At 61.9% G+C, this 57,671-nt stretch carries 52 protein-coding genes and 1 tRNA gene (2 of these 53 cut by a window edge); 14 read left to right on the top strand and 39 right to left on the bottom strand.

Annotated features, from left to right (window positions below):
- The 4 genes from QT386_RS12050 to QT386_RS12035 all read left to right on the top strand — a co-directional run.
- Positions 1-1,431, top strand: partial view of an ATP-binding protein gene (locus QT386_RS12050; protein ID WP_289274016.1) — the 3' portion only. 795 nt of this gene lie to the left of the window's left edge; the window shows 1,431 of its 2,226 coding nt (coding positions 796-2,226); its start codon lies beyond the left edge, outside the window; its stop codon occupies positions 1,429-1,431.
- Positions 1,428-3,632 (top strand): hypothetical protein, encoded by a 2,205-nt coding sequence (locus QT386_RS12045; protein ID WP_289274015.1) that lies wholly within the window; start codon positions 1,428-1,430, stop codon positions 3,630-3,632. Before QT386_RS12050 ends, QT386_RS12045 begins: the two co-directional genes overlap by 4 nt.
- A complete protein-coding gene (locus tag QT386_RS12040) occupies positions 3,629-4,276 on the top strand; it encodes a response regulator transcription factor (protein WP_289274014.1) in 648 nt (215 codons plus the stop codon). The genes QT386_RS12045 and QT386_RS12040 overlap by 4 nt, the downstream gene beginning before the upstream one ends.
- A gap of 66 nt (positions 4,277-4,342) precedes the next feature.
- A tRNA-Thr gene (locus QT386_RS12035) sits at positions 4,343-4,418 on the top strand.
- A gap of 251 nt (positions 4,419-4,669) precedes the next feature.
- On the opposite strand, the gene QT386_RS12030 is transcribed toward QT386_RS12035, so the two are convergent.
- A complete protein-coding gene (locus tag QT386_RS12030) occupies positions 4,670-5,650 on the bottom strand; it encodes a site-specific integrase (RefSeq protein ID WP_289274013.1) in 981 nt (326 codons plus the stop codon).
- Positions 5,651-5,953: 303 nt separating this feature from the next.
- Here QT386_RS12030 and QT386_RS12025 point away from each other — a divergent pair, with 303 nt between their 5' ends.
- Positions 5,954-6,856, top strand: coding sequence for a hypothetical protein (locus tag QT386_RS12025; protein ID WP_289274012.1), 903 nt, complete (start codon positions 5,954-5,956; stop codon positions 6,854-6,856).
- A 79-nt stretch (positions 6,857-6,935) separates the two neighbouring features.
- Here the strand turns inward: QT386_RS12025 and QT386_RS12020 are convergent, their stop codons facing one another.
- The 5 genes from QT386_RS12020 to QT386_RS12000 all read right to left on the bottom strand — a co-directional run bounded on the left by QT386_RS12020 (position 6,936) and on the right by QT386_RS12000 (position 13,197).
- Entirely contained in the window at positions 6,936-7,607 is a 672-nt protein-coding gene (locus QT386_RS12020) for a DUF4400 domain-containing protein (RefSeq protein WP_289274011.1), read from the bottom strand.
- Positions 7,597-9,636, bottom strand: a complete 2,040-nt coding sequence (gene traD, locus QT386_RS12015; RefSeq protein WP_289274010.1) for a type IV conjugative transfer system coupling protein TraD — start codon at positions 9,634-9,636, stop codon at positions 7,597-7,599. The genes QT386_RS12020 and traD overlap by 11 nt, the downstream gene beginning before the upstream one ends.
- Positions 9,633-11,522, bottom strand: a complete 1,890-nt coding sequence (gene mobH / locus QT386_RS12010) for a MobH family relaxase (protein ID WP_289274009.1) — start codon at positions 11,520-11,522, stop codon at positions 9,633-9,635. The genes traD and mobH overlap by 4 nt, the downstream gene beginning before the upstream one ends.
- Entirely contained in the window at positions 11,513-11,887 is a 375-nt protein-coding gene (locus QT386_RS12005) for a hypothetical protein (protein ID WP_289274008.1), read from the bottom strand. The genes mobH and QT386_RS12005 overlap by 10 nt, the downstream gene beginning before the upstream one ends.
- Before the next feature lie 986 nt (positions 11,888-12,873).
- Complete coding sequence (locus tag QT386_RS12000) at positions 12,874-13,197, bottom strand: hypothetical protein (RefSeq protein WP_289274007.1); 324 nt, start codon at positions 13,195-13,197, stop codon at positions 12,874-12,876.
- Positions 13,198-13,712: 515 nt separating this feature from the next.
- Here QT386_RS12000 and QT386_RS11995 point away from each other — a divergent pair.
- A complete protein-coding gene (locus tag QT386_RS11995; RefSeq protein ID WP_289274006.1) occupies positions 13,713-14,270 on the top strand; it encodes a PHP domain-containing protein in 558 nt (185 codons plus the stop codon).
- A gap of 203 nt (positions 14,271-14,473) precedes the next feature.
- Here the strand turns inward: QT386_RS11995 and QT386_RS11990 are convergent, their stop codons facing one another.
- From QT386_RS11990 to QT386_RS11980, 4 genes are all read right to left on the bottom strand, one after another.
- Positions 14,474-14,971: a hypothetical protein gene (locus QT386_RS11990; RefSeq protein ID WP_289274005.1), complete on the bottom strand. Its 498-nt coding sequence runs from the start codon at positions 14,969-14,971 to the stop codon at positions 14,474-14,476.
- Positions 14,968-19,173 (bottom strand): RHS repeat-associated core domain-containing protein, encoded by a 4,206-nt coding sequence (locus QT386_RS11985; protein WP_289274004.1) that lies wholly within the window; start codon positions 19,171-19,173, stop codon positions 14,968-14,970. Before QT386_RS11985 ends, QT386_RS11990 begins: the two co-directional genes overlap by 4 nt.
- 29 nt (positions 19,174-19,202) lie before the next feature.
- The gene (locus tag QT386_RS23425) at positions 19,203-20,168 is read right to left on the bottom strand and encodes a DUF1513 domain-containing protein (protein WP_367401430.1); all 966 of its coding nucleotides are present in this window, start codon (positions 20,166-20,168) and stop codon (positions 19,203-19,205) included.
- A gap of 1,364 nt (positions 20,169-21,532) precedes the next feature.
- Complete coding sequence (locus QT386_RS11980) at positions 21,533-22,438, bottom strand: DNA-binding protein (RefSeq protein WP_289274003.1); 906 nt, start codon at positions 22,436-22,438, stop codon at positions 21,533-21,535.
- 155 nt (positions 22,439-22,593) lie between these two features.
- On the opposite strand from QT386_RS11980, the gene QT386_RS11975 reads away from it, so the two are divergent.
- Positions 22,594-23,646: a tyrosine-type recombinase/integrase gene (locus QT386_RS11975; protein ID WP_289274002.1), complete on the top strand. Its 1,053-nt coding sequence runs from the start codon at positions 22,594-22,596 to the stop codon at positions 23,644-23,646.
- Positions 23,647-23,765: 119 nt separating this feature from the next.
- A complete protein-coding gene (locus QT386_RS11970; RefSeq protein WP_289274001.1) occupies positions 23,766-25,292 on the top strand; it encodes a hypothetical protein in 1,527 nt (508 codons plus the stop codon).
- Here QT386_RS11970 and QT386_RS11965 read toward each other — a convergent pair.
- Positions 25,289-26,152, bottom strand: coding sequence for an NYN domain-containing protein (locus QT386_RS11965; protein WP_289274000.1), 864 nt, complete (start codon positions 26,150-26,152; stop codon positions 25,289-25,291). The two genes, QT386_RS11970 and QT386_RS11965, sit on opposite strands and share 4 nt — an antisense overlap.
- 434 nt (positions 26,153-26,586) lie before the next feature.
- Between QT386_RS11965 and QT386_RS11960 the strand changes: the two genes are divergently transcribed.
- Both QT386_RS11960 and QT386_RS11955 read left to right on the top strand, forming a co-directional pair.
- On the top strand, positions 26,587-26,922 hold the full coding sequence (locus tag QT386_RS11960) for a hypothetical protein (protein WP_289273999.1): 336 nt from the start codon (positions 26,587-26,589) through the stop codon (positions 26,920-26,922).
- Between the two features lie 20 nt (positions 26,923-26,942).
- Positions 26,943-27,368: a type II toxin-antitoxin system PemK/MazF family toxin gene (locus QT386_RS11955; RefSeq protein ID WP_289273998.1), complete on the top strand. Its 426-nt coding sequence runs from the start codon at positions 26,943-26,945 to the stop codon at positions 27,366-27,368.
- A 128-nt stretch (positions 27,369-27,496) separates the two neighbouring features.
- On the opposite strand, the gene QT386_RS11950 is transcribed toward QT386_RS11955, so the two are convergent.
- From QT386_RS11950 to QT386_RS11940, 3 genes are read right to left on the bottom strand one after another with little or no spacing between them, the layout of a single operon-like run.
- Positions 27,497-27,775, bottom strand: coding sequence for a hypothetical protein (locus QT386_RS11950; RefSeq protein WP_289273997.1), 279 nt, complete (start codon positions 27,773-27,775; stop codon positions 27,497-27,499).
- Between the two features lie 49 nt (positions 27,776-27,824).
- Entirely contained in the window at positions 27,825-28,541 is a 717-nt protein-coding gene (locus QT386_RS11945) for a type II toxin-antitoxin system VapC family toxin (protein WP_289273996.1), read from the bottom strand.
- On the bottom strand, positions 28,538-28,780 hold the full coding sequence (locus QT386_RS11940; protein ID WP_289273995.1) for a hypothetical protein: 243 nt from the start codon (positions 28,778-28,780) through the stop codon (positions 28,538-28,540). The genes QT386_RS11945 and QT386_RS11940 overlap by 4 nt, the downstream gene beginning before the upstream one ends.
- 152 nt (positions 28,781-28,932) lie before the next feature.
- Here QT386_RS11940 and QT386_RS11935 point away from each other — a divergent pair, with 152 nt between their 5' ends.
- On the top strand, positions 28,933-29,370 hold the full coding sequence (locus tag QT386_RS11935) for a hypothetical protein (RefSeq protein WP_289273994.1): 438 nt from the start codon (positions 28,933-28,935) through the stop codon (positions 29,368-29,370).
- Here QT386_RS11935 and QT386_RS11930 read toward each other — a convergent pair.
- The 20 genes from QT386_RS11930 to QT386_RS11835 all read right to left on the bottom strand — a co-directional run bounded on the left by QT386_RS11930 (position 29,367) and on the right by QT386_RS11835 (position 47,696).
- A complete protein-coding gene (locus QT386_RS11930) occupies positions 29,367-32,255 on the bottom strand; it encodes a conjugal transfer protein TraG N-terminal domain-containing protein (protein ID WP_289273993.1) in 2,889 nt (962 codons plus the stop codon). The genes QT386_RS11935 and QT386_RS11930 overlap by 4 nt on opposite strands.
- A gap of 9 nt (positions 32,256-32,264) precedes the next feature.
- Positions 32,265-33,665: a conjugal transfer protein TraH gene (locus tag QT386_RS11925; RefSeq protein ID WP_289273992.1), complete on the bottom strand. Its 1,401-nt coding sequence runs from the start codon at positions 33,663-33,665 to the stop codon at positions 32,265-32,267.
- Positions 33,662-33,805, bottom strand: coding sequence for a hypothetical protein (locus QT386_RS11920; protein WP_289273991.1), 144 nt, complete (start codon positions 33,803-33,805; stop codon positions 33,662-33,664). Before QT386_RS11920 ends, QT386_RS11925 begins: the two co-directional genes overlap by 4 nt.
- Positions 33,802-34,659 (bottom strand): conjugal transfer protein TraF, encoded by an 858-nt coding sequence (locus QT386_RS11915; RefSeq protein ID WP_289273990.1) that lies wholly within the window; start codon positions 34,657-34,659, stop codon positions 33,802-33,804. Before QT386_RS11915 ends, QT386_RS11920 begins: the two co-directional genes overlap by 4 nt.
- A 12-nt stretch (positions 34,660-34,671) precedes the next feature.
- Entirely contained in the window at positions 34,672-36,657 is a 1,986-nt protein-coding gene (locus QT386_RS11910; RefSeq protein ID WP_289273989.1) for a conjugal transfer protein TraN, read from the bottom strand.
- Entirely contained in the window at positions 36,654-37,379 is a 726-nt protein-coding gene (gene trbC, locus QT386_RS11905; RefSeq protein WP_289273988.1) for a type-F conjugative transfer system pilin assembly protein TrbC, read from the bottom strand. Before trbC ends, QT386_RS11910 begins: the two co-directional genes overlap by 4 nt.
- On the bottom strand, positions 37,364-38,353 hold the full coding sequence (gene traU / locus QT386_RS11900) for a conjugal transfer pilus assembly protein TraU (protein WP_289273987.1): 990 nt from the start codon (positions 38,351-38,353) through the stop codon (positions 37,364-37,366). Before traU ends, trbC begins: the two co-directional genes overlap by 16 nt.
- A 1-nt stretch (position 38,354) precedes the next feature.
- On the bottom strand, positions 38,355-38,903 hold the full coding sequence (gene traW / locus QT386_RS11895; protein WP_289273986.1) for a type-F conjugative transfer system protein TraW: 549 nt from the start codon (positions 38,901-38,903) through the stop codon (positions 38,355-38,357).
- A 28-nt stretch (positions 38,904-38,931) separates the two neighbouring features.
- Positions 38,932-39,450, bottom strand: a complete 519-nt coding sequence (locus QT386_RS11890; RefSeq protein WP_289273985.1) for a S26 family signal peptidase — start codon at positions 39,448-39,450, stop codon at positions 38,932-38,934.
- Positions 39,447-39,797 carry a TrbI F-type domain-containing protein gene (locus QT386_RS11885; protein ID WP_289273984.1) on the bottom strand — a complete coding sequence of 117 codons (351 nt, stop codon included), beginning with the start codon at positions 39,795-39,797 and terminating at the stop codon, positions 39,447-39,449. Before QT386_RS11885 ends, QT386_RS11890 begins: the two co-directional genes overlap by 4 nt.
- Positions 39,794-42,364: a type IV secretion system protein TraC gene (traC, locus tag QT386_RS11880; protein WP_289273983.1), complete on the bottom strand. Its 2,571-nt coding sequence runs from the start codon at positions 42,362-42,364 to the stop codon at positions 39,794-39,796. Before traC ends, QT386_RS11885 begins: the two co-directional genes overlap by 4 nt.
- Positions 42,346-42,750 carry a TraV family lipoprotein gene (locus QT386_RS11875; protein ID WP_289273982.1) on the bottom strand — a complete coding sequence of 135 codons (405 nt, stop codon included), beginning with the start codon at positions 42,748-42,750 and terminating at the stop codon, positions 42,346-42,348. The genes traC and QT386_RS11875 overlap by 19 nt, the downstream gene beginning before the upstream one ends.
- Positions 42,751-42,756: 6 nt before the next feature.
- Positions 42,757-43,992 carry a TraB/VirB10 family protein gene (locus QT386_RS11870; protein ID WP_289273981.1) on the bottom strand — a complete coding sequence of 412 codons (1,236 nt, stop codon included), beginning with the start codon at positions 43,990-43,992 and terminating at the stop codon, positions 42,757-42,759.
- Positions 43,989-44,726: a type-F conjugative transfer system secretin TraK gene (locus QT386_RS11865; RefSeq protein WP_289273980.1), complete on the bottom strand. Its 738-nt coding sequence runs from the start codon at positions 44,724-44,726 to the stop codon at positions 43,989-43,991. Before QT386_RS11865 ends, QT386_RS11870 begins: the two co-directional genes overlap by 4 nt.
- Positions 44,656-45,282 (bottom strand): type IV conjugative transfer system protein TraE, encoded by a 627-nt coding sequence (traE, locus tag QT386_RS11860; protein ID WP_289273979.1) that lies wholly within the window; start codon positions 45,280-45,282, stop codon positions 44,656-44,658. Before traE ends, QT386_RS11865 begins: the two co-directional genes overlap by 71 nt.
- Positions 45,283-45,285: 3 nt before the next feature.
- Entirely contained in the window at positions 45,286-45,579 is a 294-nt protein-coding gene (gene traL, locus QT386_RS11855) for a type IV conjugative transfer system protein TraL (RefSeq protein ID WP_289273978.1), read from the bottom strand.
- A 78-nt stretch (positions 45,580-45,657) separates the two neighbouring features.
- Entirely contained in the window at positions 45,658-45,984 is a 327-nt protein-coding gene (locus tag QT386_RS11850; protein ID WP_289273977.1) for a hypothetical protein, read from the bottom strand.
- A 65-nt stretch (positions 45,985-46,049) separates the two neighbouring features.
- Positions 46,050-46,382, bottom strand: a complete 333-nt coding sequence (locus QT386_RS11845; protein WP_289273976.1) for a hypothetical protein — start codon at positions 46,380-46,382, stop codon at positions 46,050-46,052.
- A gap of 5 nt (positions 46,383-46,387) precedes the next feature.
- The gene (locus QT386_RS11840) at positions 46,388-47,251 is read right to left on the bottom strand and encodes a hypothetical protein (RefSeq protein ID WP_289273975.1); all 864 of its coding nucleotides are present in this window, start codon (positions 47,249-47,251) and stop codon (positions 46,388-46,390) included.
- Positions 47,187-47,696: a lytic transglycosylase domain-containing protein gene (locus tag QT386_RS11835; protein ID WP_289273974.1), complete on the bottom strand. Its 510-nt coding sequence runs from the start codon at positions 47,694-47,696 to the stop codon at positions 47,187-47,189. Before QT386_RS11835 ends, QT386_RS11840 begins: the two co-directional genes overlap by 65 nt.
- Before the next feature lie 338 nt (positions 47,697-48,034).
- Between QT386_RS11835 and QT386_RS11830 the strand changes: the two genes are divergently transcribed.
- Positions 48,035-48,550 carry a hypothetical protein gene (locus QT386_RS11830; RefSeq protein WP_289273973.1) on the top strand — a complete coding sequence of 172 codons (516 nt, stop codon included), beginning with the start codon at positions 48,035-48,037 and terminating at the stop codon, positions 48,548-48,550.
- A 38-nt stretch (positions 48,551-48,588) separates the two neighbouring features.
- Here QT386_RS11830 and QT386_RS11825 read toward each other — a convergent pair whose 3' ends face one another.
- The 3 genes from QT386_RS11825 to QT386_RS11815 form a co-directional block, all read right to left on the bottom strand.
- Positions 48,589-49,821 (bottom strand): three-Cys-motif partner protein TcmP, encoded by a 1,233-nt coding sequence (locus QT386_RS11825; protein WP_289273972.1) that lies wholly within the window; start codon positions 49,819-49,821, stop codon positions 48,589-48,591.
- A gap of 82 nt (positions 49,822-49,903) precedes the next feature.
- A complete protein-coding gene (tcmP, locus tag QT386_RS11820; protein ID WP_289273971.1) occupies positions 49,904-51,073 on the bottom strand; it encodes a three-Cys-motif partner protein TcmP in 1,170 nt (389 codons plus the stop codon).
- A 14-nt stretch (positions 51,074-51,087) separates the two neighbouring features.
- Positions 51,088-51,867 carry a phage Gp37/Gp68 family protein gene (locus tag QT386_RS11815; protein ID WP_289273970.1) on the bottom strand — a complete coding sequence of 260 codons (780 nt, stop codon included), beginning with the start codon at positions 51,865-51,867 and terminating at the stop codon, positions 51,088-51,090.
- Between the two features lie 200 nt (positions 51,868-52,067).
- Here QT386_RS11815 and lexA point away from each other — a divergent pair, with 200 nt between their 5' ends.
- Both lexA and QT386_RS11805 read left to right on the top strand, forming a co-directional pair.
- Positions 52,068-52,715, top strand: a complete 648-nt coding sequence (gene lexA, locus QT386_RS11810) for a transcriptional repressor LexA (RefSeq protein WP_289273969.1) — start codon at positions 52,068-52,070, stop codon at positions 52,713-52,715.
- A 476-nt stretch (positions 52,716-53,191) separates the two neighbouring features.
- Complete coding sequence (locus QT386_RS11805) at positions 53,192-54,913, top strand: alpha/beta hydrolase (protein WP_289273968.1); 1,722 nt, start codon at positions 53,192-53,194, stop codon at positions 54,911-54,913.
- 45 nt (positions 54,914-54,958) lie between these two features.
- On the opposite strand, the gene QT386_RS11800 is transcribed toward QT386_RS11805, so the two are convergent.
- Together QT386_RS11800 and QT386_RS11795 are read right to left on the bottom strand one after the other, a co-directional pair.
- Positions 54,959-57,244 carry an SNF2-related protein gene (locus QT386_RS11800; RefSeq protein ID WP_289273967.1) on the bottom strand — a complete coding sequence of 762 codons (2,286 nt, stop codon included), beginning with the start codon at positions 57,242-57,244 and terminating at the stop codon, positions 54,959-54,961.
- Positions 57,245-57,353: 109 nt separating this feature from the next.
- Positions 57,354-57,671, bottom strand: the final stretch of a protein-coding gene (locus tag QT386_RS11795; protein ID WP_289273966.1) for a hypothetical protein. It continues 342 nt past the right edge of the window; 318 of the gene's 660 nt are visible here — the last part of the coding sequence; its start codon lies off the right edge, out of view; its stop codon occupies positions 57,354-57,356.

Raw genomic sequence — 57,671 nt, 5'->3', positions numbered from 1 at the left:
GTGCCGGTGCTGCTGGGCTTCATGGCGACCATGGCACTGGCGGCCTGGCAATGGCTGCGTGTAAGGCAGGACCTGGTGCTGCGCGCCGCCTTCCAGTGGTTCCTGTTCGCCTGGTTCATCGGCAGCGGCCTGTTCCTGATGCTGGTCTTTGTGCCGGCGCTGCTGGGCCGCGACACCGGTAGTGCCCAGGCGCCGTCCTTCGCGCTGTTCCTGCTGATCTATCTCGGCATTGCCTTCGGTATCGCCCGCTACCGCCTGTTCGACCTGGGCCTCTGGTGGTTCCGCGCCTGGGTCACGGTGATCAGCGTCGGCAGCCTGGTAGCACTGGACCTGGCCCTGATCGCGGTGCTGCACGTGGATCGCGCGCTGGCCCTCACGGTCAGCCTGGTGGCGGTCGGATCCCTGTACCTGCCGCTGCATGCCTGGCTGTGGCGACGCCTCACCGGCAACGAGCAGCGCCGCGATCCCGTTGCCGTGATCCAGGACATGGTGCTGTCGGCCAACCGTGGTCCGGCGGAAGCCTGGACCGACACCCTGCGTGGCCTGTTCCAGCCGCTGCAGGTGGAACGCCTGGCCCAGTCGCCCACGCAACATCGCCTGGCCGATGACGGCTTGAGCCTGGAACTGCCGGCCGACCGGCTGCTGCCGGCGCTGCGCCTGCGCTATGCCGGCAATGGCCGGCGGCTTTTCTCCCCGCACGACGTAAAGACGGTGCGCACCCTGCAGATGCTGTGCGGCCGGATCTTCGCCTACGGCGAAGCCACCCGCATGGGCATGGAGCAGGAACGCCAGCGCATTGCCCGGGATATGCACGACAGCCTGGGTGGACGACTGCTGACACTGCTACATCTGGCACCGGAGACACTGCAGCCGCAAATCCGCGAGGCGCTGGACGACATGCGCCTGACCGTGAACTGCCTGAGCAGCGGGGGCGCCTCCTTGGAGGAGGCGTTGGGCCAGTGGCGCGCGGAAGTGGATGAGCGCTGCGATTCGGCCCAGGTACAGCTGCGCTGGCAGCAGCCCGAGCAGGACCTGGACCTGCAACTGGAACCGGAGACGCTGTTGCACCTGCAACGCCTGCTACGCGAGCTGGTCAGCAATGCCCTGCGCCACGCCAGCCCGACGGTCCTGCAGGTACGCTTCGTCCTGGGCGGCAATACACTGTCCTTCAGTGTGGAAAATGACGGCTGCCGGCTACCGCCGGCTACCTGGAAATCCGGTGTCGGCCTCAAGAGCATCCGCTACCGGGTCGAGACGCTTGGCGGCCACGTCAGCTGCCAGGAGCCGCTGCCGGGCAGCGTGCGCCAGACCTGCGTGCTGCCGCTGATGCCTGCCCCGTCCGAAACGGCCGCGGCGGAGTCAGTGCCGTCCGCGGCAGCGATGCCGGAGTCCGCGGACCTGCCGAAGCAGCCGCTGGGCAGTCCTTCATGAGCCTGTACTTCCCGGATCGCGACACCGACAGCCGCGCCCTGCCACGGCAGTTGCCGCGTCACCTGTTGTTGTCGGCCGCCGTGCTGCTGCTGGCGCTGGTTTCGCTGCTGCTGAGCCTGCAGCTGGCCACGCGCCAGCCCTGGCTGGGCATGGGTCTGGTTGCCTCGCAGGACGGCGGCGGCCTGATCGTGGAAAGCGTGGCCGCCAATGGCCCCGAAGCGGAACTGCGCTACCGGGGCGCGCACCTGCTGGCACTGCGTGGCGGCGACGGCCGGGTGCTGCGCCTGCAGGCCGACGATCTGGTCGAGGAGCCGGATTACTTCAACGCCTATGCCGATTACCAGGCCTTCTTCGACCGGCAAGACGAGATCTACCGCCTGCTGCTGGACCCTCAGCTGGAGGCTCTCGGCTCCGATGGTCGTTGGGAGCCGCTGCCGCGGGCCGCGAACCGCGCGCTTTCCGACCTGCCGAGCCTGTTCTGGCTGCAGTTGCTGTTCGCCGTGGCCGCCCTCAGCGCTGGCGCGGTCGTGGTGGCGATCCGCCCCCAGCGCGAGGCCCTGTGGTACCTGGCGACCAGCCTGGCGCTGTCGCTGACCTGCGCCACGGCGGCGGTCTACAGCACACGCGAACTGGCGCTCGACGGCCAGCTTTTCCACCTGCTGTCGATGCTCAACCACTTGGGCGGACTGCTGTTCCCGGCCTGCGCCATGGGCATGCTCTGGCACTACCCGCAGGCACTGGGGCGCCGGCAGGCTGCCTGGCTCTTCCCCGCTGCCGCGGTACTGATCTGGGGCCTGCACGCAATGCAGTGGCTGGGCAACCACGATCTCGGCTTCCGGCTGCCGGTGATGCTCGGCATGGCCGGATTCTGCTGGCTGGCCTGGAGCCAGTGGCAACGCTCGGCGCTCTACCCGGCGGATCGGGCAGCCCTGAAGTGGTTCCTGTTCTCCTGGGTGACCGGCAGCGGCCTGTTCATCGTGGCCCTGCTGATGCCGCTGATGCTGGGTCTGGGCCCGCTGATCCCGCAGGGCTACCTGTTCGGCCTGCTGCTGCCCTGCTATCTCTGCATGCCGTTGGGGCTGACGCGCTACCGGCTGTTCGACCTCGATCGCTGGTGGTTCGAGGCCTGGGCCTTGTTTGCTGCAGTCTGCTCGGTGCTGATCCTGGACGGCGTGTTGATGCATTTCGCCGGCCAGTCCGCGCAGTTGGCACTGGTCCTGTCGTTGGCGGCCACCGGCTGGCTTTACTACCCGCTGCGCCGCCTGGCCTGGCAGCGGCGCCAGCGCGAGCGCCAGGGATCCCGAATCGAGCGCTACACGCAAGCCTCCGCCCTGATGCTGACGCTGGCGCCGGACACCATACCCATCCATTTCTGGAAGAAGCTTCTGCAGACCGCCTTTGCGCCGCAGCAGATACGTGCGGCTGGTGAGACCGTGTCCACCATCGCACTGCTGGATGAAGGCAACGTACTGGCTCTGCCGGCTACACCGGGCACCGAGAGCCTGCTGCTGTTTGGTGCCGAGGGTGGCCGGCGCCTGTTCGACCCTGACGATCTCAAGACCGCCCAGACCCTGTCGGGGCTGTTCGGCCAGGCGATGGCAGCGCGTGACGCCTATGCGAGGGGCGCCGAGGAGGAACGCGGACGCCTGCGCCGCGAGCTGCACGAAGACCTGGGCGCGCGCCTGCTCAACCGGATGCACAGCACCGCCGACAGCGACGAAGCCGCCAGCAGCCGCGTGCTGCTGGAGGAGGTACGGTCGCTGATCGATCTGCTGGATCACCGCGAGTTCCACCTTGACGAGTGCCTCAACGAATGGCGTGCACAGTTCGAGGAACATTGCGACGCCGCCGGCATCGACTGCCGCGTGGCCATGCCGGCGGCGGTACCGCCGCTGTGCCTGAGCGTGGTCGAACGCAACTACCCGGCTCGCATCCTGCGCGAGGCGGTCAGCAACGCCCTGCGGCATTCGCGGCCCACCGAGCTCTCGCTGGCGATCGGTATCGCAGGCCATGACCTGGTGTTCGTATTCGAGCACGACGGCCTGACCCACCCGGTTGCGGGGTGGCGTCCCTCGCGAGGAATTCGCAATATCGACATGCGGGTGCAGGACCTCAAGGGCAGCCTCCAGTGGCAGCAGCTGTCCCCCGCCCGGCTCCGCATGGAGTTGCGGTTCGCGTTGACTGATGGAGACTCCAATTGAAGACCGGACTTGTGGTTGAGGATCTGCCGGCACCGGCCCAGTGGCTCGCGGCCGTGCTGGAGGAGTCCTTTGCCGGGATCCGCGTGGACGTCGCCTCCAGCCTGGCCGAAGCCCGTGCGATCCTGGAAAAACGCAGCCCCGACATTGCCTTGATCGATCTCGGCCTGCCGGACGGCTCCGGGGTGGACCTGATCCGCGACATCTCGCAATCGCAGCCACACTGCCAGTGCGTCGTCACCACGATCTACGCCGATGACCGCCATCTGTTCCCGGCCCTGCGCTCCGGCGCGTCCGGCTACCTGCTGAAGGACCAGCCCAAGGAACGCGTGGTCTCCGCGCTGCGCGGCATCGCCTCCGGCGAGCCGCCGCTGTCGCCGGTCATCGCCCAGCGCCTGTTGCGCGTCTTCGGCCAGGACCAGGCGGAGACCGCCGCCCAGGACAACCCCCTGTCCAGCCGCGAACGCGAGGCCCTGGTGCTGATCGCCAAGGGCTACAAGCTGCCCGAGGTGGCCGAACAGCTCGGCGTCACGCGCAACACCGCGGCCGGCTTCATCAAGTCGATCTACCGCAAGCTCAACATCTCCAGCAGGGCCGAGGCGACCCTGGAAGCGGCCCGCATGGGGCTGGTCAGCACGCGCTTCTGAGAACGTCCGGGCTCGCTGATTGTTTGCGGTAGGGGCTTGCGCCTATAATCCGCGCCCTTCTACCACGCCGAAATAGCTCAGTCGGTAGAGCGACTGATTCGTAATCAGTAGGTCGCAGGTTCGATTCCTGTTTTCGGCACCAGTTCTACAGAAGTAGGGTCATCCCAGCGGGGTGACTCTACTGTTCTGTCCCGTACTCCCAAGGGACAGAACTACGCGGTATTGGGAGAGCCCACCATCGCATAGCTCCGTCAAGTTAGCCGGCTTGTTCCCATCAAGCCGGCTTCTTTTTGGGTGTACGTGTGACAAAAGCTCCAGAAATCCTATCCAGTGATAGAACTCCGTCACATCCTAAATTAGTCCTGAACTCAACAATATGCAAGCCGATCCTATCTAGCGGCTGAGCAAGGTTGGGCTGAGCCGGAGCATAGGAGTTGGGACGTGAAGCCCCGTGAGCAGCGTCCTCATTTGAGAAATATCCGGGTGTACATATGCCAGCGTGGTCCGTATGTCGGTATGACCCAAAAACTGCTGTAAGACCTTGATATTAGTAGGCGCGCTTTCCGCGACCTGAGTGGCAAAGGTATGGCGCATCCGGTGGGCGGAGACCCTGACCCCGACGTTCTTGGTCAGCAGTTTGAAGAACCGATCAAGCTGCCACCGGCTCATGTCCCGCTTCTCGGCACCGCGGATAAACAGGTTGCAGTTGAATATCTGCCCCCCTTCCAGATAGGAGGTCCCAGCCGCTTCCCCCGTTTTCTTGCGCAGGACCAACAGCAACTGCACGACCTCGGGTTCCAGGGGCACCTCCCATTCCCGGCGCGTCTTGCTCGTCTCCGCACGCAGCCGCAGCGTCCCCTGCAGCGGCATTGAGCGCGTATCGACCCTGAAGTCGCTCCAGCGCAGCCCGATTGCCTGCTTTCGGCGCAGCGCGGTCGTGTAGAACACCGACAGTACCGTTTTCCAGAACCAGGGGAGGGCAATTACGCTAGGACGGTCCAGAAAAGCAAATGCCTGTTCAAGATCTCCAGTTTCCACGGTTTTCTTGCGCTGCTGAGCTACAGGCACGCTGGTGACGTCCGCCAGGGGATCCACCTCGATATCGCCCTTGGCCAAGCCATGGTTCAAGAGCACCCTCAGATGCCTGCGGTAGTTGTTCCAGGTCGAGATCGATGCTCGATCCAATACCTTGTCGCGCCAATCCAGCAGCACGTCCGGATTCAGGTCGTCCAGGCCCGTGACTTTCACGTCGCGCCGGAGAAGTCGTACTACCAGCCGCACCTGGTACTGCATTTCTGGGCTCGGACGCCGATAGCGGACGTAGCGGTCCGCCAGCTGCTCCAGCGTCATCACCTTTCGGTACTGCGTTTCCATCGTGACACCCTCCAAGCTTCTTTTGTTTGGGGGGCGGCACAATACTCCTGACGCATATCTTTGTCGGCATTCGCCTACATCGCCGAGATCTCGACTCAGCCGTCAGGGCTATCGGAGTGGATCGCGGGCACCCAACCTGACGAGTGAATCAGGTTCAAATTATCTCCCAGGTTATTTACGGGACTATCAAAGTGGGGGCATCTTGCTGCCGCGAGTAGGTCCACACTGAGTGGCGCATCAGTCCGATGCGTATTACTTCTTTGTGGAGGCGTTATGACCGTTGATTGCACCAAGGCACTTGTGATGAACGAGGCCTACGACACGCGCAATACCGTATCGGCATTCCTAAAGATACTGGAGATCGACAGAACTACATTCGAGCAATACCAAAACGACGCGAGCATCCAATTTTTGGACATCGTCAGCGTCGATTACGACTCATTCAACCAGAAGCGCGAAACCTTAAAGCAGAAGATGCTTGAAGCAGGATTCTCGTCGCACTCGCACACGAGCATCGTTCGCACACTGAGCCCGGAAGCAGCGCGCGCATACTCGCAATGCGTTTCGGAACAGACTAAGGGACTAATCGCAGCTTGGGTCAGTGCGGTCGCCGGGAGCATCGTATCCGTGACGGTGAAGACCGGGTTCGGAGGGCACGCGAATATTGAGTATAAAGTGGACGGCGCAGAGCCTAAGAACCACGCAAGTCTCACATACAACCTCTCGGCTGGCGGCATCGAGATCCTGCAGTTCGACGTGAAGGACAAAAAGGACTTCATGATCACTATCAATGCCCGAGAAACCAACATCGACATGAAGGATGGCGTATCGCTGACGCTAGAAGGATTGAAGCGATGGACGCGAAAAGTCGACACTCAGACACTGAGCACTACGATTCGAGTTGGCGCAGGATGCCACGGCAGTAGCAGCGGATGCCAGATCAACGTATCGGGCACGATCGTTGCCCCGACCGACTGGTACCTCCTGCCGGGAACGGTGCGAAGGACGGACCGCAAAATTCTGGGCGGCCCTGGCGTGCGTGATTGGGGGCTCAGCAAAGACGTGGCGACGTACAACGATCAAGCGTACAGAATCGACCTCTATCCCTTCAGCGTCGATGGCAACAGTGGGCACGCCCAGGGCATCGAGGAGATCACGTATGTTTGTGATGCCCGCCGCGAATACTTCGTGATGGAGTACGAGTAAGGCCGGCAAATTTCTCACATGTGAGGCACGACGAAGGGCGGCCTCCCGGCCGCCCTTCCCGTGCCACTCGCTATCAGTTCTAGATGTACTTCTTGAAGTAGCCCATCGCAATGCGCGTCGACAGCCACAGCGCCAGGAGGAACGGCGGGAATGCCAGCCGGGGATCCATCGGGATCGGTGGTACCAGATAGAAGAAGCACAGCATCAGCACGGAACCGCCGATCAATCGCTTCGCGCGGTGATAGATGAATCCGGACTCCCGCCCGCCGCCGGTGCGCCGGCGGTACCACGTCACCAAGCCGTCCGCGACAGCGCCGAGCATGGTGAGCAGAATCAGCGGAGCCGCGAGCGTCAGCACCGCTAGGCGTGAGCTGAATAGCTGTAAGCCGATCGCGGCGGACTCCCAGAACAGCCGCGTCGAGAGCACAAAGCTTCGCATCATCTCGTCCATGCCTGACATAGGAGCTGGATCAGCGGCTTTCGCCATCATGTAGTCGAACCCGGGCAGCACAAATAGCCCCTGGTACAGCACCCCATGAATGGCGTAAGCAAACTTCGGGAAATCGGCACCGCCCAGGTCGACCAGCAGCGCCCACTCCCGATCGAGATTGTGCTGCAGGGCCCCGATGCCGCGCGCGCCATTGGGGTAGGGCCACATGACGTACAACAGGTCGATGACCAGGACGATGGCCATCACGATCAGGCCCCAGAGCAGGATCCACTTAATGCCGGTCCACTTTTTATCCGCCATGACCGAGGCCTCCGAACTTAGTGAGGGACCACTGCTCGACCTCCGTCATTCCATCGGGCATGAGCGGATCGGCTCCGGCCAGCGGCAAGCGCAGCTTGAACAGGCGGCCGCCGTTCAGCAGCGCGAAGGCCTGTCCCTTGGGGAGTTGCACCAGGTCTGCCGGCTGCAGCATCTCGGCCTCTACCTCGGTGAGCCGGTCCGCGTTCGCTGAGACGAAATCCGTGAAGCTTTCGGGATTGTTATCGTCGGTCACGCGTGACTCGGCGACCTTGGTGAATACCCGTACTTTCGGCAACTGCTTCGTAAGAAACTCCGCGGTCTCCTCGTTCTTCACTCGAAGCATGATGAGTGTGTTGAGGTTTCCGGAAATCTGTCCTGCCTTGGCCTTGTCGCCAATACCAGCCTCGATGTCCGAGGCGGTCTGTGTATACGCCGTCACCTGGAATCCCGAGCCGCCGGCCTTATTCAGCAGAGGGATGAACTCGTTTCCGACCAGCTCGTTGAATTCGTCGGCATGGACGGCGATCTTGGCGCGACGGTGCCCGTCGATCGTTGGCAGGCCCTGGGTGTCGCCGAACTTGTAGAGGGCACCGGCAACCGAAGTAAGGTCCGCGAACATCGAGTTGCCTACCGCGCTTGCGACCTCGACGTCCGAAAGAGCGTCGAGCCCGATGTAAACGATGCCTCGCTCGCGAATCACGCGCATCCAGTCCAGGATCGGCCTACGGTCACCGAGATCGGTGTAGGCCGGCGCCAGCAGTGCGCCCGTCCTGCCGCTGGTGAGCTTCTCCATGAGAGGCAGCAGGCTGGCCGTCAGCTTGTCGAAGTAGGTCTTGTCGTACTCGAAGGCGCTGCGCAGACCGTCCGCCACAGGATCGAACAGCCCGCGCTCCTTCGCAAAGCGGACGCAAGCAATCGCTCGAGGATCGCGGCCCTTGAGAGCGTTCGGTAGCTTCTTGTCGTCAATGTTGCCGGCAATCATCTGGACACCCTGGCGCCAATCCGCCTGGCCCTCCTTCTCAAACCAGAACTCGTGGTACTCCACTAGCAAGGGCTCAATATGGGTCACGTAGCGGGCAATCGAGGCGTAGTCGGGCTTGCGGCCCAGGGCGACCAGAGCGCGCGCCACGACGTTCGTAAATCTCCAGGCGAACTCGCGGAAGGCCGCGGAGTTGCCCTCGGCCGGCAACTGCGTCGCGATGCGCCCTGCAGGCTCGGTAATTCGACCGAACTCGCCGATCGGGTTGTACCGCTCGGAAATCTCCGGATAGCCCAGATGGAAGATGTGGAACTGGTCCAGGCGCCCTGCCCGCTTGGCCTCTGCGAATATTCGCCGCAACAGGTCAACATCACCCTTCGGGTCGAACACAATCACCACTTCACCGCGGCGGATGTCCTGGGTGACCAGGAGCTCCGCCAGGCGGGTCTTGCCGACACGTGTGGTGCCAAGCACGATGGCATGAGCGACACGGTCACCCACGTCCATCCAGATATCCGTCTCGTCCTCGAGGCCGACGCCATGAAGAGCGGGATTTCCTCCGACGGGTGGCAGAGGTGCAACCGGATTCCAATCGCTTTCGCTCGCCAGGCGTTTTACGAGCCATTGCATCGAAGGCGTGTGCTCTAAGCGGATCTCCAGTTGGCGGGCCCAGCGGTACGCCCGCCCAGGCAAAAGGAAGTGGCGGACCTTGGGATTCAGGGTTTCGATGAGGCGCTGGCTGTGACGCTGGTCCCATGCGTAGCCCCTGCCCAGGAAAAGCTTGTGATTGGACACCGGAATGTCCTCGGCATCCAGGACGTAGCGCGGCAGCTTTCTCAGATTTGCGCGGTACCGCGCGATCTTCATACCCTCCCAGAAGCGATAGATGCCCAGGACGAGGAAGGCCGCGGCGATCAGGTGAGCCAGCTTCGGCATAAGCGGGAATACGCCGGCGGCGTCATTCATCAGCACAGCGCCGATAATCAGCAGCACCGTAGCCGGGATGAACTCGAATGCCGGCCGAAGCCGGTTGTCGAAATACTCGCTCATGATTGACCCCCTTCGTTGGTGCCCGGAAGCACCAGATGCTTGTTCGGGCCGGGGAGCTGCAAACCGAGCGTCTCCGCCGGATTTGGGATGACTACACCCTTGAGGAGGGCGTTCTGCTTCTTCTCGCCGACCACGCGATAGGTCCAGATGTTCGTGCTGTCAGGACGCTTCTGGTGCCGCTTCAGCTTGAGCAGCTTCTTTTGGGCGGCCTCCCATCCGTCCACGCCGGCGAAGTCGCGGAAGATGCCAGGGCTCACCAGGAGGAGCCCTTCAGGAACCGTATGCACTCTTGCATCAGCCACGTTGATCTTGAGCTTCGCCGTCGAAAGACCATCCCTGAGCCAGTCAATGAAATCGTTGCCCTGCAGCTGGCCGTCCTCGGCGATCGCCGCCGTGGAATGCACTGCAGCGACGGGCGAGGCCTCCACAGGCACTTCGGCGCCGAGGAGTGGCGGTAGAACCAGGCCGTAGCTGTCGGTGGCTGTGGTCGCTGGCGGCAGCGCAGGCTGCGGCTGCAGCTGGAACGCCGTGGCATCACCCTCCCCGCCGGACGCGGCCAGGCCAGTGCCCTGCGGCGCGTGGGCGGCAGGCCACTGGGCGCCCTGCAGGGACTGCAGGATCTCGTCTCGATTGTGCTGCGGCCCCTGCGTCGGGATCGGCAGCGTGGCCGCGGCCGCCAGCGGCGCCGCAGACGGCAGGGGCAGCGGAGCGGGGGCAGCGTTGGCACCTTGCGGCGTCACACGCCCGCTGCAGGCCTGCGGCCTTGCGGCTGGATCGCTCCAGATTCGAGTCATCGGGATCCGCAGCAAGGACAGCTGCTGGGTCCACCCCTCGGCGAGCTCGACGGTGGCAAGCCAGATTGCGCGATCGCCGTTGGGCATCAGCACGCCGTGCTGCTGCAGTTCGTCCATCAGGCGCTCGTTCTTGGCCGGAATCCCGGCCTGCCCCTCCTGCAGCATGTGGTCGCGCAGCGCGTCCAGGGCGCGTTTGCTGACCAGCCACAGGTCGTCGGCGATCACCCAGCCGGCGGCGCCTGGCTTGTTGAGCGGCAGCACGTTCTGGTCTACCAGGTAGCGCAGGCCGGTGGCCAGACGCTCGGAGAGGGGCTTGGCCGTGGATGTCGAGACTCGGGCGACCGGGCCACCGGACAAGTCCACCGCGACTGATGAGCCATCGGCGGCCCGGATCATCTCCCCCAGCTCACCGGAGAGTTCGGTATCCCCACCGGAGATGGTGGCCAGCCAGGCCTCGAAGACGTCCAGGTCCTCGGCCAACCAGGTCATGCCCATCTCGGGGATCAGCAGATGCGACAGCAGCGGCGGAATCCGGGGATGCAGGCGGTAGCGGCGGCCGCGGACAAAGCGCACCTGGTAGGACGCCGCAGGCGGCGCGATGAAGCCCTTCCAGGGGTTCCAATCGCCGAGGTCCTTGCCGGACTCGTCGTACAGCCTCAGGCGCTGGTCGGCGAGCGGCTTGCCGATATCGTGCAGCAAGGCAGCGGTCGCGGTCGCATAGGTCCAGACGTCCTGCTTGGCGGCCAGCTCCTCGGCAGAGGCGCCTGGCGGCAGAAGCTTGCCGCGGCGCAGCGCCAGGGCCTTTTCGACGGTTTCGAGGCCATGTTGCAAGAGGCCACCGGCGCCGGCGTGGTGATGGGCCTCGGAGGCCGGGCACTGCTGCACGAAGTAGGCGTAGGCCTTGAACACCGGGTCGTACAGCGCGTTCCAGTGAGCCTTTGGGACCCCGATGTGCCGGCGAATCACGCCCATGCGATCGGAGTGCTGGTCCAGCAACTGGTCGGCGGACAAGATCTCGAAGCGGGACTGCTCCAGTTCACTGCCTGTCTTCGGCGCCGAAGCGCGCCGGCGGAACCAGTCGGTCAGAGCCATTGTTGCAGCCACTGATCGACCGCGGCGGGAGAGGGATTCGGATCCTCGCTCCGCCAGTAGTTCACGGTCGGATTGCGCTCCAGGAAGCGGCGCAGCGGCTCCTCCAGAGGGCTCCAGACGCATGCCGCAGCACCGGCCCGGTATCGGTAGGCTGGGAGCGTGCAAAGCGCGCTGACCAGCGTCTGCTCGGCCTCCGTGGGCTCGACGCCGGCGAGGCCGGCGAAGATGCGGTTCAGGTATGTCGTGGGGGCTTCCTCGGGATCATCGAGGGCCACCTCAATGCCCTGGAAGCGTTCGACTAACAGGGCGCAGGGAGTGATGAACCGATTGAGCCCGGCGGATTCGAGCTGGTGCAATTCGAGCATGAAGGTGCCTTCCTGGACAGGCACCGAACACTACTGACGCCCCCCTGGGGCCTCCACGGAAAAACACGACATACCTTTGAAGCTTTTTCCCAGCCCTTTGCCGCAAACCATGTATGCGGCAGCCCTTTCGGGTAAGCCCGTTCCCCGTAACGGGCCATTCCCCTTCCCCCTTCCCTTGAGCCAACCGTTTCCCACCTACCGTGCAAGCACTCGCCTAAACCGCAGGGCATCGGGCACCATTGCTCCAACCTTTCCACCGGCCCTTTGATCTTGAGCGCAGCTGCAGCATTGCTTTGCCTGGTTGTCGGCGTGGCAGACGGCGACACGTTGCGGGTGCGCTGCGGCCCTGGGGAGCAGCAGACTGTCCGCCTGGCGGAAGTCGATGCCCCGGAGAGGCGCCAGGCCTTCGGCACGCGCGCGAAGCAGGCCTTAAGGCATGGCTTGGTGCTATGACCGCTACCTGACACAGGCGGCACTCTGCCGGCGCCTGCAGCGGGAAGCAGAGGCAGCCAAGCGCGGCCTCTGGGCGGACCCCAACCCGGTCGCGCCCTGGGATTTCCGGGTGGCAAAGAGGACGCCCACGGAGCCTGGCGCGCGAAAGACCTGAATAGCTGTTCGACAAAAGCCATCGGGCCACCGATGTGCACACCGGCAAGCTTGTAATCCAGCCATCAAGGCTTTGTCAGGTCGGCCCTGCAATGGGCGCAAGTAGACCTCGGAATAGAGCCGAGAATCGGGATACCTACAGGTCTGCCCTGGAGCCCGACTGGCGTACCGCAGTTCGGGCAGCGAACTCGATGAAGATAAAATGAACACGCCAAAAGCCATCCGAAGAAGCAAAACATAGCCGCTTGGGACTGGGTCTTAACCATCAAGACGCCGATCGCGAAACCACCGAACGTCATGGCCATCATGCCATTGATAAATTTTGCGCGCGGAGATTGCCTCATGGGCTATGGAAAATCTCGTGGCTAAAGCAGGACTTCCTATGGATCGATGTAGTCCAGATTCTCTACCTTGCCATCTCGAATGGAGAATCGGAAGTCGTCGACAAGCACGGCACCTTCCTCTGACCCCACCACCGCCCCACGCTTCTCGAGATTATGGGAAAGGGCATCAACCTGATCCGCCCCCCTTCCAAGCCAGTCTTTCTTGAGGATTTCCAGCGCCATATCGCTTCGCTCCCGATACAGGGATGACTGCGACCTAGCATCGTCCAACTCTGCCCCGGCATTTAATAGCAACAGGAAGAGGTACCCGCTTCCCAAGAGAGCAACCACGAGCAGTATCCAAGGTATCTTCGCTTTCATTCGGGCATCCCCGCATCTAGTGCATCACTGGCAAATGATGTGCACGCGTTAAAGTTGAAAGGATTCCAGCTATACGCGTCACGGCTTTTATCGTTCATACGAGTCTCAGCGAAATCATTGATTTTCTCCGCATCTGCTTCCTGCTTACAGGACATTGAGGGAGTCTTGCCTTTGCCTTTCTTCTTCAACTCGTCTTTGAGCTTCTACCAAGATTCCGGCGTTGGCTTGCCGTCCGGCCCCATGCGCAAGTTCGGAACCGTCATGCGACGCACATTGCCGAAGCAGCCAAGCGCGGCCTCTGGGCGGACCCCAACCCGCTCGCGCCCTGGGATTTCCGGGCGGCACAGCGGAAGCCCCCAGAGCCTGGCGCGCGAAAGACCTGAATAGCTGTTCAAAAATGGAAAATATCGCGGTGCCATCGGCAAATGCCGTAGCCCCGAATGATACCTGACATGCGTCAGGCATAGATTCCTTAGCCCCTCGCCTCCGGGGCTCAGACCGCGGTCTATGCCGAGTTGTACTGCCTCAGCAATTCTTCTTTCCTGCGCGGGGCCTCACATCCGAAGGAATTGGTGGCCGCGGCCGTAGCACAGGGCTATCGCGCGCTGGCCATCACCGATGAGTGCTCGCTCGCCGGCGTCGTGCGCGCGCATGAAGCAGCGAGCGCCGCCGGGCTACACCACATCATCGGAATCGAGATTCGCCTGCAGGGCGGCCCGACGATTGTGCTGCTTGCTCCAGACCGAGAGGGATACACCGAGCTTTGCCAACTCATCACCAAGGGCCGCCGGCGCGCGCCGAAGGGGAGCTACCAACTGGCCCTCACCGATCTGGAAGAGCTGCCTCATTGTCTGGCCATCTGGATTCCAGACTACCGGGGCGGGACGGAGTACGCCGACTGGTTCAGGAAGCGCTTCCCTAAGAGAGCCTGGATCGGGGTCACCCAACTCCTCGAGGCAGAGGACCTGGACCGCTTGAAAGCACTTCGTGTCCTGGGCGAGTCCTCAGGGATCCCGCTGACAGCGGTCGGTGCCGTGCAGTACCACCAGCGTCAACGCCGGCAGCCGCTATGACAGCAGCAGGCGTGCGCTCCCGTACCGCTGTTCTACATTCCTTGCACCCCAGTCGAAGGTCCCAGGGGTAGAAGCCAAAAATTCACCCTGCATCTAGTGCCACGCACGATTCCAGCCCAATTTTTTAACCGCGGGAAGAAAGCGCTGAGCTGGGAAACTCAGCGCTTTCTCATGCACAAACTCATCCTGGTACAGAGATATGGCTAAACACCCGTCGATAAGTTGCTTTTATAGCTTCCCGGCATTCTCGCAGCTGATACAAAAATTGGCACAACTACCGCAACGAATACCACAGATACTCCAAGAAACTTGAGGCTAACGTCACTGGCCATTGGTGTTCCGAACTCCCAAAAAACCTTTCCGCTAGGCGTCAGCATCAGCACGGCGCCCACCGCTCCAAGAAGAAAAATGGCGAGCCAACCAGGACACCATCGGATCAATGTAGGGAATGCAGAAATCACTCGCCGTTGCTCTCGTGGAGAAAGCCAAGTACTCGGCGTACGAGCTGCCCTCACGAACTCCGCCACCAACAGCATTGCGAAAGTCCATAAAGTCAGCACCACGACAACGGCCGCAACCCCCAAAACAGCATTGCTAGTAATCCTACCTACGGCAGCTTCCAAGAATAATGCAAGCTGCACAACCAGCGAAGCTATCGAAGCAGCGGCAAAGAAGCGTAGAAGGTTCTTCCAGTCACTCATTGTCTGCACTCGCAGTCTGAATATGCAGGATTATATATGGTCGCTTGAGCACCCACCGAACCAACAAGTTGAGCCCCCCATGTGGGCCCAAGAATGGCTCCACCTACCAACCCGGAAGATTCATTCGCGTAGTTGCGAGAAATACCAAACTCGCCCCCAGCAGCCACATTCCCAATACTCCCAGCGAGAGAAACAGTATCAGCAAGCACAACGCCCCCCTTACATCTATCAACGGGAGCGTCACCGGGAATTCCACCGCGGGGATCATACGTAGCTCCGAATCCAAACCCTAAGCCCACCCTAACAGTGCCGAACCGATTTCCAGAATTGCTTCCGAACATTATTTCAATCCCAGGGCCGAAGTATCCGCCAACGGTGACGGACCAAAGCCCGAGCGGATCGATATTCGAGACAGGATTGCCGTCTGCATAGGTATAAGTGTTCAAGCCGCCCAATATCCCGATAGGATCACTTTGCAGATACCTACCAGTACTCGCATCGTAGTGTCGATTCCAGTTGTAGTACAACCCGCTTTCCGTATCGAAATACTGTCCGGGAAGTCCAACATTCAGGCCACCGAAGGTGTTCAGCGTGATCGAACGATCGTAAGCAAAGTTGCTGGCTCGCCAAACAGCAGTCTTCGCCGAGTTTTGCACCTCCCTTGGGCGTCCGAGCTGGTCATTCAACACGTAGTAAATCACGCCAGAGCGTATGACGGCGAGTAATTCGCCCCCAAGCCACACATAGTGCGTGCTCATGGCCGTGCTACCTGCAGCCGTCTCCGACAGTAAGCTGCCCGATGGATCAAACAAGAAGTTGAAATTTCCGCCAGGACCAGCTTTCCGCACACGTTGGTTCAGTGCATTGCCCGAGTATTGAGTAACCGCAGAAGCCTTAGTTACCGTCTGCAATCTATTGGTGATTGGATCATAAGCGTAGGTATATCCCCCCCTCCATCCACTCTCGGTATAGGTGTTACCTCGCCCATCGAAAGTGTATGCCCGGCTCCGGGTTCCAGTGACGCTGGCAATGCGATTGGTCGTGGCCTGGGGAATATAGTCATCGACCACGCCGCCCCAAGTGTGCGTTTCTCTGCTCCCGTTCGCATCAAAAGTGAACGCCTGGTTACCCGCCCCCGACGTAACCGTCCTCAGGCGCCCCAGAGCATCATAGTCGAAGGTTTGGCTCAGCGAGCTGTTGGCCCCATCCGTAATGCTGGAGACTTCATTAAAACTGTTGTAGGAATAGGTCAGGTTTGGACTGTTCGCGACAACGCGATAATCCAGGTTATAGCTCACCTGCCGAACCGTCCCATTGCCCAGCGTGTACTTCGATGCGGGGCCGAACATTAGGTAGCTGAACTGACTAGCCAGCGTCGTCGTAGTTGACCCGATTACGGACTTTACAGCCGTAACCTGATCCTGATCGTTGTACTCGAACTTAACCTGGGTGCCACCCGGATAGGTAACGGTGATCTGCCTGTCGAGATTGTCGTAGGCTCGAGAGATGGCGTAGGAGGTCCCGGCGATCACACTAGTCTGCGTCGCAACGAGCCCGGTCTGAGTATAGGTATATGTATCAGTGCTCGACTCATTCGCGGCACGGCATAGCCGCCCCTTTCCATTGGTGCAGGTATCGAATGCATAGGTATCCGCCCTTCCGCCACCCGATGCGCTCGTGAGGCGATTGAGCGCATCGTAGGCGAAGGTAACCATCGAGCCATCGGCGCGCGTCATCGACTTTCGATTTCCGGCCTCATCGTACTGCCACGACGTTATTCCGGCGTCCGGGCTAACGACTTCGACAAGATTTCCGAGGCCGTCATATCGATAGCGGGTGACCAGATTCTTCGGATCGGTCACCGTCGCGATGCGCCCCGCGCCATCATGGGTGTAAGTCGTAGACTGATTCAGCTGGTCCGTGGAGCTAAGCAGTTCGTCATTTGGTCCGTAGGACAGAGTTGTTGTTCTATCCGACGTTCCGTTTTTCAGGTCAACTGCACGAACCGTCTTGACATTTCCGTTGTTGTCGTAACGGTACTCGGTTCTCTGCTGGTTACTACCGACGTCTGCCGTAAGCCGACCAAGCTCGTCGAACTCCCAACGATGGGAATATGTTGTCGAGAGCTGCTTGGAGCAATTAACCCCAGTTGTCGGGCAGGAGTTGATATGCCGCCGCCAGTGAACGTTCCCCAGAACGTCACGCATGTACTGAATCTCTTGATACCCATTCATATTCTCGCCAATAACGCGACCCGCGTTGTCGTAGGTGGTCACGACCACACTGCCGCCTGGACGAGTAACCTTAGAGATCCCTCCCAAGGGGTGATATTCGAAGTTTGTCGCACGATTACCACCTGTCAGAACGCGGGTACGAGTCTTCTCCCTGCCGCGCGCATCGTAGAGAATCTGGGTCACCACACCATTCTCGTCGGTCTCCTGTCCAGGCAGCCCCAGTCCATTCTGACTAGCGTAGGAAACTTGATTACCTGCGGCATCCTTAACCGAGGTCAAATCGCCCGAGGTGTTGTAGGTGTAAGTAGTCGTATCCGTGAGATCGGTTCGAGGACCATTGACCACCAAACTAGCAATGAGCTTGCTCGGGTGGACCGTATAGGTGTAGGTCGTTCTCCGTAGCTGCCCCGGGGTGCCGTTCGCCGTACGGTTGTAGAAGCTCACGGCTTTGATCTGATTCGGCGAAGGATCGGATGCGCCGTAGTACTCATACGTAATTTCGGAAAGAGGATCTGCCGTAGTGGCGCCATACGTCTTAATGCCGGAAACTCTATTCTTTACCGTGTCCCAGATGTAATCCGTAAACCTTTGCTTTCCCGGGAAGGCACTGTTAATTCCGGTCGTCATATCCTCCAAATGACCTTTCGCGGTATAGGTGTAATCGGTCCGATTTCCGTTGAAGTCCTCCTCATAATCTTTGAATCCATTCGCGTCGTAAACCACTTGCGACACGGCGTTAGGGCAGTTCGCGACGCCGGAACGGTCCATTCGAACAAGCCTTTTTTCGCCAAGAACTTCCTTGAAGGTCAACTTGGTGATGGCGCCCTTCGCATTCGTTACCTGGGTGTAAGCTGTTCCATCGGAGTTCGTTCCGTAAGTAAAAGTGTCTCTATCAACACCATTCGCAAGGCCACTGTGAAACACGCGACCGTCCGCGTAGTAATCCGACGAACTGTATCGGACACCATTCACGGAAATTCCTGTTAGTAGTCCAGGCGTACTTTCGTAGTGATAGGTTCGAGACACCGCAGGGGTGCCGGGATGCTGAACCTGCGAAAGGTAGCCGGACGCAGCATAGGAATACCGGTAAATGTTTCCAGCCGGATCCGTCACTGTCGAGACGCGAAGTCCGCTCCAGCCCAGGCTAATTTTTCTCCCGCTAGGATGGTTAACACTCTGCAAGTAATTCGAAGAGTAGGTATACGTCGTGGTGACGCCGTTGGCGGTCACTGTTGAAGTAATGAACCCACCCGCGTTGTAGTTCTCGACTTCCCCGCTCTTGTGCACCACTTTCCAGGAGCCATCCGCATTGCGGGATATGGTCTCGGCGGCACTCTTTGATGGGCTTTCCCAAACGCCAGTCGTTGCATTCCGGTTGTACGGGAGCTGCGACCCATCCGATGTCAGTCGACCCACTGAAACAATGTCCGCACTCGCGGTCGCCGGCGTGACACACGCAGCTTGACCTGGCAGAGCGTCGCAGATTCCACCGCCGACAAACTTAAACCTTAGCGATTGATCTAAATTAGAAAACCAAGTAAATCCAAAGAGTCCTCTTCGCCCAGACGAGGTTTGACTGTAGTTTCTCTCTAGGCGCAGTGGGACTTGAGAGACTGCCTCAAAATCTACCTCTGTCTTGACCTTGTATCCCGATTTGTAAACCACAGGATATGCGCTCTTCTCGCAGTCCTTCGGCGGTTTGGGCGGTTGAGGAGATTCGACGCTATCGTATGTAGGAGACGACGGCCCACTGCCGCCTCCACCGCCAGGCCCAAGCCCAGGAATGTAGTCAAACGGAATGTATACGGGAGGAATGTACGTGCCAGTAACCACCACGGGCGGAAGGCTTACTGGATCTTCCGGATCACCGTCACCACTTTCATCGCCAGACTGGGCCCAGGACATGGATGACATAAGAGCAGCGGTGAGAAAGCAGGCCGCGGCAAGAAGCGTTTTCTTTGAGCGCATGGGTGTCTCCGAGAACTGCAGAATTTCGTTTAAATGGATGCTGATAACGAATGGATCAAAGAAATATGGTTCTCCCACTTGGCATCGGAGGTGGGCAATGAGGTAGGCCCAGCGCCACTCGTGGGAAGCCGGAGCATCTCGCCCTCTTCGGTAACCGCAAGGAAGGATTCACCATAGGAGGCCAGGGCGCAGGCTCGCGGCAAGGGGGCCGCGCCCAGCCATTGCCCTGTGCTATTCCACCTAGCTACCAGGCCAGAATGAGAGCAGCCCAATGCGTAGTGAACTGCGTTTCCTACCTGCGCTTGGGCAACGTCACCAGCGTATCCCTGTAGCCGCATTTCGGGGGGCGAATCGATTGTCTCGAAGGCCCCATTACGAAGAAGCGCAAAAACTGGGGCTTCTTCACGGGACGCTTGGTTGGCGTGTGCGGCCTGGAGCGCTACCCCGATACTTCCGTCCATCCCTCTTGCCAAGTGACGAATGCTTAAGAAGCGGTCTGGCAATATCCATTGATCGAGAAGAGCACCATCTGAAATTCTCAGACGGGTCAGAGTCGGAGCCATACGTTCGAGCTCCGCCTGGCCTTCCCCGGGTTTGGGTATTGCGACAATCCCGCCATTAGCGATTAGGAGAACCCCATCCGGCTCCAGAATCAGCCCATGAGGACCGATCCCATACGACGGAAGCTCCGCCCGCTTCTCTAGCGTGACGCCGTCCCGAACGCCGATGACTCCCTTTCCGCTGACCAGGTCGTTCTCGCTCGTGTACAGGATTTTTCCGTCTGGGGAGAAAACTGCATGGCCATTAAAGCGCCGCATTTGCTCAGCTTCTACTAGATGGACTGCCCTGCGAGCTTCAAGGTTAAATCTAACGATGAACTCGCCGGGCCTACGTGCCACGGCAATCGCTTCCCCTCGGCGCCACTCGTCCTCAATAAGCTCATGTGCGCGACCCGGCAGGGCTATCCCTCGAGCTCCCAGCTCCGGGCTCCACATTCCCGCGTAGTCGATCCCGTCCAACCTCCACGCGCCCAGGATATCTGGCCAGCTGTGCAGGAGATCGCTCGTGCTGCTCCTCCCTGTCTCACTCGCGAATGTCGGCCAAGGAAAGAGTCCCGCTACGGCCGCCCCAGCGCCGGCTAGTAACGCTCTTCTTCTTTGATCGACGTACATGAGCAATTTCCAGTTAGTTCTGGCTCTACTGAAGTGATTATTTTTTCGCCGCCCAGATACGAAGCAGGCCGCAGCGGCAGCAGCGACAATTATTTGAGCTTTTAATGAAGGGATCATCGATCCCAGTGTCGTCCGGCAAACAACCTGAACTAACTGTCACGTGAGAACGAGGTCTCAGTTTCGGGCGGGTATATTTTCCGCAGCTGAATGGGCTCAGTTGATGCAGACGACCGATCCTGACGGGCGAGTCAGGTGTCAGGCGACGAATCGTTCGCAGAAAAGCGCGGAGAACGTCGAGAGATAACGTTCATCTGCTAGTTTGAACCGACCAGCTACTGTCAATGGCCAGCCGGCTGCGTAAGATCAGCTCCACAGCTCGTCCAGCTAGATGGGGGGAGCACACGAAACCGCGGAATCTCCCCAGGCTGGCTCTTGAGTCCAACGGGCCACCCGCAGCTTGGACACCGGATTCGATGTAGGCAGATCGACATTACTACCATCCAGATAGCGGCACACGCCATCACTGCATCTGACTGGGTTTTGACGCCGATTACACCGATGACAATCCCTACGATCGCCATTGTCGCAACGCCACAGATGAATCTGGACTGTGGAGATTTGCTCATGGGCATGGCCTGTCCGGATCCCCCGGATTGACTGGTAGATATCCGTAAAGAAAGCTCACAGACCATAGTCGAGGGAGATGGAAATAGGCCGCCTTGCGGCAGCCTGTTTTTGTACCATAGAACCTGCACGGGCTAGCCTGGCATCCGGGTGCGCACTGTATCTTGCCAGCGACCCAAGTATTCAGTGCTGGCCGCTATCGCCGCTGCCATAGCTCCTCCCGTTCGATTCGGCTTCATATGCACACCCGGGGCACACCGGCGAGGTAAGCAGATGATGCGAAATTCCGCTTAAGGAGCTCTTCTTGAGCGCGCCGTACATAACTTTTCTGCGGCACCTACGGCATCTCAGCGAAAGAAAAAACCATGCGAGTGCAGCCATTAGGAGCAGGAGACTTATCGACGAAAGATGACTCTCCCTGTTGTACGACAGGAGATTTGCATATGTGTAAAAGATACTGCTCGCCACAAGCAATATGAGCGAAACGTCAAGCTTCCACCTTTGTCCTGTCCGCTCTAGCCAACTCATGGATTGATACCGTCTCACTCTATGCCCCTACCCCGCTAGTCCTTGCGCTTTTCTAACCCAGACTGAGCCTTTGCTGTCTTGGCATCCAGTTGCTTACGAAGGTCAGCCTCCCGCCGCTCCAAATCCTGGGCGCGCTCGTTAGCGGCCACCACGCGCGCCTCGCTGCTGGCGAGCGCCCGCTCGGCCTTGCCACTGCGGTCGCGCTCAGCATCGAGCGAGGACTGCAGCGAGCTACGATCCCTCTCGAGCGCCGCATTGCGGCCCTGTAGATCGTCTAGGCGCTCCTGGACCTTGCCCATCGCCGCGTTGGCAGCCGCCAGCGATCGCTCAACGTCGACGTGCTGTCGGCGTGACCGCTCAAGCTCGCCGACCAGGCGATCACGATCAGCCCGGATCGAGGGCAGGAGCTCCGCGTCGGCCGCGGCCTTGATCTTGATCTGGGCGAGCTCGATGCGCGCCGCTTCGCCGGCATCTCGCTCGGCCTGCAGCTGCCGCTGGATCTGGACGAGTTCGGAGGCCTGCTGATCCCGCTGGCCCGCAAGACGGTCGCGATCGGCCGTCATGGCGCCCAGTTGCTCCCGCAGATCCAAAAGTTCGGCTTCGAGTTGTTCGCCGGCGCGCTCCAAGTCCTGAGCACTCTTCTCCGCTGCCTCGACGCGGGCTCCCAGCTCGTCACGAACCGCGGCCGTTGCGCGGCCAATCTCGTCGTTGATCGCGCGGACGATGCCGGCCGGGATCTCACCGACCACCGGCGCTGGCGCCGGGCGCTTCGCCTTCCAGGTACGCAGATGCGCATGGATGGTGTTCGGCGAGCCCGTGCCGCCCAACTGCATCCGCATGGCGTCGAGCGTAGGGGTGCCGTCGCGGCCAACCCGGCCGGCGGCGACCAGTGCATCGGCAGCCCGGGCGACTTCCTCGAAGGTAATGCCGGGACGGGCCATGACGAATCTCCTGGGTGACTTGAGGCTTAAACATAGCTTATTTCGTATCGTATAGAAACTATTTTTCATATCATATTTCATATATACGATATGTTATGAAGTGTCTGATAATGACTGTGGTCTGACACAAGCCCGGTGCGGTAGGCTGTTTCCCCATGAACTCCCCTACCCCGGTCGGCGCCGGCCTCGATGCCCTCGCCGAGCTCGCCCACACTGCTCCAGAGCACCTAGTCGACCGCCTGCAGGCGCTGGCCACCGACGTGCAGCTGGCCTACGCGCCGAACACGCTGCGCAGCTGGCGGGCGGACTGGCGGATCTGGACAGCGTTCTGCCAGGAACAGGGCTTCCCGACGCTGCCCGCCGATCTGCCGGCCCTGCGCGCCTTCCTGGACGCACGCATCGCGCAAAAGCGCTCGCGGGCCACGCTGGACCACAACCTGGCTACCCTGGCCCTCGTACACCGCCTGGCGGGCCTTCCCTGGGCCCTGGACACGCTGGAAGGCCGCCTGATGTGGCGCGGCAAGCGCAGGAGCCTCCCGAAGCGCCAGGCGCAGGCCAGCGGCCTCACGCTGGATCTAATCGAGCGCCTGCAGGCGCCGCTGGCCCCAGGGCGGCCGCAGGACGCACGGGATGCCGCCCTGATGGGCGTGGCGTTTGAGTCGATGTGCCGAATCTCCGAGCTCGTGGCCCTGCAGGTCGACCAGCTCGAAGTGAAGCCCAACGGCTCCGGCCGGCTGCTGATCGCGCGAAGCAAGACCGACCCGGAGGGCGAAGGCGCGGTGCAGTACCTGTCGCCGGCGACGGTGCTGCGGCTGCAGCACTGGCTGCGCCTGGCAGGGATCACCGAGGGGCCGCTGTTCCGGTCGACGCCGCGGTCGAACCAGGCGGACCGCTACGCCCGGCCGCTATCGGCCCGGGACATCCCGAGGATCCTGCTGCGGCGCGCGGCGGCCGCCGGCGTCGTGCTGCCGAGGATCTCGGGGCATAGCACGCGCGTCGGCGCCGCCCAGGATCTGCTGGCGGCCGACGTGGGCCTGCCGGAGGTGATGCGGCAGGGCCGTTGGAAGACCGCACGCATGCCGGTGCGCTATGCCGAGGACCTGGAGGCCGAGCGCGGCGGCATGGCTCGGCTCCTAGCGACTCGACAGGCCCAGCAAGCCGGCCTGCAGTCCGCGACAATGTCCGATGAACTCGACCAGGGATCTTGAATGCCGGAGCCGACCATTCTTCTTGGCAGCAGCATGTCGGCGAGACCAGGGGCTGCCGCCACCTTCAGAATGACTATCGGGGCCTGGAGTATGCGGACAAGTGCATTGAGGATAGTGCAGTGCCGCGACTAACTTTCGCAGAAGCCTATTTCGGCATCAGGAACAAACTTCGCAAGTTCAACCGCGATTCGATACTCGACGCTGCGTTGACTACGTTGCGCGGACCCTACAAGGACCGCCTTGAGGAGATGCAGAGCGCCCCCGGCCAGACACTTTTGCTGGTGAAGTGGGCCCTTCAGGACGCTGCGTTGGACAGAAGCGAAACGCTACCTCGAATCTCACGGCAGCAATTCGGTCAAATCCGCCAGATGCTGTGGCAGTTGCCTGACCGGATTGAATCGAAAATTGGAGATGATCGATCACCCTATCTTTTCATTCGCCAACTGCTCCGACCCCAGGCAGGCTTCCAGACATTGATGGACCCTGGGTTTGTACGTGAGGCGGCACTTTTAGGTAGGTTGCCAGTTGAGCATCGCCTTAGAAAGCTCTGGAGACAAAAGACGGGAATCGAGCCGAGTGAATTCATGGCGATGCAATACGCTGCATTCGCAATGATCAACTCTGGAGTTCTCTCGTTTCGGCCCGCTGCATTCGAGCCGATCGAAAGCGCCCTACCTCCGGGCACGGTGCAGTCCTTTCTGCGCCTGATTGCCCGCACGGTCCCCGAACTGTGCGCATTTGTTAGAGGGCTACCGGACGCCAGGGAGAAGAAGCAATCGGAAATGTTCGAGTTTCCAGTGCTGAGCCGATTTCCGCTGCTGGCAGCGGGAGAAATTCTGCACTGCTGGCATCCGGCGGTCTTCTGCCGTGGCCTGGAAGGATTGGTTCACAATGTCCTAGCCGAAGCAGGCCAGGAATACATCGACAGCTTCAGCAAGGTTTTCGAGCACCATGTCACAACCGAAGCCTGCTCTTTGAGAGACGCCTTCTACCCAGAGGGCGAAATCCAGCGCTGGATAGGGCGCAACTCTGAAGTGCCGGACGGCCTGCTTTCATATCCCGAGTGCAACATCTGGGTCGAATCGAAGGCGGGAATATTTGACGAATCTGTTATGGCCGTTGGTCATGGCGAAATGTTTCGGAGGAAGACTCGCGCGCTCCAAAAGGCCGCCTCGCAAGCATGGGCCGCGTCGAAGGAGGTTAGAAACGCAAATGCAGCACCGCAGCAGATCGCGAATGCTGAGACAGACTACCTCCTGATTGTTACCAATAAAGAACTCAGTGCCGGCCGCGGCACAATGCTGGCATCAATGTATCCCGAGGGAACACTTGCGCCATCAGACCCAATCGCCCTGGAGCGATTGCCACTTGCTCACATGTACACGTTGTCAATACCAGATTTTGAGCGACTAATCGATGCGGCGCGCGCAGGAAAGCTATATCTTCCGACGTTTCTTCGCCATTGCATTCTCGCGGACAGTGCCGCGGACACTAGCCGTCTCTACATGCATCAGCATCTAGCAGACCAAAAGATTCAATATGGGCGGTCCCAAATCGTCGATGATGCTCTACGCGCGTGTGAAGAATGTCTCACGGCAGCGCTGCAAAAATTCGACGGCAGTTCCGCCGCTGGCGGCCAGCTCTAACTTTGTTGGTTGATCTGCTCGCTATAGAGCGAGCGAAGCTTGTTGCGCTCCGGAGTTTCGAGCATGCGGCCCAAAGCCGCCTTCGCCTTAGCCAGCAACTGGCGGTCGATCTCGGCGACGATGCCGCCGGCAGCGTTAAGGCTTTTCGCCCGGGTGTCTTCCGGGAGATCAGCGATTAACTGCTTCACGGCAGCGCGCAGCTGGTCATCTATGGACGCAGGAGCCTGCGGCGCGACAACCTGGACCACTGGTGCCGGCACCGCCTGGGCCTGCGGCGGAATCGGCTTGGCCGCGACCACCTTGGCCGCCGGCTCATACTTGAACAGCTTGTCGATATCGCCCTTGCCCAAGGTCAGCTGGCGATCCGCAAGATAGCTGAGTTCCGGATGGCGATTGGCACTCACCCCGTTCGGGACATCCTCGATGCTGAGAAGCGCCACACGAAGGCCGCGCCGCTGCGCGAACTCAATGCCCACGGCGAGATCGCCGTCACCCGTCACTACCAGGGCGTCCGCGATGGCGCGATTGGAGGCGAGCTCAAACAGGTCGTGAACGATCCTGGAGTCGACCCCCTTCTGCTTCTTGTTGTGAATCGTCCCGGCGCGGAACTGCACATCCGGCAGGATCGCGATGCTGGTCTGCTCCGGTGTCATGGTCGTGCCGACGCCGTCGTACCAGTAAGTGCGAAGCTGCCGGTCGTGCCGAAATGCATTCCTCGCCTGCTGGCTCAGGGTGTCGATGAGCTTGGCGGGGTCGATAATGCGCAACTCGCTTCGAGTGGCGTTGTCCTTCCCGCTGACGATTCTCAGCGCCTGGCGCATGAGATAGCCGACATCGACAAAAATGGCGAACCGGTCCATGTTTCCCTGCCCCAGAAACAAATAAGCCCCCGAAAGGGGGCAGATCGCACCGACATCGGCATAGCCGTAAGCGTCGGTGCGGGGAACATTATCGAGACTACTGCCGATAAATTCAAGCGCCCCTAGCGACTTTGGCTTTGATTTTACGGCAGAAATGAGAGGAAATCTCGCACCGGGCTTTGCAGATAGGCCGGTGCGCCGTCGAGCCCTTGCGCCCCCTGCGGAGCCGCTCCCCGGGGACGCGATCCCGGCTCCGCAACCGAATCCAGAGGACATAGTGTGCTAGCACAGAGCTAGCAGCAGTGCTAACTTTTTGCTATATTGCATCCGTCCCTTGAGGGATGCGCTCGCTATATGCCCCCGCACTCGGGCCTGCGCGCGGCTAGATTCTGAAATTGAAATTGAAATTGAATAGATCCTGAGAGAGTGAAGCTATGACCGCTCTTCATGCCAAGTCCCCCGGAGCCGGCCGGGCGACCAACAGAAAGACCCTCCCAGCCGCCAAAAAGGCGGCATCAGCCAGCACGCTGCTGCGCTACCGTGAGAAGGACACGACGTATGGCGTCACCCGACAAACCGCACAACAACTCGCCGAGCACTTCGGCGTCAATGACACGCAGTTGCTTCACCTGCTGCTCGCCCAGGCCGCGGCCCGAGAGCTCCCGCAGTACGAAGCCGACGATGGCCCGCTCAGCGATCGCGCCTGGGCGGCCGTCCAGGCGCGCGCGCCGAAGAAGCTCGGCAAAGTGGTTGAGTCCCTCATCGACTAAGCATCACCTGGGAGGCGGCCATGGCTAATCCGGTCGCCCTCCCTGCTCCCCGGATCGGGGATGTCGTGTGGTGCTGGTTCCCGCACGACCTTGTCCGACCGGCGAAGCCGCCGAAGCCACGGCCAGCGATCGTGCTTCGCGTTCGCGAGCCCGCAGGCGCCGGCGCCGCCTACCAAGTGGACGTCTGCCAGGGTACCAGCCAGATCGGAAAGCTATTCCCGAGCGAGTTCCTGGTGGCGAAGCAGGAACATCCTGACGAGTACGACAGCATGGGGCTGAGTTACGACACGAAGTTCGACCTCGGGCGCATTGCTACGCTGGACTACACGTCGGATTGGTTCACCACGCCGCCAAAGCCGAGGTTCGGCCGAAATCCCAAGTTGGGCTCGCTGCATGTCGCGACGCTGCCCCGAGTGAAGGAAGCGCTGCGCAAGGTGAAGAAATAGCGGGTTGCGCCGCCCTCGCGACGGTCGCAAACTCCGTTGCCCCCAAGGGCAAAACGCAATGTGACCCATTCCTGGCCCGCTTATGCGGGCCAATTCTTTGGGCCCACACACTCAATCCTGAGAACTGGCTATTGGGGACGAGAGGTCAGGACCGCTTGCAGGCCCCGCGAGGTCGTATGCATCCCGTAGATCAGCACGGCGACGGCGGCCAGGCCGTCGAACAGACCCGTGGCTCGATCCAAACCGAGAAGCCCGCAGGCAACCAGGGTTGCGCCCAGGAGGAACACTGTAGCGAGCACACTGTCGGTCCACCCTGTCAGGTCCACTCCTGTCAACCACGTCACGACGAAGGTCATCGGGATGAAGGACACAACTGCCCACGCCCAGATCTGCCAGGTGATTTCCATCCCACCGCTCCTTTCGTTCAAGAACTCACTCGATATACCACTTGCCATGTCACGGGACGAGAAGAGGCCTCACGTCCTCTCCACGGAGGAACCTGCTGACGATCTCCCGGCGCGCGCCGATGGGCATGCGGGTGCGGCCGAGGAAAATCTCCTCGTGGGCATCGAACAAGCGCCGTGCCTTTACGCTCAGGGCTGCGACATCGCGCTCATTGGCCGCAGACCACCGATCTGTATCAGAAAGGTACCTGGCGATTCCAGAAGCGATGACGAGCACGTAGGACTCGCCGATCTCGTTGGCAACGATCTCACGGATTCTTAGCTCGTTCATCCGATCACCTCCATCTTCCTCGGATCCCCAAGGGTTGATGACCATGATGCCGGCGCCGTCGAAATGGCCGGCATTGCGGGAAGCCACTGCAAATCCGTGCGCCATGGCTATCGACGCGATGAGCGCATCGTCGTGAGGTACGGCCTGGCCACTGGACCGAGCGCGCTCGGCGATCACCGCGTAGCTCTCAGCTGCGGCCACGTCGAACTCCAATACCCTGCCACCGAACAGGCGCCCGATAGTCGCCCGCACCGCGCCCTGCAGTTCGCTGGGACGCTTGCCGGAACGAAGGACGGCGATGCCGGCGTACAACTCGGCCAGGTTCAGCGTCGTGGTGAACAGGGAATCCGGCGCCTGCGCGTTGAGCCATGCCAGCACTGCGGCGGATGGACGAGCCCGCAACGGCTCGGCGATCACATGGGTGTCGAGCACGATCACGTGAACTCCGCCGTCAGCATTGGGCTATTCGGTCGCTCCAGGTCCAGCTCGATGCCACCGAGCGCCTTTCCTAGGGCCGCGAGCTCGTCACCCATGCGCAAGCCAGCTATGGGGCGCCCAGCAGCGGCCTCGAGGATGGCGCGCACCTCTGCCTCGGCGCTGCGTCCGTTTCGACGGGCACGGGCCTGAATAGCCAGGTGCACGTCGTCAGGGATATTTCGGATGGTCATGGCTGCCATGATCTCTTCTCCAAAGAAAGATGGCATAAACGCTATCACGGAAGCAATTTGCAATCAACGCTTGGGAGGCGTATAAGGGGATCTGTACCACGAGGATTTTGCGTTCTTTACCCAGACGTCCTATAACCGAATCACCTCGACTGACCCAGACCATGGCCAAGGATCTCCACCAGCACAAGCACAGCAAGCTCCGCGCCGCCGGCGTGGATCTCGCCTGCTTCGTAGCTGGCTTGGCGGCCCTGCCGGTGGGCTTCTACGTCGCTGGATGGCCTGGCGCCGCTGTGGCGGCCGGCCTGGCCGTGGCGGTCATCCTAAGGGGGGCACGTCGGCCTCGAGGGCCTGGCGTGGGCACGGTGTTCGTCACCGTCATGGTTTCCCTGCTGGTGATCGCGGTCGGCTATCGGATCATTGGCTGGCCGGCGCTGGTCTTGATGCCCGTCATTGCGGCCATCGGACTGCGCGACCGTGAACTCGGGCCGTACAGCTCGGCAGACTATGAGCGAGCGGCCGAACTGCATAAAGAAATGTCCGATGATGTTGCACACACGAGCCCGCACTCGCTCTCGCTGTTCAACCATTGGAATCGTTAGTCGCCATCAGCACGTCCCTGTTTCTCGTCGCGGTCTCGCAGGTTATCCATCAGCTTGCCCGGCCCCTCGGTGACCAGGTCCACAGCATTCTTGAGGTCCTCGCCGATGCCTGAGCGCCCTGCGGTATCCCACGCGGTGTTCATGAGGTAGTCCTTGTCGTTGCGGGCACGGTCCATATGTGCGTCGATGCCGGCAGACGCGCCATCCTGGGCGGAGCCGGCATTAATTTGCTGACGATCAATATCGCCGCGCAGCTCGGTCTGGGTGCCTTCCGCGGTAGAGCGCGCACCAGCCGCCTCGGCGCGCACGTCGCCACGGTCAATGGTCATACCCGAGGCAGCGCCGCCCACCTGGCGATCGGCCGCTTGATCGGCGGCCGCCACATGGGACTGGCCCTGCGTGAACAACCGATCCACCGCCTCACTGCCCCGCTCCTGGATGCCGCCCGAGGAAGGACCTGCGTCGACACCGGCCAGCCGCTCGGCAACATCCTCCGTAAAGCCAGCCTTGAAGCTGTCGATTTGCCGCTGAGCGTTCATGTCGCCCCGCGCTGCGCGCTGCTGGAGATCATCGAACGCATGACTGTCTCCGCCGAGGTACTTGTCGGCCGAATACTGACGGAAGAGGTCGCTGGCATTACTGGTAAAGGTGAACCCGCCCGACGAGACGAGTTGCTCGGCTTCGACAAATCGCTCGGCACGCTGCAGGGATTCGCTGGTGGTCTTGCTGACCGATTCCATGCGCTGACTGGCACTCATCACGCTATGGATGTCGGACTGAGCGTTCTGGCCTGTATAGGTGGCTGTCACACTGTTCAAGGCACTCTGGGTGGCATCCCAGCTACGACCAAAGTCGGTCTTACTCATCAGCTCCTGCGCGTTCTTGTAGGCATCCGTAAACTTCGCACTTCCAGACCCCTGAAGACTCGCATCGAATCCGACGCCCGCACTGGCCATGAACGGACCGGGCGCCGCAACTCCCGCCTTTGCCGAAGCGCTAGCGATCCCCAATACAGTCGTTGCTTCATCGACGCTAAGCCCGTTCTCCTTCGCGAACTTCTCGACCTGACCCTGGACCCGAGAGAAATTGTCCTTGAGCGAAGCTGCCTCAGAGGACCCAAACTGCTTGGCAAATCCCTCGCCGCTGGAAAGCTGATCCACGAATTGCTTGGTATCACTGTACGTTGACCCAAATTGCTCGCTGTACTGCGAAACCTGCTGCGAGGCCTTGGCAACCTCCTGGCTGGCCATGCGGCTTGTTGTGCTCTGCAGCCCGTCCTGCAGGTTGACGCTCTGGGCTAGCTGGGACTGCGGGATCTGCACGTAGTCGCCGGCGGTCGTGTGCGTGTACGTGCGGCCGTCCGCCCCCTGCATCGTGCCGCTGCCGTAGCGGTCGGATGGTGCCGTGTTGGATTGCCACCAGCTGGAGTTGCCGAAGCCCGTATTGCCAAGCTGGATGTTGCCGGTGGTCGACTCTGTGGCCCCTTGGGAAACAGGCTTCTCGTAGCTCTCCATCACCTTGCCTGCAAGGCTGGCCATCATCGCGCCGCCTGAGTTCACCAGCATCCAGGCGATCATCGGAATCGAAAGCGTGAGGTATCCCGCCAGGAGGGCGTGATCGTTCATGACCTGGGCGAGGCCGGTGTAGTTGGCCATCGAGTACACCGCGGAACCATCCGGCAGCCTTACAGCTGCCTTGGCGGCATCCGCACTGTACAGGGTGATCGCCAGGTGAAGGATGGCGTAAATCGGGGCCCAGAGATTGATCCAGATCAGCGCCTTGACATAGCCGAGCGCCGCCTTGGCACCGATCGGCAGCATGAACATGACGAACACGATCGGGAAGACCGCGTAGATGAAGGCCTCGAAGATGTTGCGGATGATCGGCATCATGCGCGACGCTAGTTCGCCCATCACCGCGTAGGAGGTGCGCCGCTCGGACTCCGCGCGCGCCATGGCGTAGTCCTGCGCCGCGGCCGGCGCGTCAACCTTGGCCGCCCAGGACGACACACCCCGCTTCATGCTGTTGGAGAGCGCCGCCTGGCGCACGATCTGCGATGACGACATCGACAGGCCAGTCAGGTACTGGAAACTGGTCGGCAGCGCGGCCGAGAACTTGGCGATCGCCGCGTTCCGGTTGCTCGCACGGACCAGTTGGTCGCCGTAGTAGCGCTCCGCCTGGGCGATCGCGTTGGCGACGTCGGTCCCGAGCGGGCCCGCGTCCTCGGCAGCGTCCTTGCAGATCAGGATCGAACGGGTATTGGTCGCATCCTTGTAGGGGAACGCCCGGACCTTGGAAGTATTGGTCTGGATGAAGCCCCAGATGTCCGGCTGGGCAAACAGATCCTGCATGCCGTATCGGCCGAGCAGCACGTCGTAGAAGACGCACTGCTGCCAGAACTCGGTCAGATTCTCCGAGATTCTGGGATCGGTGATTTCGAAGTGCCTGGCGGACTCAACCAGGCGCGAGCCGAACAGCAAACCGTTGGTGCTGTATTCCATGTCACCGGGGAGCGAGAACAGGGCCTCGAACCCCTGCGTAAGCCAATCTCCCGTATGGCTGAGAAAGCCCGCGGTGAACGCGAGCCCGATCGGGACATTGCTGACCACGCCCGACTGGGCCGGGTTAACCCGGTCGGTGATGATGACGTTCGCCCTCGGCACCATGGCGACGTAGTAGATCATGATGATCGCCAGCAGCCATTGGAAATTGACCATCCCGCCCTTGAAGGCGGACTGCACCAGGACCACAAGCAGGCCCACCATGGCGGAGATCTTCAGCAGGGTTAGGTAGTCGTTGTTGCCCGACGCCATGAATGCTGCGATCGCGTTGAACGTCAGGCGGAGCAGTTCGCCGCCGCCATAGGTGAAGAGCTCGAAGTCCATGGCCTTGCCTCAACGCCCCGTCGACCACATGGCGCTCTGCAGGACCTCGGGCGACAACCGCCCGATCAGCATCCGCTCGTACAGCTGAGCATTGCGCGTGAACTCCAGCGCCTGGTTGTAGTCCTGGGACAGCACCGTCTTGCGCTCGGAAATCAGCCGCCTCACGGTGGCCACGTCGTCCAGGAACTGCTTCACCTCTCCCGCCTGGCTGTCCGGGAGCCTCGAGGCGGCATCCTTGACCTTCTTGAGCAGGTCCAGGATGTAGCTGAACACGATGTCCGTGGCGATCAGGGTCGAGTACGTGCCTACCGTGGTCTCCGGCGAGCTGACGACCGGCTGGTAGGCGGCCGCCACGGTGATGAACTTGTAGACCGGCAGACTGGTCGACGCCAGCAGGCCCTTCTCCTCGGCCGACGCCGCGGTATCGTCCAGGATCTTGCCCTGCAGGGAGATCAGTAGCGACCGCACCTTGGGCTCCAGGGCCCGGGCGGTTGAGATCGTGACCGCCGAGCGCGCGTCCGACACGGTGATGCACTTGTCGGCGCCGGTGTCGGGATCCGAGCACTTGAAGATTTCGACGGTATCGCCATACAGCAGAGCCGTCAGGACCTGGTTGGCGTCGGCGCCGTCCAGAATGGAAGGAACGCGCCGGAATTGGTACTGCGGGTTCGATCCGCCGTCGTCGGTGATGATGACGGTACCCGACAGGTTCATTACGACCTGGGCGAGGTCCAGGTCATTCCGGAACAGTTCGTTCTTCATCATCGCCTGCCAGGCGAGATTGCCCTTGGTGACCAGCTGCGGGGCCGTGGTGTCGGTCTTGTTGCGGCTGACGTTCTCGCGGCACTTCTGTCGCGCCGTCTCGTAGTCCTCGCCGCTGCTGGAGACCTCGCGGACGATGCACTCCTGCTCCGTGGCGCCGAAGAAGCCCAGGGCACCGCCCAGGGCCTTGCCGGCGGCCTCGCAGGAGTTCAGGGAGCCAAGGTTCCACTTCTCTGCGAGCTCCTGCAGCTCGGAGAGCTTGCCGGAAATCTGCGGGCTGACCACCTGCAGGGCGAGCATGAACGCCAGGCTCTTGGCGTTCTGCCCGATGGAGCGGAGCATCTCTACGAACTGGTCGGCGTTGATGTGGCTGAACCCGCCGGTGAACAGGTCGATGCCGCCGCAGCCGGCCCGGAACCGCGGCATCTGCACGTTGAGCAGCGAGTAATTGCGGATCGGCACACGGGCATAGACGCCACCGCCGGTGTAGTAACCGGCGCTCTGTCCCTCGTACACGCCCGGCCGGGTGATGTTCTGGTAGTTCATGTCGCCGAAGAACGACTCCATGTCCTCGCCGATGCCGGCGGCGGCCCCGCCGGCGGCAAGAACCAGGGCGGCGATCGCCACGGTATGGATGAGCTTTCTCATTGGCGTTCTCCGGAAACGTCGGTGTTCTGGGGCTCGGTTACGGCAAGGAGGGCGAAGGTGCCGGCGAACAGGGTGAAAGCCGCAACCAGGATAATGAAGACCTGCTCGCTAGGGATGAGCTTATTGATGAGCTTTCTCATTGAACTTCTCCTTCGAACGAAGCCACGCTATCGCGCGGCTGGGCCGCGGACTGAATGGCGTAGACGATGCGCTGCGCCAGCTCGGTGAAGCCCATCGAGCCGAATGCTGCCGGCACGATCTGCCGGGTGCGGGGGTTGATGACGTACACCGCCGGAACCCCCTTCTCTTCCGCCTGCATCGCGCTGGCGGCCAGGAAGTTCTTGCGAGGCGTGGGGAACTCGGGGAGCGTGCCCCCGTCAAGCGAGACGTCGATCAGCGAGAACCCATACCGGCGCGTGAAGTTCTTCAGCACCGGAGCGAACTGGTGGCAGTACGGGCAGCTGCCCCTGAAGAAGAACACCAGGCCGTATTCCTGCGCGGCGACGGTCAGGATCCGGTCCTGCTGCTCGGTTTCGACCTCGGCCCGCAGCAGGGCAGCCTGGCCGGTCGGGCTGACCAGGTTGCGATCGAGCTCGGGACTGTTCCACAGCACGCGCTGCCACTGGTCAGCGAAATCCGAGCTCTGCTGCATGAGCTCGGCATTGGCCCGCATGTACGCCTCGACGTTCCTGGCGGTCGGCTGCAGGACGGCGGCCGCCAGCAGCGTCTCCAGGCGGTCGCGCTGCGTCTGGATCATCTCCCGCGGGTCAGCAGGCGCTGGGGGATCCGCGCGCGCCGGCGCCGGCGGCGCCTCGGCGGCCGGCGCCGGCGCGCGCGGATCCCGGTACCAGAACCAGCCGTCCTCACGGCGCTGGTAGTAGCGCGGACTCTCGGCCGAGACCGCGCGCAGATTCATGTCTGGGGGGCCGCCGGCACCTGCGGAGCCCGCGGCCGCGATTCCCATCACCAGCAACAGCAAATGCGAATACTTCATGGTTCAGGGCTCCTACTGGCCCGAGGAGGGATTGGTGGACGAGCCGCTGCTGCCCATGCTGTTCACACGGGTGCGCAATCGGCTCTCGATGGAGGAATTGCCTTCGCGGTCCTGCATCGCGGACTGGGCCTGCGCCTGTGCGTCCGCGTAGAACTCGGAAAGGTCCATGCGCTCCCAGTCGAGGTTGGAAACCTCGTCAGGAGTCAGGGCACGGCAATCGGGAGACTTCGAGCTGCCCCAGCCCATCCCCATCTGCAGGCGACCCTGCTCCTGGATGATGCGGGTCAGCTTCGAGCTGAACATGCAGTAGGTTTTCCACTTCTTCTCATCGAGGGGTCCGCCTGTGGTGTGGCTACCCACGTAGTGCGTGCGACCGTTCTGCTTGGCCTGGCCGAGCTCGATCTCGGTCGTGTCGCACTGAGCCAGGCCCACGTCCTGGCCCCATCCGGAGTCCTTGCAGCAGTTGGAGAACCCGAACTGCGCCTCCGAACACCTCCGGCTTTCGCCCTTGAACATCGTGAAGTTGCTGGGATCGAAGTCGTCCTGCAGGATCTGCATCATCGACAGGTAGGTCGCCGACTGGGCGAGATCGCCGCTGGGCTGATAGGCCTTGTACTCCTCGGTGCAGTTGCCGCCCGGGCAGTAGAGTTCGTTCCCGCAGATCGTGGCCGATGACTGCCCCGGGCTGCCGGCCGGGCACTTGAAGTCTTGGCGATACTGTTGGCAGCGTCCCTGCGCGTCCGATCGCACGCATGTCGAGCGGATCTGCTCGCAGCCGCGGTTGCGCAGCTGGCTGCAGCCCGAGGCCTCCTTCGTCCGGTTCGTGCAGAGGTAGGTTTCCTTGTAGGCCCAGCAGCCGCGATAGGCACGCCGACCTTCGACGATGCGAGTCTCTGCCCCCTCGATGCAGACCGTGCTCTGCAGCTTGCAGTCGGTGCCCGACACATCCTGGGAGCAGCTGCTCGAATAGGTGTCCAGGGAATCGTCACTGCAGTCGGAGTACCGCGTCGCGCGAATCTTCACGTACCCGCGATGGCGGCCGTAGCCGCCGGCGTTGCCGGCGAGGATATTGACCGTGATTGTGTTGCGGCCGGCCCGGAGGTATGGCTTGAGGTTCACGTTGGTGGATTGCGTGCGCCAGCCGTCGCGACAAGCACCGAGGCCCTTGGTCGTGTCGTAGCGCACGCCGCCGTTCTCGATGCGCAGGACGTTGCCCCCGTGAGGGCCGTAGTACGCACCCACGCCATTGACCTGGACCTCCATCCAGGACTCCATGCCCGTGGCGAACAGCACGAACTGTTCGACCTCGCCCTGCCCCGCGATGTCGAAGCTGAAGGTGTAGGTCAGGATCGCGCAGCCGGAAGGCCCGTTGACGCGGTTCTGATCGCCGATCGTCAGCTCCGGCTTCTGGTAGCTCCAGGGTGCGTTCGTGCTCGCGGAGGCGAAATCCATCGCCAGGTCGCCCACCGGCGGCTGGCACCGCGCTACGCGCTTGCGGTTGCAGGTCGGATTCAGGTCGAGCGCATCGGCGCTGCAGGACGCTTCCTCGTGGGAAGGCGCATGGTTGTCGCTCGAAAGCGACTGGCATCCCGAGTACGAGGCGGTGAGCGCGGATCCGGCCGTCGCCGCGGCGTCCTCACGCTTCAGGATGCTGCCGGGCTGGCCGTCGTCCGACCGGAACGAGAATCTCGGCCGGGACTGCGCGCTGCGCTGGAGCTCGCTGCCCAACTGGTGCTCAGGCAGCTTCTGCCGCGCCTGGTCCTCGATCCCGCCGCCCGAGCTGTAGTAGTTCCGCTCGGGCACGTCGGAGCCCTGGTAGCCAGGGAACGAACTGGGGTCGATGTTGGTTCCCGCCTGGTTTGCGGCGGCCTGTCCGGCGTCGCCGGCGGCCTTGCCAGCCGCCAGTGCCTGGTCGCGCGTCATGTCGTCGCCCGAGGCGCTGACCGCCAGGAAGATGGTGAAGCCGGCCAGGGCCGGACGGAGAAGGCGTAGGTTCATGGCTTGCTCTCCAGGCGCTTGCGACGTTCCGCGGCAAGCTGGCGGGCACGCGGATCCTTGGCGCCGCGCACGATGGTGGACAGGAGGTAATCGAGGCTGGCTTCGCCGGCGACCTTGGCGTGCGCGGGCACCGCGCATCCGCCCTCGTCGCAGGCCTGCAGGGGCTCCAGCGGCAGGATCAGGGCCGGCACGCGCCCGACCTGGAAGCGCTCGAACAGCGTGGGATCAATGGCAAAGCTCGCGCCGGCCAGCGCCTGGTCCCGGCCCAGAAGACGGCGCATGGCGGCAGCGGTCTGGTCCATGGAGTCGTTGACCAGGCCCCGGAGTACCAGGGTCACGCCGGCGCCGGCGGCGTCGGCCACCAAGGCGCGCAGACTGGCCTGGGGAATGGAGAACGACACCAGCAGCACCGGCTGCAATTCCGGCCGGTCCCCAGGCGGCGGCAATGGGGCGCCAAGCCCCGCCAGAGGCCCCGTAGGCGTTTCTGGCCTCTCCGGCATGGCAATGCCGCCCCCTGAGCCTGTAACGAGCCCGGAAAGGCCCCTGCGCTGCGCTTCCAGCTGCTCCAGCAGGCCGGGGTCCCGGGCCAAGCGGTCAGCCTGGCGGACCGCAGCAGCGGCATCCTGGACAGCGGACGGGGCCGGCGTCGCCGGCTTAGCCGGCTCGGCGGCGCCAACCGGGGCGGTGGCCACCGCAAGGGCGACGGTCAGAACGCGCAGCACAGGCGCTTCCTCCAGACCAGGTACGTGAAGTCCTCGCCCTCATAGGGAAACTCCCTGCCCGCGGCCCAGATCGAGCTCGGCCGGCCGAACGGCATCCCCTTCTGGGTCTGCGGGATCGGGTACAGCATCTGGCTCTTGTACTGGTTCTTGCGCAGGATCGGCTGCGGGACGGCCTGGCACATCGCACCCGTGGTCGACGTGTCCATGCCCAGACCCTGCCGGTGCATCTTGAAGATCATCCGGTGGGTCAACAGCGTGCTGCTGTCCACGCCGCCGACGTGGTGCCCGGAGGTGCCGCTGATCGGGTACACGGAGCCCTGCGAACCGCTACACCAGAACAGCGCGTCGATGCCGAAGGACACCGAGGCGGCCGCCGTGTCCGCGATGCAGGCCGCCTGCGCGATCGGGTTGGCGAACAGCACCGCCTCGGGATTGATCAGGAACGCGAGCTCGTCGTCATCCCACAGCGGATCCAGCTCGGTCAGATAGGCAATGTCGAAGGAATCGCTGCTGGCACAGGCAGCCTGGGTAAAGGCCATGCCGATCCAGGACAGCAGCGGAAACGTGAACCAGTGCGCGTGGTAGAAGGCTTCCTTGGTGGACTCCCCCGCCCCCTGGGTGTTCGTGCCCGACGGCGCGCCGAGGCTTGCGAGCCTCGTGCCGAGCGTCGGCGAGCAATAGGGAGTACGGACGATCTCGGCCAGGCGCGCGGGCTCCCAGAAGCCGATCCCGACCCCGTAGCGGATGAAGAGGGGCGGCGGTGCCGGGCAGCTGCAGACGATCGGCGGCGTGGGGCCCGCGTCCTGCTGGCCTGCGGTCATCTTCGCCGGGCCGATCGACACCGGGAAGAGGCACTTCCAGCAGATATCGCTGATCAGGTTCGGGAACTTGCCGTGGCAGGGGCCGGCCGCCGCGGCGATGCCGGCGGATAGGAGCCAGGTGACGATCACGAGAAACAGTTGGGACAGTCGCACGTCATTTCCCCGGAGGAATTTCTTGGATGCGCAGCAGGCGGCCGTCCTGGGCGACGATCGCCGGGACGGCCTTGATGCCGAACTCCTGAACCAGCTTCCCTGTCTGGTCGAACCAGACGCGGCCACCGAGGATCTCCGTCGCCTGGCTGATGGAGCCCCCTGTGAGGATGACCTTGTGGCGATCACGGAAGACCGCGGCACGACGCCCGAGCCAGGCCAACTGCTCAGGGTCGTCGGCGTCGAGGAACACCAGCTTACGGCTCAGGGCCATCCGGTCCAGAGGATTCACCCGCGTCCCGGCGGGAATCAGTACCTTCCCAGACGCGTCCTTGATGTCGTAGGGAACGGACACGGCTGGATCGAGCGTCCAGCTACGCACCTGTGCGGCGCGGGCCAGGCCCAGCCTGGTGGGCCGGTCGGCATAGGCCTTGGCTCGCTTCTGCAGCGCGCCTTGCAGCTGCTCGATCTCTCCGGAGCGCTGCTTGACCGCAGCGCGCTCCTGCATGACCTGGACGAGGTCGCGCTCCTGGATGGGCCATGTCGGGCCCACAGCACCGAGATCCTCGGCGATGCTCGCGCTACAGCAAGCGAATAGCACGGCCAATGACGCGGCTTTGATGGATCCAGCCCACATCGGCGTACCTCGAATCGAAGGAGTCTGGATGGGGTGTCCAGACCCAGTAGTAACCGGGCGGAAGAACACCGACCGGGCCAACCTGCAGGGGAATGCCTTTCAGCGACTCCGGCTTGGCGTAGGCCAGCTCCTCACCGTTGACGAAGAACTTTCGCCCGCGCTCTTCGACCAGGTCGCCGGCGACGCCGCGGACCCGCTTCAGGAACCCCAGCCAGACCGGGAAGAAGCGATTCTTCGGGGGCTTGACCGCCACGTAGTCACCCTTCGCGGGTAACTCGCCGACGTGCACCAGATAGACGTAGCCAGGGAGGCTTTCGGAGGTGTTGAAGCTGAGTCGGTAGTACGGCCAGGCAATGGCCTGCAGCACAACCAGCAGCATGCTCACCAGGATCATCAGCGCCACGCGGCGGCGGCCGCGCAGCAGCTTGGCTCCCTCCGAGGCTGCTATCAGCACCAACGTCATGGCGGCGGCTCGGGACTGTTCAGCGACAGCGCAGCCCGCATCTCCGGCGTCACGTCGACCGCGCCTCGCACGACCGCCCCGCTCGCCAGGATGATCGCGCCGTGGCGCTGCGCCGCCTCGCCCAGGGCGGAGTCAAGACGCCTGGCGAAGGCCTCCGCTGCCTGCAGACGCTGCTCGGCGGTCGCCTCCTGCTTGGCCTGGGCCTGGATGTGCTCAGCCAGCAGCTGCTCGACCTGGACGGTGATGAACTGTGGCGGAGGCGAAATCAACCGCCCGCCGATGGCCACGATCAGGGCCACGAAGGCTGCGACCACCGCAGCAATGCCTGCCGTCTTGAAATCGTTCATCGTCTGGCGGTCCTTCTCACGAGCTCCTCAACAGCGTCGGCAATGGGGATGCCGCGCTTCTGTGCGTCCTGGATGAACTGGAACTCGTCGTCCTTGGTCGAGTAGAGCTTTTCGGAGAACGGATCCACGATGAACCGGCCCACGGACACGCCCTGCGGACCCTTGATGGCGATTTCCGAATACTTGCCCTGGACGGTGTCCACGGAGGCCAGAAGGTCACGGAGGGAGTTGTCCATGACGATGCGACCGCTGTTGGCCGCCGCCGCCAGGGATTCCGGCTTCTGTCGGAGTAGCAGCAGCCAGTCGGCGTTGTTCAACGCCGCGGTCGCCCCGTCGGACTTGTAGTAGTCGTCCACGCCCTGGGTGACCGACATGAACAGGCCACCGTACTTGCGCGCCGTGCGGTATCCGCGCTCGATGAACTGCACGGTCTGACGCCCGCTCATCATCTGCCAGGCCTCGTCGATGATGCAGAGCTTTCGCTGCGAGCGCGCAGAGCGATACATCTCTTCCGAAATGCGCAGCATCAGGCTGAGCAGCACGACGCTCTGCAGGTCCGGGCGCGCGCTGAGGTCATCCAGTTCCAGCACCACGAACGGGCTGGAAATGTCGACGTTCGCCCGCCCTTCGAAGAATCGGCCGTGTGAACCCTTGGCGGTGTACGGATACAGCTTGACCGCCAGTTCCTTCTGCTTGTCGTTGTTGCCGATCGCCAGCCGGCTCGCGACTGCCGAGATCGTGGCGTCGTTCTGGTACTTGTCCCAGGCCTCGACAATGGCCTGCTCCAGGTAGGACATCTCCGCCGAGTCCAGGGCGTCGATCGGCGACGCCATCTGGCCACAGAGCTGCTTCAGCATCGGCAGCTCTTCCTCCGCGAACTCCGCCGAGTTGATGTCGGTGAACGGATTGAGGTTGAGCCTGGAGCCCGAGGAGAACTCCAGGAAGGACTTGCTGGAGTCGTTGCTGAGGACCGCCGAGATGTTCTTGTAGCTCTTGCCGGCGTCGATCACCCAGGCCCGCCCGCCCGTGCCGAGGGTGGACGTGATGAACTCCTGCGTGACGAAGCTCTTGCCGGCGCCCGACGTGGCGGCGCAGGCGATGTTGAAATTGCCCTTCTTGTTGTCGAAGGGGTCGAAGAAGGTCAACTGGCCGCGGCGCCCGAAGAACATCAGCAGCGGCGACTCCGTACCCTTCCATTCGGCAACCGTAGGCGCCGTATTGATCGCCGACCAGGTCAGGAAGGTCTGCAGGCGGCCCAGGCGCTTCATCTCCGAAATGAAGCTGGGTGTCGCCATCATCGGCAGGGCGCTGCGGAACGAGGGCATCGTGGAGAAGCGATTGCGCTCCAGCATCCAGCCTTTCGAGTCGAACACCGCGCGAACGCGCTGTTCGCAATACTCTTCCTGGCCGTGGGGCGCGAACGCCACGATCTGGAAGTGGGAGCTCAGCAGCTTGTGACCTTGCTCGACCGAGTTGATGACGAAATCCCAGTCCCTCTTCCGGTCCTTCCAGGCCGGGACGATGCGCCCCATCGGCGAGTCGGTCATCTGGGTCGCGCGCAGACCCTTGACCTTGGCATTGCCGGCCGCCGAGGTCTGATCGCCGAACACGACGGTTTGCGTAAACAGCACCGGACAGGGCAATCGCAGCGTGTTGTTCAGCAGCGAGCCGATCAGTTCGCCCATGCCCCATCCGGGCCACTGCAGTGGGTACTGGCGCACGCTGAAGGGCATCAGCGTGGTCTGGCAGTCCTTGTAGACCGTGCTGACGGAGTCGCGCCCGACCAGGTAGAGGGTCTCGGCATCGACCACCTGGCGGGCCAGGAGCTCGTCTTCCTTGTAGCGGAGCTCCGCACGCTCTCCTGGGTGCGGATTGAGGATGCCGTCCATCAACCGGACGAAATCGTCCGGGGGCATCTCCCAGGCCTCCATGCCGGCACCCAGCAGGATGCCTTTGAAGGCCTCGCGGGTGCGGCGCAGGTATTCGATCTCCGAGGAGTCTGGGTGATCGCGATCCCCCGGCCGGGTCATGCAGATGAACATCCGCCAGTTGCGGATCAGGAAGGGTTGATCCGACAGCAACGATTCGAAGTTGCCGGAAGCCAGGTACTCGACGCGCTTCTTCGCCAGCGCCGAGATCATGTCCTGGCGGACAGTCGCCCTCCCCTCACGGGCCTGCTGCCACTGCCGCAGCTTGCCGTGGATGTTGGGATCGCCGTACATGATCGTCTGTACGGTCGTGTCCTCCTTCAGGCCCTGGGAGAACAGGCCGGCGAGAACGCGCAGCTTGGATTCCTCCAGGCCGGTGGCCGGCGCGACCTCGAGCAGAAACGACATGCCGTCGCCGTTCCAGTAGACCTGGCTCTCGGGGTCGTAGCTCTCGTAAGGCAGAAAGCCGTCTATCCGATGAAGGTCCACCAGCCGACGCAGCTCGTCCATGGAAGGCGGAAGCACGCCTTGCGCGTACACCGCGCCTGGCGGCTCCTCGTTGAGCAGCGTATTAAGGGTGCGGCGGCCCCAGGCCCGCACCCGTTCGGACAGCGGCTGGTTTACTTTCCGATGGTCCATTCGCCGTCATCCAAGCGCAGGTACACGTAGCCGCCGGCGTTGAGATCGCCGTCCTTGTCCTGCCAGGGCATCACCAGGGCGCGCAGGATCCTGGGCCGGGACAGGATGGCGGCACCGGGCCCTGGCGAAGCCAGCACCGGCCGCGGTGCGGAAACTTGCGGCGTGGGCGGCGCCGGCGGGGCCGGTGCCCGCTCCGAGCGGTTGGTGCCGGCGATGCGCATGGGAGGATCGTCTTTGGCTGCTACTTCCGACACACTCCTGCAGCGGGAATTGGTTTCCGGCACGCCACACGCGTACTTGGGCTCGCTGGCACAACCGACCATCAAAGAGAGCATCGCGGCGCACGAGAACACCAGGGCGGCGCGCAGATAGACCTTCTCGTTCATTTTCTCCTACTCCTCCAGGGCGAGCGCAGCGCGCTCGAAGGCATCGCCGAGCGCGACGCCTTCGGTAATCACGATGTCGACGGTGCGGCCCGCACCAATCTCGATGACGGGGAACAGTTCCTCGGCGCGCGCGATGTAGAAGTCCGCGATCTTTTCCAGCGCCGTTGCGGCGCCTTGCGCGAGTCCCTGTTTGCCAATGTCCTTGGGGTCCACCGTCTGGACGGCGCCAAGCGGATTGGTGGACACCTGCGTGTAAGCCTGCGAAATGCTGGTACCCAGACCGCTGGCCAGGCCCGCCAGGGCGGCCTTGCCGATCATCTGGCCCTGCTTGCTGACGACATCGCCTCTCAGGCCAGTCTTGCCGTCCTCGCCGGCAACGTAGCCCTTGACCGAGACCTCCACGATCTCGTCATCGGGGGTGACGCAAGTCAGGGTTTCCAGGCGGATGTACGCACGCTCTGCCGAGAGGTCACCGTAGGCGGCGCCGACGATCCTGCACTCGCGCACATTGCTCCTGAAGTCATTGGGGAGCGAGCCGCGGTCCTTGATGACGATGAAGACCGGCGTGGGCTGGGTCCGCGCCAGCGCGCCGGTGGGTGCATCCATGCCCGACAGCAGCTTGACCTTGGCGAAGCTGCCGGCCGGCAGATAGTTCTTCGACGTGCGCTTCGGCACCCCGGCCGCCTTGCCCGGCTCCGAAATCTCGGGCTCGGACAGGTCGATCACCTGGATGCCAGGTTGCCGCACCGGCTGGCCATCCGGGCCTACCTGCCCCGGCGACATCGCGCCCGGCTGCGCGCGCGAACCGATCGACGACGGCGGCGGAGGCGGCGGCGGAAGATTCTCCCGGGTGCTGGGAACAGCTGTCGAGGAGAAGTTCTGGGGGAAGCTCGATGGCGGCGGCGGCGCGGAGCCGGCGTTGCTCTCACGATCTTCCGCCTCCTTGAGCCGGCGCTGCATGTCCTCGTACTGGGTCTGCAGCTGCTTGAGGTCCGCCTCTGACTTGGTGACCCACACTTCCTGGTCGGTGCGTCCCGACGCCGGCGTCTTGAAGCTCTTGGTGACGTCCGGGGGCGGCTTGTTCATCGGGTTCTGCGCCGCGCCGCCGTTCTTGCGGTTCGGGTCGGACATGTAAAGCCCGCCGATCAGCAGCGCCAGGAAGCCCGCCAGGCCGAAAAGCACGATCGCCATCTGCTTGCGCTTGACCGCACTTTTGCCCTTGATCTCAGGCAGGCTGCTCATCGCGCAACCCCGCGCCGCAGGATCAGGACTTCGGTGGAGTCACCCGGGCGAACTTCATGCTCGGTGATGGCCATGGCCACCACGTCGGCATAGAAGTCCTTGAACTCCTCTTCGGAGAACCTCAGATCCTCATTGCCGGCATTGCGGATGCTCCAGATTTCTCCGACGAGCTCTCCGGTCCAGCGTTCCTTGATCCGAACCTCCGTTTCCCGCCAAACCGGCACCGGCTGGTCCAGTTCCTCTGACTGATAGCCATGCGGCAGTTTTCGCAGGGCCAGTGCCTTCATCAGCGCCTTGACGCGGCGGATGTGCGGCTCTGTAGGCCCGGAGGATTCCAGGCGCGCCGCTGGCGGTGCCGAACCGCCGCCGGTGCTGCGCAGCTGGATTGACTGCGACGGAAGATCGGCGGCCGTCGCGATGAGCGTGAACGTAGCCCCGCGATCGTCGCGTGCGAAGAAGCTGAAGGCCTGGCCCGGCATGACGTTCAGCGGCTTGATGAAGATCTCGCCGGCCTTCTTGTCGTCCTGGATCTCCATCGTTCCGGGCACCGCCCAGACCTTGGACAGGCGGCCACCGCCCGCCATGCTAATGCGCGTCAGTTCCCGCGCCGAGACGGTGATCGTCGCGCTGCCGCCGTCCCGGACGGCGATCTCCTGGTTCGCCTCAACCGGGAGGGCTGCCAGCAGCGGAATCGCCAGCAGGCACGCCTTGATCGTTGAACGGATCCGCTTCATTGAAAACCTCTTCGAAATTGGCCACGTAGAGGCGGCCGTTGGTGTACTTGAAGGAGACGACGAAGATGGCGCGGCGCTTGCCGGTGGTCTTTTCGCCGACCATCGAGATCAGGTCGCCGGTGATGGCCACCTTCTTCTCCGGCTTCTGCCGGATGCGCACGTCGACGGGATAGAACACGGACGCGAGGTTGCTGTGGACGATGCGGTCCGCTTCGGTGGTCAGCTTCACCTTGAGCGCGCCGTAGGCCGCCGGATCGACGTGGCGGAGGAAGACCTCTACCCGCCCGGCGATGTTGTCCATGCTGTAGGTCAGCGCCTGGTCGGCGAAGAACAGCGCCATCTGCTCCAGGTACTCGGGCGAAACCTCGTCGCCATGCACCCAGAACGCCTTGTCCACGACCGGCGGAGTGACGATGGTCTTCTCGGCCGTGCTGGTGTTCAGCATCTTGCAGGACAGCATCAGGTTGGAGACGATCGACGCGATCGCGACCAGCATCCAGAGCTTCCGGCCACCAAGCGCCATGGCCAGCTTTGATGAGTATTTCTCTTGCAGCATGGGTCAGCCTCCGATGTACTCGCGCACGTCGCTCGGAGTGCGTGTGGTGATCCACCAATCGGAGGGCACGTACCAGAAGAGCACGCGAAACAGCAGGCCTCGCCCGCCCTGCTCCTTCATGCGCGCATAGCCGCGCGCAAACAGGTAGCCGACCAGCGCTCCCAGGAGAAACGTCATCGCGCCCATGACAGCGCCGAGAATCGCCCAGATCAGGAAGAGGGCGGCCTCATCGAAGTTCCAGAGGAAGAACAGCGGCGGATCATCGAGAGTCCGCGGAATGAAATAGGGCTCGGACATCAGCGCACCAGGGCGGAGAGTGAAAAGCCGCAGCACCTGGCCCGAATGCAGAATGGGCCAGGCGCCGCGGAATGGCGGTCAGACGACAGCCGACGAGAAGATCGAGTTGACGATCGCCGGGCCCAGGGCGCCGAAGATCGCCAGGACGATGCCGATGGCTGCCGGCAATGCCTTGCCCGTGGCAGCACCCATGCCGAGGCCGATGATGCCGCCCGTCAGGGCAATGCCGCGGCCCAGGTAGCCGGTAGCGGCCTGGAAGATGAAGTTGTAGAACGTCAGGAATGCGCCGCCGGTGGTCGCGGCATCCGCTGCCATCGGCAGCATCAGCGCGGCGCTCAGTGCGAGCATGAGATTGCGCTTCTGCCGCAAATCCATACCCTCGTATTGGATGGCCAGTGTCTTCATGTGCTTCTCCTTGAGTGGAGAGCGTCTGCCCGCGCCAGGCGATCACCTGGCGCGGGCTGGATCGCTTAGATGATTGCCGAGGCGAAGATCGAGTTGACGATCGCCGGGCCCAGGGCGCCGAAGATCGCCAGGACGATGCCGATAGCGGCCGGCAGTGCCTTGCCGGTCGCCGCGCCCATACCCAGGCCGATCACACCGCCCGTCAGCGCGATGCCACGACCGAGGTAGCCGGTCGCCGCGTCGTTGATGAACGTGTAGAAGGTCTGGAAGGCGGCGCCGGTGGTACCGGCGTCGGCGACCGGGATCAGCGCGAGCATCAGGGCCGCCGCGAAGATGGCGTTCTTGATGCGGTTGTGGGCGGCGGCCTGGTCGGCCGGGAGGGTCTGAACGAGTTCCATGGGGACTACTCCTGAATCAAAGTGGATGGCTGAAGCGAACGCGCGGGTGAGGTGGACGTGTCGGAATCGGCCGCGCGCTCTTCGGCCAACGTCCCTCGACTCCCGTAGGCGGCGGGAGCCGGTTGTTCTGGTTCGGTAACGAAACCGGCGAACGCGGTGACGGTGACGGTGACCGTCTTGCCGTCTTCCTGCGCATCCGGTGGCTTCGTGGGCACAAACGTCGAGCTCAGCCGAAACACCGGAACTCCGTAGGCGCGCAACGCCTGGTGGACGGCTCCCAGGCGGCGCTCTGCCGTCGTCTCACCGATCGGTCCGGAGATCCGCAGGGCGTAGCGGATCGGCACGTCGTCAAATCTCTGGATCCAGGCATAGAGGGCCTGGATCGCCGTGGGCGACATGCGGGTAGAGTCTTTCGAGAACTGCACCTGGTAGGTCCGCTCGTCCGCAGCAGCGGCCTCGGTAGCGGCGCCGAAGCGCAGTGCGGCCGGCTCCAAGGGCGGCGTCGATGCCGCCGCCTCATCAGGCTCGGCGCCAGCGCGCTGGCGGGCGTCGGCAGCCGCCAGGTAGGAATCCAGTGCCTCTCGTGAGAACTCCGGCGGAGGCAGCGGTGCCGTCGGCGCCGGCGGCACCGGCCGGACAATCTGGGTCAGCGATTCGATCCGCGTCTTCGGGGTTGCCGAAGGGCAGACGCCGGGCCCGCACAGCACAAAACTGGCGCGCAGTCCGTCGAGCTCGGACCAATCCGTGATCTGGACGACCCGTACCGGCTCGGGCCGGTAGGCGGCCTTGGCTGGCAACAGAGGCTCAGGGGTCGCGCAGCCGCTCAGGGAGACGGTTAAGATGATGGTTAACGCGGCGCGCATAGTCATTGCGTCGCGCCTCGACCTTCGGATTCTTGCTGGTGCCGGCGTTGTAGGTGCCTACCGCCTTCCAGTTGTACCCATACTGGTGGATGTTCTGAGCCAGGATCCACGCCCCGGTGTAGATCGACACGCAGGCGTCCCAGAGATCCTCCGGCCGAATCCCGAACGCCTGCAGGCGCTCCCACCAGCTCTGATTGATCTGCAACAGCCCGATGTCCCAGGTCCCGTTGGTGTTGCGGTTCTTGGCCAGCGGATTCAAAGAGCTCTCCTGGATCGCTATCGCCTTGAGCAGCACTGGCGATATGCCGTAGAACTCCCCGGCACCCTGAAAGCAGTCGTCCCAAACGGTAGACGGCTGCGCGGCCGTCGCCGGCGTCAGCCAGGCGCAGGCAAGCAGCACCGCGGACTTGATGACCGTTCCCCTGAACATTGACCACGCAATCACCCCCATGAGGCGGCCAGTTTGGGAACCCCTCTCACCCCCCGGAAGCGAAAAACACGACAAACGCCTGCATGATTTCCTTGTGGCGTCCAAGTGCCGGCCTCGGGCACAAAAAAGCCCCGGGATGGGAACCCGGGGCCCAAAAGCCCACACACTGGGCAGGGAGGGCGGACTTGGGGGCAAGCCCGCTGGATTCGCTTGGAGGAAACCGAACCCGAAGCCAGTGTCTCCAACCGTGCCCGATGACAGAAGCGGAAAACACGCCACTCGGCGGGTTTATTTCTGGATGTGGAGAAGGCCTCACCCGCGCAGGATGCAGGCCTTAGTCACGCACAGGATTCGACGCCATGGGAAAGCCCGCGATTGCCCCTCATCCCCTCGCCCCTCACCGCTATCTAGCCATTCATGAAGGCCTGGGAACCTTGATCGGACTGCAGGATGGCGTTCCCGCTTGGTCCGCTGGAAATCCTCCGATCCCGGCGGCGATTACTTTCGGATCGACACTGGAGATCGCGCTGCTCGCGCGCGCGATCGGCGACGAGCTCCAGCCCGTCCCCGTCAGGGCCTCCCGCCTGGTGCTGGCGACGCCGGCGGACTGCCAGGGCGCCAAGGCTCCATTCTGGAATCCGGGACGAGCGGCCCTGGACTGGATCTGCATCGCCTGCGGCTGTACCGACAGCATGGGCTGCGAGACCGAAGAGGGGCCCTGCAGCTGGCATAGCTGCAACGACACCTACAAGCTAGGACTTTGCAGCGCCTGCATGGCGCACCTCGATGCCTGGAACGAACTGCAGGCCTCACTCAGCCAAGCGACGCAGGCGCTCCGACCAGCAGAGCGATCGACGGCAACGGACACAAGGTAGACGATCGTTCTTGTCCGTCGACGTACCTTGAGGCCTTCCTAGAAGCCAAACACAAAACTTTTCTGCGACTTCAGCTTCAGCGTGTCCCCGATGTCGATTGCGTGTGGTTCACGGCGCCGCCCCCCGTTGGGAGTGATTACCTCGATGTCCGTGCATTCGATGATGCTCCGGTGTATGTCGTCGCTGTGAGCAGGAGTTTCGTTGTAAGCCGCGGTGTAGAACTCTTCGACTGAAAGTGAATCGCCTGACTCCGCAATAAATCGAGGAATGTCCTCATTTAATGAATCAATCGCTTTCTGACGCGAGCTGCCATCGAAGAGGTAGAGCTGGCCTGAACCTGCGAGAGGATCGTAGGCCAGCATTCGAAGGCCAGACTTGCCGAAGTGCGCTTGCGACAAACCGTCCGAATGGAGCACATCGTTATAAACCTGCCGGGCGCGATACGACGTGGCGAAATGCATCAACCAGTAATGCCAGCCGTTCGGATTCGTGATAGAGAAAGGGCTGACAAATGAAGCGCACTCGCGGAGATGCTCAAAAATGATCTTTTCGCAAACACCAAGCCAGTTGCTTTTAGTCAGGAGTTGTTGATCGGCCTTGATCGCATCGATCCTGGCTTGGACTTCGGCCTCCAAAGGCACTCGGGACTTTTCTTTGTCAGGCGATAGGTAGGCCAAGATTGTGCTAATCATGAAAGTGAGCAGCACCTCTGCACGCTTCCAAGACGCCATAATGTCTCGAATCAACTGGGACGTTACGAACTTGTATCCGCACTGATCCAGATTAAAGAAGACGTTGCTGCAACCTGCGCTATTGATCCTGGCTTTAATGACCGGGTAGATCGTCTCAAATGCGTCGTTGTGGTACTCGATCACCAATCGCAGGTTCGTCGCCTCGACTTTGGCCGAAGCTTCCAGAGGCGCGAGGTTCTCCTTCAAAACCTCCACAACGGATCGATCGATGTCGTTCAAGATCAGGAGACACTCGATCTGGATGGGCTTCATCGCATTTGCGGCCCGACGTGTGTTGATCTCGTTCGTTGTCTTGATCAAGGTATCGACGAAGATGAGCGGCGATCCATACGAACCGCAGGCATAGCGGCCACCACCCGCGAAGCCATCCACGATTGCAAGCCGGAACCTCTCCTGCTGCGGAAGCTGGCAACGAACGATCAAGTACTGGCGAAAATACTGACTGAGTACGTCGTGCTTCTTTTTAGTGTGATCTTCCAGTACCGCGCCTTCGACGAATCGGTACGGCTTTGCTGTCATGGATAAATCCCCCTTGCAAGTCAGTTCATCCGCGCACTGACTTTTCTCCTTAGCGATTACCTCATTCGTGAATCTTTGCGCATCAGACAACCCTCCGTAGGCGCTCATTCTCATCGAAATGAACGGGGCGACTACGTCGAGGCCCTCTGGCATCGAGATTTTCAACCAAGCCTTCAGCAATAAGTTCCGAGAAAGCCCGTTGGATGTCCGAAACCAGCCAACCGGTATCGCGGAGGGCGTCGGCCAAGCAAGCTTCATCGCAGACCAGGTTGCCGCTCTGCATTTTTGCTAGCCAGTAAGACTTCACGTCTTGAATGCTAACGCCACCATGGACCGCCGCACTCGCCTCCTCTTCGGCCGTGAACAGCCCTGATTGCAGCGTTTGGTTCCTTTTTGTCTGTATGCGAACCACGCGCTGCAAATATTCCGCCTTCTCTGAAGCCTTAGCGAACTCGACGATACCCTTAGGGTGCCGCGTCAGGTATACCAAGTGATACAGAACCCTGTCAGCTTGCGGTTTTAAAATCGCGGCGTTATACGACCGAGGACTGTTTGAGCCGGTGCCACCCATTGCGTTCTCTAGAGACGCGCGATACTTCTCGACAACGAACCGGCCCCTAGCCGCTGTTTCCAAGTGTGCCAAGCTGGCTGACTCTTCATCAGTGAGCTTTCCAAGAACCAGCTCGACCTTCTCTCTGAAAGCCTTCATCCCCAGCGCTCGGTTGAGGAAGTCGTACATAAGATTGATGAGAAACTCTGAGCGCGGACGTCGAAGAAGTGGGGCCAGATCTTCGATCCTAATCTCGGACCATCCCTTGGGATCAATGAAGAAAAATGCAAATCCGCCCCCGCAGATGCGCATCACTTCATCCATTCGGGTTCGGTAGTCGCCTTCCAGCGCAACACTCCGGATGCCTTGAGGCGTGTGGGCAGCCAGGTACTCGGAAAGCCTGGCGTACGCGCCGGGAGATTTCTCGATGTAAATCGCTTGAAAATCGATTGGCGGAACATTGGGAAGCTTTCGCAGCGCTTCCCGCACACCTCGAATGATTTCCAGGGAGATCGCGATCGACGTGCCCTTCAGGTCTGTGCCTTTCGGCCCCCAAGGCCCAGCGAAGCAGTCGACATAGGTGATCCTGGTCGCTTGCTTGCTCACGCCGATGATCGAGAGAACGACTTCGAGGTAACTCTTCAACAGGTTATGTTTGACGAGCGCTTGTTCGCGACCAACATAGTCCTCATCGATGTCCACCGGAAAATCCTTCTTCAGCCAGGCATTCCGAGAGTTGGCATCTCATCCCAGACCTGTCCGCGATATACGCGGCCGTTAGCTTTCTTTGAGCGCTTTTGATTGTCGCCACCCCAAGCGCCCCATTGCTTGAAAAAGAACGCAGTTTCGAAGCGGTCGCACTGGGCGTGAATCTCGTCGATCCACTCTTCCTTAATGGGACGAGCTTTCAGGCCGCTCTCGCCGCCGACAATGGCCCAATGGATGCCCTTCAGATTGACGCGGCCAACCGGCCCGATCAGTGGCTCGAAGGAGACAAAACGAATCGCAGCTGGCGTGCGCCGCAGCTCGTCGATGCGGTAGGTCGTTTCGGCATTTTCCACGCTGGTGCCCAACCAAACGTTCGGCAGCACTGCAATCCTGCGGCTCCGCACGAGCTGGCTCATCCGCTCCGGCCGCTTGGTGAGAATCTGATAGTGATGCTGAGGGGTCTGTCTCATAACCTCCCAGACTGCCACAATGAACTTCTCGCTGACATCGACATGGAAGAGGTCGCTCATCGAGTTCACGAAAATCTTCCGTGGCTTGCGCCAGGAAAGCGGAATCTGAAGCGCTTCAGGATCCTCCCGAACAATACCGTTCCAGGTCACATTGCGACCGGTCTTCTTGGTGAGGCCGGCATATTTCTCGACGCCCATTGCCTCCAGTCGTCGAGCCATCTTCATCGCGTAGCAGTTCTTGCACCCTGCGCTCGCGAGTGTGCACCCGGCGACCGGATTCCAGGTGGCGTCGGTCCACTCGATCTGAGACTCCGCCATGTCGTTTCCCCAAGTAAAACAGCCTTGTAGTTTCGGCATCTATACCAACGCCGAGGCGGCGTGTCGACAGAAACCGGCCCAGCCGCAAGCCCTACTGCTCACTGAGATCACGGCACCCTGGTGGCAAGACGCGCTGACACTTGAACGCCTCCGCTCGGTAGGGTATATATAAGTATACCCCCAAATTTGAATCGCTGTCGATGGCCGACCTCCCTCCGCGGCAAGCTGCTGTTCTGGAGTTCCTAAGGGACTATCAGGCTTCCGAAGGCAGAAGCCCGACGATCTACGAGATTGCAGAACATTTCCGCTTTACTCCGGCCAATGCCGCGAAGCTGCTCGGTAAACTCGCAGCGCGCGGCGAGCTGTCGAGGCAGCCTGGGAGCCGGCGTTCGATTCGGCTAACCTCGCAGGTCGCCGCGAAGTCGATGCAGGTGCCGCTTATCGGCCGCATCGCGGCGGGCGCCCCGGTCACGTCTGGAGAGCATGTAGCTGACTACATCGACGTGTCGCCGAAGCTGTTCGATCCGCCGGCAGACCTATTGTTCCGGGTGTCCGGCGAGTCGATGATCAATGCCGGTATCCATGACGGCGACCTGGTCGGCATCCACCTGCAGGACTCCGTTCAGAACGGACAGATCGTGGCCGCCGTCATCACCCACGCAAAGACCAACGATCCGGAGCTTACGCTCAAGACTCTACGGCGTAGTGGAGGCAGGATCTCACTGCTCTCTGAAAACGATGACCAGCAGCGGTTCGCGCCGATGACATTCATGGGCAACCGAGATGCCATCCAGCTTATAGGAGTCTATTGCGGCCTGGTGCGGGCGCGGGCACTGGGGCAACGCTGAGAAGCTTGCCCCTGCTGGTTGGGCCATTGCGAGCATGTTCTGTGAAACCTAGGTAGCCGAGAAGGCATTCAACTGCCTCTTCAAAACAGACGCAAAAGAGGCCGGCTCTTTCGAGGCTGCCCTGAACTAGGCCGCCAGCAACCGCTGCGCCAATGCCGCCTCGATGGAGTCCCCGTACTAATTCAACCCATCAACGCCGGTGTCGGGCATGTCGCCCGATGTGGACTGACTACATGCGCGCTTCTGCTCTACCAGCCAGACATGCTGCCAGGCGCCCGAAGCAATTGCAGAGCTGGCTCCAACTTCCAACTAAACCCTACGCTACAGGGATGGCCCCTCATATGACACCCGAATCAGGTGTCTCTTTCCTGAGCCACTTGACCGTAGTGCGGGGATTGGCAAACTGGAAACGGCCTTCGATCTATGGCCAACACATCAAAAATTCCAATTTAGTGTCTGGGGTGCGAGGGGAAACTATGAGACAACTGGCATTGGTGCTTTGCGCCTTGGCGCTGGGTGGTTGCGCGATTAAACCAATAGATTCTCAATATGGCCTGGGGGACATTCGCAACAACCTCCTGTACATCAACTCATCGGGAAATCTGTACGATCCCGAGACAGGAACCGATAAGCTCAATTTTCGCTCACCCGAAGAAGAAGAAAAGATCATCGCCGCTGCAAAGGCATTGAATGATGATCATGAAAAGCCGCTAGATCAGTCTTCCATCCCTCCACCCACGCAGGCGAGCCGCCTGTTTAGCAAGGGACGCCGAGAGGTGAAGAAATTTTCAAAGACTGACGAGACATGCGATTCCCCCGGCGCAGTGATTACATCCGAGGGATGTGAGGTTCGCGTGTCACTGGATCCGCTGAGTTGTGCTTCTTTTTCCCCGGCGTCTCCGCTGGATGCAACGGAGGAGGAAGCCTACGTAATGAACATTCTGCGCACCTATTGCGCCAACGCGCATAGAGTCAAGGACATTACGATCTTCATACATGGGGGACTCAACATACGCGCGAAAGCCATCAACAGGGCTTCCGACCTCCGCGACGAGATATTCAACGATGGTCACTATCCGATTTTCGTCGGCTGGCGTTCGGGGCCTTGGGCCAACCTTGCCGCTCATTATTTCATTGACCACTACGGCCAGGCTGCACACCGACCAACGTTGACCAAGGTACCCGAGTTCATTGTTGTCCCACCCGCCATTTTCGTTGAGGACGCATTCCGCGCGATCGGCAAGGCGCCACGGGCTGCCTGGACAACGTTTCAGCAGCAGCGAACGATTCCCACGGGTTACTTCTTCACCTCTACCGAGGAGCAAGGGTACGAATCGGTCCGAGCAAACTACTACGAAGGTCCAGTCCCTCGTTGCGATCACGGAGAATTTGAAGACAAGGACAGCAATCCTCCCAACCCACCGCTCTTCACAATGTGCAAGCGCGGCAACGATGCCGGGGTGACTGTTGGCCAAAGCCTGCTTTTGGCAAACCCGATCAAATGGGTCACCGCCCCCCTAATCGACGGGTTCGGCACGGGAATGTGGACGTCTATGAAGCGACGCGCCGACATTCTTCTCCAGCGAGAAGAGTCCTACTATGGTTATAGCTCCCAGGGGGGTGGAAACTACAACACGGCCTTAACCAAGCTTCTCAATGCATTGGAGCGTCTTGAGCCATCCCCGGAGGTAACGCTCGTGGGTCATAGCATGGGATCGATCGTCGCCAATACTATCCAGACGCAGAACGGCGATCTGAACGTAAAGAACGTGGTGTACATGGGTGCTGCCGCAAGCGTCAAGGATGTGGCGAACGCGGTGATACCCACTCTTCGCCGCAATCCGGAGGCCCGCTTCTACAATCTTTCCATTGACCCATACCGCGAGCTACTGGAAACGAAGGCTTGGCTTCTGGGCACAATCCCAAACGGCAGCTTGCTCAACTGGATCGACCTGTACTTCGAACAGGTTTCTGCGTTTACAGATAGGACTGCGGGCTCGTGGTGGAATATTACTCGCGCAGCGGAAACGGTTTTTCCGCCGGATGTACAGAAGCAAATTTTCCTGACGGCCTTCGGGTACCAAGGATCTTCAGAGATTCAACAGGGACCGCAAAATCACGGAGATTTTGGTGACTACAAATGGTGGGAACAGAAATTCTGGGAGGGCAAGGACATAGGTCTATCGCAGAGACAGTAGCTGCATCGCGAATGGAAGGGCCGGCTCTTTCGAGCCGGCCCTTAACTACGCCGCCAACAACTGCTTTGCCAATGCGACCTCTATGGAGTCGCCGTCCTGGTTCAGCACATCCAGGCCTGTGTCGGGCATGTCGCCTGACGTGGACTGACTCACCGCGATCTTCTGTGCCATCAGCCTGAGACAGGCGATCTGCGTCGTCTCGGCATAGCCGAAGAAGTGCACGCCGACCGCTTCCTTCTGACCGATGCGCCATGACCGCCGCGCCGCCTGCTGAAGCGTGTAGACGTTGTAGCCGCTCTGCATGAAGGCGATCGTCGGAAACTCCAACAAGTCCAGCCCGGTCTTCACCAGCTCCGGATTGGTGACAACCACATCCACGCCACGGTCTACCTGCTCCGCGATCCAGTCCTCACGCTTGCTGGTCTCCACTGACGCACGCAGCACCGCCGCCCGCAAGCCGGCCTGTTCGAGCAAGGCCTTCAGCCGGCTAGAGGTGTCCCTCGTACCGGTGTAGGTCGTGTAGACCAGGACGCGGCGGCCTGCCGCTTTCTCCCGGCGGCAGAGGTCGATCAGCGCCCGCTCCTTGGGCATCGACTCGGCGCCGAATAGCGCCGGAATCCGGATCAGCTCCTGGCGCGTGCGCGGATGACGAACCACCTCTTCCCTAAAGCAGCAGTCTGGCCAGGCCAGAAGCACATTCAGCACCACGCCCAGGAGACTGTTGTCACCCTTGCGCAGCGCCTCCCGCATCGCTGACGTCAACGTCGCCTGCAGCATCTGGTAGGCCTTGGCCTGATCCCCGTCCAGGCGGATCTCCGTGAAGTGCTCCTGGTACGGCGGCAGCACGTTGGCACCGATGTCCTTCAACTTCAGGAACACCGTGTAGGGCAGCACGTAGCGTGCGATGCCCTTCGGGCCGAAGCCCGGTGCCTTCACCGTGCGCACCGTCAGCCGCTTGCCGCGCGACGTCTTGTGCGCACCGCCATCAGACTCCTTGTAGATGTCCCTCAGCACGCCGTGCCGGCGCATGAAGGACATCGCCGCGGGCCCGAGACTGCCGCGCTGGTAGCGGAAGCCGTCCTCGATCATCCGTTCCGGCATGATCCGCCACAGCAGGTGAAACAGGTCATCGGCATAGCCACCCATCAAGGTGCCGGTCAGCAAAACCACCTTCCGGACCTTCCTGGCCAGCACCGCCATCGCCTGACCCTGGGCAGAGCCTTCGTTCTTGTACTCATGCCCTTCGTCGACCACCAAGACGTCGAAATACCCGTCCGGCAAGTACCGCTTCACGAACTCTGTGGCCTGGTAGCCCCCTTGCCCCAGAGAGAACTCCATCGTCGCCATCGCCCGTTCCATCCGTCGAGCCTGCCGATCGCTGAAGACCAGCTCGCCCTCCGCGTTCATGAGATTCACGAACTCGTAGACGTTGTCCTCCAGCATGCCGCCCAGCTGCTCTTCGCCGAACTCCCCGATCAGCCGCTGCGCCGTCTTCTGACCAATGGTCGGAATCTGGCACAGCGCCTGCGCGACGAGCTCCGCACGGCTGCGGGGCTGATACTCGCCCCGGATCAAGGTCCACAACGGCTCCCTGCAGGCGCTGCAGGCCAGGCGTCGGTCCTCCGTGAAGACAGAGACCGGCACCGGGTTGCCGTCCAGGTCCTGGACGTGCTCCCCGCAGCGCGGGCAGCTCGCCGCCAGCTGCAGTCGGTCGGCCGCCGGCACCGGCGGCTGTCCTTCTGCCTGTGGCACCAGCATCCGCCTCGGAACGACCGCCGGGCGCCAGTGGAAGCCCATCCGCATACGGACGCGGCCCAGGATGACGAACTCCTTCCCGGTGCTGCCCACGCCGGCGGCGGCCGCCGCACGCATCTTCAGGAGCTGCCGGAGCGTGTCCGGCCCGTTGAGTACCGTGACCCTGGCGTCCTTGACGGTCTCCAGGATCTCGCGACGCCACTTGTAGACCAGGTGCGGCGGCGAGATCACCAGGACACGCCCGAAGGCCTCCGCCTGCTGCAGGACGGCCGCCACGGCGATCGCCATCATCGTCTTGCCGGTGCCCATCTCCGCGTTGATGACCGCGGCCGGGTCGCCGGCGTCGACCAGCAGGCGGGTCACGGCATGGACCACGTCGCGCTGTGCCTCGAAGGGCTTGCGCTTCAGCGCATCCATCACCGCGTCCCGCGCCGGATTCCTGCTGCCGTCGTAGATCGGCGGATTCTGGCGGGACACCGCATCGAGGAGCCCGTCTCCGAAATCGGCGACAAACTCCTGCAGCGGCACTACCAGGTCCTCTGCGGCTACCGCCGCGGTGTCGAGTGCATCTTCCATCGTGAAACTCCTATCGGTTGGTTGAAGAACCGACGGAGCACGGCCCTGGACAGGGCGCATGCCCCGTCGGGTCGTTAAGTACAGCGATGCCGCTTGCGCGGCGTTTACATCAGGCCAACCTGGCCATCCCGCCCTGTGCAGCGTTTCCCGACAACTGCAGCACCCCTCCCCGGATCATCTGGGAGATTTCCGCATCGAGCCGTGGATTCCCGAGTTCCAGGCGCCAAGCATCGATGCCGATGCCTGGAATCGGGGTTAGCCAGCCGTGCAGTTCCAACAGCGTCAGTACGGGCTGCCGCCATCCCTCCAGCAAAGGGATATGGCAAACCTCTCGCACCAGGCCCCACAGACAGGCGTCCGTCGCATCATGACGACTCAAGCGCGGCCTGTGCAGCAGCAGCGCGCGCCGGTTGGCCCTGTCGGGCTC

It is taken from the genome of Solimonas sp. SE-A11, from assembly GCF_030345715.1.
In the GTDB taxonomy this organism is placed as follows: domain Bacteria; phylum Pseudomonadota; class Gammaproteobacteria; order Nevskiales; family Nevskiaceae; genus Solimonas_A.
The sequence above is the reverse complement of the archived record's forward strand: the minus strand, read 5'-3'. Positions and strand labels throughout refer to the sequence as shown.

Coding starts and splice junctions, on each gene's coding strand:
- QT386_RS12045 (WP_289274015.1), top strand. CDS start 1,428: ATGAGCCTGTACTTCCCGGATCGCGACACCGACAGCCGCGCCCTGCCA.
- QT386_RS12030 (WP_289274013.1), bottom strand. CDS start 5,650: ATGGAAACGCAGTACCGAAAGGTGATGACGCTGGAGCAGCTGGCGGAC.
- QT386_RS12025 (WP_289274012.1), top strand. CDS start 5,954: ATGAACGAGGCCTACGACACGCGCAATACCGTATCGGCATTCCTAAAG.
- QT386_RS12020 (WP_289274011.1), bottom strand. CDS start 7,607: ATGGCGGATAAAAAGTGGACCGGCATTAAGTGGATCCTGCTCTGGGGC.
- traD (WP_289274010.1), bottom strand. CDS start 9,636: ATGAGCGAGTATTTCGACAACCGGCTTCGGCCGGCATTCGAGTTCATC.
- mobH (WP_289274009.1), bottom strand. CDS start 11,522: ATGGCTCTGACCGACTGGTTCCGCCGGCGCGCTTCGGCGCCGAAGACA.
- QT386_RS12005 (WP_289274008.1), bottom strand. CDS start 11,887: ATGCTCGAATTGCACCAGCTCGAATCCGCCGGGCTCAATCGGTTCATC.
- QT386_RS12000 (WP_289274007.1), bottom strand. CDS start 13,197: ATGAAAGCGAAGATACCTTGGATACTGCTCGTGGTTGCTCTCTTGGGA.
- QT386_RS11990 (WP_289274005.1), bottom strand. CDS start 14,971: ATGAGTGACTGGAAGAACCTTCTACGCTTCTTTGCCGCTGCTTCGATA.
- QT386_RS11985 (WP_289274004.1), bottom strand. CDS start 19,173: ATGCGCTCAAAGAAAACGCTTCTTGCCGCGGCCTGCTTTCTCACCGCT.
- QT386_RS23425 (WP_367401430.1), bottom strand. CDS start 20,168: ATGTGGAGCCCGGAGCTGGGAGCTCGAGGGATAGCCCTGCCGGGTCGC.
- QT386_RS11980 (WP_289274003.1), bottom strand. CDS start 22,438: ATGGCCCGTCCCGGCATTACCTTCGAGGAAGTCGCCCGGGCTGCCGAT.
- QT386_RS11975 (WP_289274002.1), top strand. CDS start 22,594: ATGAACTCCCCTACCCCGGTCGGCGCCGGCCTCGATGCCCTCGCCGAG.
- QT386_RS11965 (WP_289274000.1), bottom strand. CDS start 26,152: ATGGACCGGTTCGCCATTTTTGTCGATGTCGGCTATCTCATGCGCCAG.
- QT386_RS11960 (WP_289273999.1), top strand. CDS start 26,587: ATGACCGCTCTTCATGCCAAGTCCCCCGGAGCCGGCCGGGCGACCAAC.
- QT386_RS11955 (WP_289273998.1), top strand. CDS start 26,943: ATGGCTAATCCGGTCGCCCTCCCTGCTCCCCGGATCGGGGATGTCGTG.
- QT386_RS11950 (WP_289273997.1), bottom strand. CDS start 27,775: ATGGAAATCACCTGGCAGATCTGGGCGTGGGCAGTTGTGTCCTTCATC.
- QT386_RS11940 (WP_289273995.1), bottom strand. CDS start 28,780: ATGGCAGCCATGACCATCCGAAATATCCCTGACGACGTGCACCTGGCT.
- QT386_RS11935 (WP_289273994.1), top strand. CDS start 28,933: ATGGCCAAGGATCTCCACCAGCACAAGCACAGCAAGCTCCGCGCCGCC.
- QT386_RS11930 (WP_289273993.1), bottom strand. CDS start 32,255: ATGGACTTCGAGCTCTTCACCTATGGCGGCGGCGAACTGCTCCGCCTG.
- QT386_RS11925 (WP_289273992.1), bottom strand. CDS start 33,665: ATGAGAAAGCTCATCCATACCGTGGCGATCGCCGCCCTGGTTCTTGCC.
- QT386_RS11920 (WP_289273991.1), bottom strand. CDS start 33,805: ATGAGAAAGCTCATCAATAAGCTCATCCCTAGCGAGCAGGTCTTCATT.
- QT386_RS11915 (WP_289273990.1), bottom strand. CDS start 34,659: ATGAAGTATTCGCATTTGCTGTTGCTGGTGATGGGAATCGCGGCCGCG.
- QT386_RS11910 (WP_289273989.1), bottom strand. CDS start 36,657: ATGAACCTACGCCTTCTCCGTCCGGCCCTGGCCGGCTTCACCATCTTC.
- QT386_RS11890 (WP_289273985.1), bottom strand. CDS start 39,450: ATGACGTTGGTGCTGATAGCAGCCTCGGAGGGAGCCAAGCTGCTGCGC.
- QT386_RS11885 (WP_289273984.1), bottom strand. CDS start 39,797: ATGAACGATTTCAAGACGGCAGGCATTGCTGCGGTGGTCGCAGCCTTC.
- traC (WP_289273983.1), bottom strand. CDS start 42,364: ATGGACCATCGGAAAGTAAACCAGCCGCTGTCCGAACGGGTGCGGGCC.
- QT386_RS11875 (WP_289273982.1), bottom strand. CDS start 42,750: ATGAACGAGAAGGTCTATCTGCGCGCCGCCCTGGTGTTCTCGTGCGCC.
- QT386_RS11870 (WP_289273981.1), bottom strand. CDS start 43,992: ATGAGCAGCCTGCCTGAGATCAAGGGCAAAAGTGCGGTCAAGCGCAAG.
- QT386_RS11865 (WP_289273980.1), bottom strand. CDS start 44,726: ATGAAGCGGATCCGTTCAACGATCAAGGCGTGCCTGCTGGCGATTCCG.
- traE (WP_289273979.1), bottom strand. CDS start 45,282: ATGCTGCAAGAGAAATACTCATCAAAGCTGGCCATGGCGCTTGGTGGC.
- traL (WP_289273978.1), bottom strand. CDS start 45,579: ATGTCCGAGCCCTATTTCATTCCGCGGACTCTCGATGATCCGCCGCTG.
- QT386_RS11850 (WP_289273977.1), bottom strand. CDS start 45,984: ATGAAGACACTGGCCATCCAATACGAGGGTATGGATTTGCGGCAGAAG.
- QT386_RS11845 (WP_289273976.1), bottom strand. CDS start 46,382: ATGGAACTCGTTCAGACCCTCCCGGCCGACCAGGCCGCCGCCCACAAC.
- QT386_RS11840 (WP_289273975.1), bottom strand. CDS start 47,251: ATGACTATGCGCGCCGCGTTAACCATCATCTTAACCGTCTCCCTGAGC.
- QT386_RS11835 (WP_289273974.1), bottom strand. CDS start 47,696: ATGGGGGTGATTGCGTGGTCAATGTTCAGGGGAACGGTCATCAAGTCC.
- QT386_RS11830 (WP_289273973.1), top strand. CDS start 48,035: ATGGGAAAGCCCGCGATTGCCCCTCATCCCCTCGCCCCTCACCGCTAT.
- QT386_RS11825 (WP_289273972.1), bottom strand. CDS start 49,821: ATGACAGCAAAGCCGTACCGATTCGTCGAAGGCGCGGTACTGGAAGAT.
- QT386_RS11815 (WP_289273970.1), bottom strand. CDS start 51,867: ATGGCGGAGTCTCAGATCGAGTGGACCGACGCCACCTGGAATCCGGTC.
- lexA (WP_289273969.1), top strand. CDS start 52,068: ATGGCCGACCTCCCTCCGCGGCAAGCTGCTGTTCTGGAGTTCCTAAGG.
- QT386_RS11805 (WP_289273968.1), top strand. CDS start 53,192: ATGAGACAACTGGCATTGGTGCTTTGCGCCTTGGCGCTGGGTGGTTGC.
- QT386_RS11800 (WP_289273967.1), bottom strand. CDS start 57,244: ATGGAAGATGCACTCGACACCGCGGCGGTAGCCGCAGAGGACCTGGTA.